Genomic DNA, 57671 nt, shown 5'->3' with positions numbered 1-57671 from the left:
GTGCAGCTTTAAGTATTGATGAAAGCGCTTTGGTTCGGGCAAGACTTTTTGACTTGCTAATTGGTGACTGGGACCGCCACGCCAAACAGTGGGGATGGGTAGTCCAAAAGAAAGCAAACAGGTTTAAGGCTTATCCGCTAGCCGGCGACCGGGACAATGCATTTTTCAATATTGACGGTGTGATCCCCGAAATTATTTCAAATAAAAATATAGAACCTATGGTACGGCCATTTGAGAAAGAGATAGATTATCTCCCCGGGCTTGTCTACCCCACCGATGTGTACTTCCTGAGATATACCCCGGAGGAAATTTTTATTGAAGAGGCTCAAAAACTTCAGGAGCTTATGAGCGATAAGGCCATAGACTCGGCCTTTAAGGTTTGGCCCGATAATATTTATGCCCTGGACGGCGAAGAAATAAAAACCAAGATTAAAAGTAGGAGGAAGAACCTGGTTCAAACCGCAAAGGAATTTCACCGGATTATTTCTGAAAAAGAATTGCTCAGTGAACCCCTGAAAGGATCGGAAGATATTGAGTTAAGTCCGCAGCTTTTACAGTGTTTCGAATGCGGGCAACCCCGTTCTGAAAATTAAATGGCTTATGGAAGAATAGCAATGATTTGTTAAACCTAATGACATTTAAAAAATAAAAAGGCTGCTTATTCATTTTAAGCAGCCTTTTTATTTTTAATCCAGGGTATTTTATTCCCTAGTCATCCTCATTTTCATCATCCTCATCGTCCCCGTTTTTATCTTCTGCGCTCACAAAGGCACCATCAGCATCAAATTTTAGTTCAAGCCCGTTGTTAAGGGTAACTTCATATCCGTCATCTTCCTTCTCTGCTTCTATAATGCTTTGTTCGGGATAATTTTCGTCGATATAATCCAGAATAAGCTGCGGAAGATCAGCAGGGTCTACATCTTCATCGTCGTCGTCATAATCCTGGTCCTCATCTTCTCCCCTGCCTAAAAATTCGCCATCGGCATTGAAAATAAGATCTACACCGTTTTCTAATTCCACTTCATAATTAGCATTATTTTCCCTTTCGGCCTCATCAATACCTACTCCCGGGAAATATTGAGCAATAAAATCCCGGATATTTTGTGGGAGATCAGAGGGATCTAAATCTTCATCCCCAAAATCATCAACATCATCGTCATCTATACCCAGAAAATTACCCTGCATATCAAAAATCAGCTCTGTTTCATCACTAAGGGTAATTTCATAAGTATCATCATCCTCAATTTCGGCCTTTTTTATGGTAAGATCGGGATAGGTGGTAGATACATAATCCAGGATAGGCTGAGGCAAACTGGAGGTTTGCACGTGGGCATCGGCTTTAGTTGCTGTGGCATTAAGATCTACTTCGGTAGTAAGAGCGTCATCATCATCAGAACTGCAGGAAAATCCTATAAGGGCAGTTAACAAAGTAATTCCTAAAAGCTTAATTCTCTTCATATTCATAATACGTTTTTTTAAGTCATTATCTTAAAAATAAAGGGCTTCCCTTCAGGATATTGACCGGGTTATAAAAAAATAAAACGCAGGAGTGCCCAACAAATTATATATGCATTCCTTAAATCCTTGCTAAAAATTTCAGTTTAAGTATCGGGTTTTAGGAACAAGAGAGAAATAAAAATTGAACCATCATAAAACTCTGCTAAAGAGGTACAAAAATTTTATAAAAAGGCGGGTCTGATTTTCAGAATAAAATAATTTAGCCGCAAATATGACGAAGTTTGAGCAGCAGGATAAAAATTGAAAGAAAAGAAGTATTGTCGAACCAGTGGGCGGTACTAAAGGAAATCACCTTCCAATACCAGCGACAGGATGGGCGCTGGGAGCTTCAAAACCGGGAAGCATATGATCGTGGCGACGGGGCCTGTATTTTGCTTTACAACAAAAAGAGCAATAAGATTGTGCTAACCAGGCAGTTTCGGTTGCCTACTTTTTTAAACGGGAATCCTGATGGGATGTTGGTAGAGGCTTGTGCAGGGCTTTTAGACAACGATGATCCCGAGAACTGCATAAAGCGCGAAACCGAAGAAGAAACAGGTTATAGCATAGGAGAAGTTAAAAAGATCTTCGAATCCTATATGTCTCCCGGCTCGGTTACTGAGGTCATACACTTCTTCATAGGCGAATATTCCAAAGAGATGAAAACCGGGAAAGGCGGTGGCCTTGCCGGGGAACAGGAGGATATTGAGGTTTTAGAAATGGAATTTGAGACGGCTTATAAAATGATCGCCACCGGTGCGATAAAAGATGCCAAAACTATTATGCTCCTGCAATATGCCAAAATAAATAGCTTGTTCTAATGGCGGCCATCGTTAACCTCGATCCAGTAACCATCGGGGTCTTGAAAATATATTTGCCGGATGCCGTCTGGCCGGGTATTGGAGGTCCCTGCTTCACCTTTCCAGGTTTCAAAATGTATATTCTTTGATTTCAGATGATCCATAAAAGCATCTAAAAGATCTGTTCTCATGGCCATATGCACCCCTTTATATTTCTCGATTACTTCTTTACTCTCCATAAGATGAAGCTGCACCCTGTCGTTTAGCTGAAACCATTTAATATGGTCACCAAGGCCCCCGTTATGAATCTCTTCCAGGCCAAGGATGTTTCCGTAGAAATCGGCAGAGGCTTTCAGGTCTCTTACCCTAATGGTATCATGGTCTTTTCTGAGGTTATATTTATTGACTTCTGAAGTTGCAGCGAAAAGAATTATCGCCGGTGATTTTTGTACTGGCATAGCCCAAAATTTTTTCGGTTTATTAGCACTCTACAAGATACTTTAATTGCCGCCTTTAAGTCTAAAACTGAGGTTAAAACTTTTATTTTGACTGTCAAAAAGTCTTAACTTGCGGGTTAAAGACCAACCAGGCTATGATTTATATCCTTTATCACCCGAACGATGAATCGGAAGTGAAAGAAAATCTTATTTCACTCTTAGACGGAAAGGAGTATAAATTAGTTGAGTATTCGAATCCCGAATTCAAACCCGGGAATGCAAGCGTATTAATCACCTATTTAAGCGATGAATATCTCCGGGAGTTTTTGCCCCGTGCAGCCAACCAGGATTGGCCGGTGGGGATTTTACCGCATCCAGAAAATTTATACACCTCTAAAGGTTTAGGGATTTCTACAAAAATGTCGGAAGCCATGGAGGAAATCCTTGTTGCTGAAGAAAGCCACAAGTTGGACCTGTTATTTTGTAATGGCAAACCGGTTTTTCAGGCGGTAAACCTGGGGAATGCCTTTATTTTTTCAGAAGAAGACAAAGAGAATAGTTTCTTTTTTGAGGTAAAGACCTTTATAAAAAATATACGGCGGCTTTCTTCCCTATCTCATCATTCGTATCTTTTAAAAACCGATGGCGAAAAATTAATCCAAACCTCGGCTTTGGGAATCATCGTGGTGGAACACCCTTTGAGTTCGGTGGTTGCCAAAAGGTTGGTTTCAGAAAGCGCTATGAACGATGGCATGTTCAACGTGCTGATCCTCTCGCCCCAGAATCTTTTTGAATTAATGCTGTTTTTATTGCGGAGCTTAATTCCAATCAAGAAAAAGCTGGGAAAACTACCCGCTTTCATCGGGCAGATTAAGATCTCTAACCTGGAAATAGAAAACTCTTCCCAGATAGAATATACGGTTGATGGACAGACAGATACTGCCCAAAGCATTAAACTTGAAGTACAGCCAGAGGCCCTGGCCTTAAAACAGGTAAGCATCTATTGTACCGAAGAAAAAGGACCTGATGTTAAGAAAAGTTTCAGAATAGACAAGCTGCCTACAGGACAAAAAAGAGAGGAATTAACCAAGCGGTCCCTGCCTATTTTCCCCCGGGCCACGGCCGAGGAATTTGAAGATCTGTTTAAGGTATTACGGGAAAATGCAGTGACCACATCCCCGTATGTGATAATGATGATTCTTTCTACCCTTATCGCGACATTTGGGCTTTTTGGTAACTCTTCCCCGGTAATAATTGGAGCGATGATCCTGGCTCCTATTATTGCGCCTATAGTCTCTTTTTCTATGGGCATGGTGCGTTACGATGTACAAATGCTCAAAACGGGTTTAATCACTATCCTAATCGGGACGGGCGTTTCTCTTTTATTCGCCGCCGGGGTTAGCCTTGTCATTCCGCTTAAAGTCCTTACCTCCGAGATCGACGCCCGTCTTTCCCCCACTCTTTTAGATATGGGCATAGCTGTAGCATCTGGTATTGCGGCTGCCTATGCTCACGCCGAAGAGGGCATTGCCAAAAGCCTTGCGGGAGTTGCGATTGCCGTTGCCCTGGTACCTCCACTTGCCGTAGCAGGAATAGGGATTGGCTGGTGGGACTGGAATGTCTTCTCCGGAGCCTTTCTACTTTATCTCACCAACCTGGCAGGAATTATTATGTTTGCAGGAATCACCTTTCTCATATTAGGTTTTGCACCTTTTAAACGAGCCAAGATGGGACTGGTTTATACTTTTATAATCATTGCCTTAATCCTGGTCCCTCTTTCGCTTTCATTTAATCGCATTAAGCAGGAAGCAAGCATAACCAGGCAACTAGAAGGCTCCAGGTTTAATGAGGTTATCCTGCGGGATGTGAAGGTACGCTTTGGCACTCCTTTAAAAGTAAGTCTTACCCTGGTAGGTACCGAAAGTCTAGAAAAGGACGATGTGGTGGATATTAAAAGACAAATAGAGGAAAGTATAGAACAACCGATACAACTGGAAGTAATTTCAGCACAGCAATTTTAAATTTAACAATTAGGAATTTAAGTGTTAAGATTTTTCCAACGCCATAGAATTTATTCCCAAAGAGTTTTACAAGCCAATATATTTCAATAGTTTCGGTGCTCAAAAATTTAAAACAAACAACGATTATGCTTAGATTGAAAAGAATTGCAACTTCCCTATTTTTTACGGCTGTTATAGGTAGCTTCACGGCTGTGGCTCAAACTCCACAACAAATGGCACCACAACAACAGCAGCAAGTGGAAGTTAATGATGAAGAGCTAACAAAGTTTGCCAATGCATATCAGGGAATTACGGTTATTAACCAACAGGCCCAACAAGAAATGATAAAGGTTGTTGAGGATAGTGGTTTTGATGTAAAGCGCTTTAATGAAATTCACCAGGCTTCTCTGGATCCAAATAAGGAAGTAGAAGTTACAAGTGAAGAAAAAGCCCAACACAAAGAAGTGGTTTCAGAAATTGAAGGCATGCAAAGTGAATTCCAGGCAGAAATGGAAGAAGTAATCAAAGAACAAGGACTTAGCGTTGAGCGCTATGAGCAATTGGCTATGGCCTTGCAACGAGATACTGCACTGCAACAAAGACTGCAGAAACTTATGCAGAGAAAAGGATAATATAAACCTTGATGAAAACTATAAAGCGGCAAATTATTCTGCCGCTTTTTTTATGTCTTAAAGCTTTCAGCTCATTGAAAATTCTCAATAAAATAATAATCATTTTAAAAAAATTAAAATAAAATCTATTTTTTGATGCAAACTATTTAAATATCATGTATATTTGCAGTCAATATAAATAATAGTTACAATGAACAGAGGAACAGTTAAATTCTTTAACGACTCAAAAGGATTTGGTTTTATAACCGAAGAAGAATCAAACAAGGAGTATTTTGTACACGCAAACGGCTTAATTGACGAAATCAGAGAGAATGATGAAGTTGTGTTTGATCTTGAAGAAGGAAGAAAAGGTTTAAATGCGGTAAACGTAAAACAAGCTTAGGCTTTTTTATAATACCAGTTTATAAAGATTTTCAGGCCCTGCATTAATTTGCAGGGCTTTTTTTATGGATTTTTTATAACATCAGGTTTGTTCCATTCCCCTCTTATTCCATATTTTAGGAATTAAAGGAAAGTTTAATTATTTTGAAATTACCGGTTATCAGCATTTTAATGTTTACATTCCTGTCTTTAGGACTGTCATACCCCGGTTATGCGCAATCTATGAAACAAAAAGATAGCTTAAAGTTCAATAATAAAATTGTTCCCGATATCATTTGGCGGGAAACCTATATCGCCCTTGCTCACTACCCCGAGTTAAAGGATACGCCTATAGAATTTAAGTTCAAGAAGGATATCCAGAAATCATTTATGCAAGCCCAACCTAAGATTTCCGGTCTTTTTAAAAACAAAAAAGAGCGTGCCTATTTTATTATGATAAGTGAGAAAATCGAGATAGAAGATGAAGTCTTTGATGTAACCACCGTCCCTTCAGATGTTCTTATTGGCTGGCTTGGGCATGAACTGGGACATATTATGGATTACCGGGAAAGAAGCGGCCTGAATATGATTTGGTTTGGCTTAAAATACTTTGCTTCCAAAACCTATATTCAGGAAGCCGAAAGGGTTGCCGATACCTACGCAGTAAACCACGGCATGGGGAAATATATTATCGCCACAAAAGACTTTATCCTGAACCACGCACACCTCTCCGATGTCTATAAAGACCGGATTAAAAAACTCTATCTGTCCCAGGAGGAGATCATGATGTTAATTGATGAATTGGAATAAAGCCCGTGATATGAAAATCGAAATCCTGGGGTGTCGTGGAAAAATCAAGGCATCGGCGCCAAATTATAAAAATCACAGCGGATTTCTCATCGATGATAAACTCCTTATTGATGTTGGAGAAAAAGCCTTTCTTGAGAGAAAGCCAAAAGCTATTATCTTTACACATTTTCATCCGGACCATGCCTTCTTTGTTTTTAAGGAAGAAACTTTCTCACCAGAAATCCCTCATTATGGACCTGAAACCCATCCCCTTATTCCAAAACTGAAAATCATTTCAGCAAAAACCGAAATATTAGGGTATAGTATAAGCCCAATCCCGGTAATTCACGCCAAAAATCTAAAATCAAATGGATACCTGGTAGAAAAAGACGGAAAGCGGGTTTTCTTCACCGGGGATGTGGCCTGGATAGAAAAAGCCCATCTTAAAGAAATCGGGCAGGTAGATCTTATTGTTACGGAAGCTACCTTAATTCAGAAAGGCGGTAGGATAAACCGTAGTGGCGATAAGATTTATGGCCATACCGGAATTCCTGATCTGCTTCGTATTTTAGGTCCGCTTAGCCCAAAACTGGTATTTACCCATTATGGAGACTGGTTTTATAATAAGCCCGAAGAAAGCATAAGAAAACTAAAATCTATGGAAACTGAGGGTACCGTCATAATCCCTGCTTCTGATGGTTTAAGGATAGATATCTAATTTTCTTTTTCAAAAAAAGATCTCAGTAAGCGGGCATTTTCAGGGGCACTGGCGCCCAAATCATTGTTAAAGTATACATACAACTCCTCTAGATCTGAGTTTTTAATCTCCTCATACCAACTATGCAATTCTGCCCGGGAGTAATCGTAATCATACCATTTTCTGCCTTTACCGTGAAATCGGACATAGCCTGTCTTCCCGGTAATGATCATTGTCTCGGGAAAAACCGGACTGGAAATTGAACAAAACACTACCTTGTATTTAGAAAGAAGCGCATAGACCTGCTCATCAAACCAGGAGAGGTGACGAAACTCAATTACATTGGTAAAATCGGGATTAAGCATTTCACAAAAAGTCGCCAGCTCTTCATCATCACGGTGAAGGCCTGGCGGTAACTGCCATAGGATGCAGCTCTTTTTATCCTCCAGGAGGTAAGCGGCTTTATAAAATTTCTCCACGCTCTCCTCCACCTCGTTCAGCTTTTTCATATGGGTAATATACCGGCTGCCTTTCAGGCTAATCTTAAATTCATCAGGAACAGTATCTTTCCATTTTATCAGGGTGGAATCCCTGGGAAACCTATAAAAAGTGCTGTTGATCTCCACTGTGTTAAAAACACCCGAATAATATTTCAACCAATCTTTTTGAGGCAGTCCTTCAGGATAAAAACGCTCTTTCCAGCCGCGGTAATTCCAACCTGAACAACCAATATTTACTTTCATGATTTTTCCTTTTGGCATTTAGGGCAGAAATAGGTACTTCTTCCGGAAACCTTGATCATCGAAATTTTTCCTGAGCATTTGGGGCAATCTGCGCCCTCCTTCCGGGAACGGCTAAGGTAATTCGAAGGAAATTCCGATCGTTCTCCTTCTTTTTTTATCGCAGTGTTTAAAACCTCATGCATTTGATCAAAAAGTCTTTTTATCTCCTTTTCCGAAAGTTTTTCAACCCGGGTTTTGGGATGGACCTCCGATTGAAACAGGATCTCATCGGCATAGACATTCCCGATGCCAGAGATGAAATGTTGATCGGTAAGGGCCGATTTCACCCCTCCCTTTTTCTCCTGAACAATTTCCTGGAATTCATCCTCCTCGAGGTCCAGGGCGTGTTTTCCCAATCCCTGTTCTTTTCGGAACTCCTCCAGTCCATCTGCGAGATAGATCTTACCCAGTTTTCTCACACATACGAAAGCTAAATGTGAAGAGTCCCTGAACCTGATAAGTAAATGAGTGTGCTTTGGAGTTTCATTATGTTGATATACCTCAAATTTCCCCGTCATCCCGAAATGAAAAACCAAACTTTTCTTTTTATTAGTCCTGAGGAAAAGATATTTCCCGAGTTGCTGTGCGCCGGTAAACTTATTATTGAGCAGGGCTTTTTTAAAATCGGTGGTTGATGCCTGTAATAATTTAGTTTCAGGAAATTCGACTTCAATTATTTCTTTGTCGAGAACGGTTTCTGTAAGAAAACTTTTAAAATTCGTTATTTCAGGTAATTCAGGCATAATTCCGGTTTTTATATTACAGGACCTTTTAAGATATCCTGTTTCTGTTTTCTTCAACGAATTTCTCCCAGGCAGCGAATTTCTCTTCATTCATCACTTTTTCCATTTTTACCTGTCCGCCTTTTTTCTTGTTGGCAGCATTCCACTCTGGGAACATCCCGGGATGTACTTTGCTTACCTTAATTCCTTTCAAGGCTTTAGAGCGGGCTACCCTGTAATTTTTATTGGCATTCTTCAGGGATTCATCTAGGGCATCGGCGAGTTTTTCTTCAGAAATATCTGTTTCGGTTCCCAGGTACCAGTGATGATGAAACTCTCCATCTATTCGAACCGCGGCAAGGGTGAATTCGGGGATCTTAATATCGAATCTTTCTTCAAGTTCCTGCACGGCATCATTCATCTTGTTTACCGAAAGCTGCGACCCAACAACATTCAGAAAGAATTTGGTCCTTCCGGTAATTCTGATCTCTTTCCGGGCCACATCGGTAAATTTAATGGTGTCACCAATAAGGTAGCGCCAGGCACCAGAAACAGTACTGATGAGTAGAACGTAATCTTCATCCTCCTTAACATCGGCCAGGGAAATTACCGGAGCATCCTCCACCAGCGATCCATCCTGATTGATATATTCGGCTTTAAAAGGAACAAATTCAAAATAAATTCCGTTATCCAGAATAAGCTTCATGGCATTGGTCTCAGGCCTTTCCTGGATGGCCAGGAAGCCTTCTGAAGCCAGATAAGTATCTATCACCGTTACCGGATGACCCAAAAGTGCATTAAAGCTTTTTTCATAGGGCTCGAAAGCCACTCCTCCCGAAGCATAAACCTGGAGGTTAGGCCATATATCATGAATATTTTCCAGGTTGTTATATTCTATCACCTTTTTCATCATCAACTCCAGCCAGGAGGGGATTCCGCTTAAGGCACCTATATCCCAATTTTTAGCATTTTCGGCAATGCGTTGCACCCGTTCATCCCATTCTTCAATCTTTGCAATATCATCCCCCGGCTTATAGTAACCACGAAACCAGAACGGGATATTGCTGGCGCTAATTCCACTTATCTCGCCTTCCTTATGGTCACCTTCACTTTGAAGGTCGGTGGAGCTGCCAAGCATCATAATCTCTTTTTCGAAGAAATCTGGTGGCAGGTCAAAATTACTCAGGGCGCTAACTTGTTTGATCCCTGCCTTCCTGATCGCTTCCAGCATCTCGGTGGTAACAGGAATCCTTTTACTTGATTTCCCGGTGGTACCAGAGCTAAGGGCAAAATAAGGAGGTCGTCCCGGCCAGGTGATATTTTCCTCCCCCTCGTGCACCCTATGCCACCAGTCTTTTTCAAGTTTATGATAATCGAAGTAAGGAACTTTTTGAGCAAAGGTCTTGCTAATATCTCCAGAGTCGAGGATAGCCTCAAAGTTGTAATGTTTCCCAAACGCGGTATTTTTCGCCGTTTTCAATAATTTCTGAAGGACTTCCTTCTGGGCTTTCTGAGCATCGGGTTCTGAAACTAAATTATCCCTTAAATCGATAAGACTCTTTATTATAGAACCTACTATGGCCATATTGCTTTAATTTACTTGAAGTTATTTTGAAAAATTGAAGATAAAAAAAAGCAAATTTAAGATTCAATATGTTTCAGCAATTATCAATTATTTAACCTTTAAAAGCCTCCTGCACTACCTTTGGGCCTTTATACTTTCCGCACATTTTTCGGCACATTTCTCACCATCAATCGCAGCAGAAACTATCCCCCCGGCATAACCTGCTCCTTCTCCGCAGGGATATAAGCCTTTAATCTGTATATGCTCAAAAGTATAGGGATCTCTGGGTATCCTCACCGGGGAAGAAGTACGCGACTCGGGTGCATGAACAACCGCCTCATTGGTTAGAAATCCGCGCATGCTTTTATCAAATTCTTTGAATCCTGCCTGGAGCGTTTTATGGATAAACGCTGGAAAAACACGCTCCAATTCTACCGAAGTAACTCCGGGCTTATAAGAGGTTAACGGTAAATTTTCTGATAATTTTCCATTGGTAAAATCCATGAGTCTTTGTGCCGGTACCCGCTGCGTTTTACCGGCTTCTTCCCAGGATTTCTGTTCTATTTTCTTCTGAAATTCCATCGCGGCGAGGGGATTCGCCGAGACGCCGGCAAAATCTGAAAGTCTTAACTCCACCACAATCCCCGAATTGGCTGTAGGTTGATCCCGCTTGCTTGGAGACCAGCCGTTAGTAACCACCTCACCGGGTGCGGTGGCACAGGGCGCAATAATTCCGCCGGGGCACATACAAAAGGAGTACATACCTCTGCCATCAATTTGCTTCACGATGCTGTAGGGTGATGGTGGTAGAAACTCCCCTCTAGTTTGACATTTATACTGAATCTTATCAATAAGTTCCTGCGGATGTTCCACCCTCACCCCAAGGGCGAAAGCTTTTGCTTCTATTTTAATATTTTTAGCATGTAGCAATTCAAAGATATCCCTGGCCGAATGACCTGTAGCCAGAATCAATTTGCGGGCTTTAATAGTCTCGCCATTCAGCGTTTGAATTCCGGCAACTTCATTATTTTTAATTATAATATCGGTAAGTCTGGAATTAAAAAGAACCTCTCCCCCGCAGGAAATAATCTTTTCCCTGATATCGGCAATTATGGCCGGAAGTTTATTGGTACCAATATGCGGATGAGCCTCCACCAAAATTTCGGGAGTAGCCCCAAAAGCAACCAGCAGTTTTAAAATGCGATCTACATCGCCACGCTTTTTGGAACGTGTATATAGTTTCCCGTCGCTGTAGGTGCCTGCCCCGCCTTCGCCAAAACAATAATTAGAATCTTCGTTTACGATATGCTCGATGTTCAGGGCTTTCAGGTCTCTTCTTCTGCTTCGTACATCTTTCCCACGCTCCACAATCACGGGTTTTAGACCGGACTCTATACATTTTAGCGCCGCGAATAAACCGGCAGGGCCGGCCCCCACGATGATCACTTCTTCTTTATCACCCACATTCTGATAATCGGGAATTTCGATCTTATTTTTCTGAAAAGCTTCATTAATATAGACCTCAAGCTTCAGATTGATCTTAATGTTTTTTTGGCGGGCATCTATAGAACGCTTTAAAATTTCAATATGGGATATTTCAGAAAGTGGAATATCTGACTTCCGGGAAACTACTTTCCATAATTTTTCTTTGACTGCCGCCTGTTCAGGGCTTACCTGGAGTTGAAATTGATATCTCATCGTTTATTGTCTTCAGCAAAATTACGCTTTTCCCGCTTTATGATAACAGGGGTCGGGAAAGCAAAACCTGCACCGACTAAATTCTACATAAATACTAATGTAATTGAATGAAAAAGCAATTTAAAATTGCAGCCTGAAGTTTAAAAACTAATTTAGCCGGTTTAACTCCACAATTAAACGAATAAATTGAAACTAAAACCCTCCCAGGAAACCCTTATAGAACTGGCCTATGCTAAAATGCATTTCGGGAAATATAAAGGCTACTTTCTAAGCGATATTCCGGAGTATTATTTAGTATGGTACCGGCAAAAAGGCTTCCCCCAGGGAAAAACCGGGGAGCAAATGCAGCAGGTTTTCGAATTAAAGTTAAACGGGATGGAAGGCATATTAAGACAAATAAGAAAAAGGTATCCCAAAGGGAGATAATAACAGGGCCTGGAGGCCCTAAAATATTAGGTTTAAAATTCCACGCTTTTTCTATTCTTCTTTGTATTTTAGCGCCCTGAATAAAACAACGCAACAAACACTTCACAAAATGGCCGAAACCAAGTATATTTTTGTCACTGGCGGCGTTTCTTCTTCACTGGGAAAAGGGATTATCGCAGCTTCACTGGCAAAATTACTGCAAGCGCGTGGCTTTAAAACCACTATTCAGAAACTGGATCCATATATCAATGTAGATCCGGGAACTCTTAACCCTTATGAACATGGGGAATGTTATGTAACCGAAGATGGCGCAGAAACCGACCTGGATCTTGGCCATTACGAACGTTTTTTGAATGTAAATACTTCCCAGGCCAATAATGTAACCACAGGCCGAATCTACCAAAGTGTGATCGAGAAAGAACGCCGTGGAGAATTTCTGGGAAAAACGGTACAGGTGGTACCCCATATCACCAACGAAATAAAAGAACGCATACAATTACTCGGCAATAATGGTGATTATGATATCGTGATCACTGAAATTGGGGGAACTGTAGGTGATATCGAATCGCTGCCTTACATCGAGGCCGTAAGACAGTTAAAATGGGAGCTTGGCGATGAAAACGCTTTGGTTATTCATTTAACCCTGGTGCCTTACCTGGCCGCTGCCGGGGAACTTAAAACAAAACCTACTCAGCATAGTGTAAAAACACTGATGGAAAGCGGTATAAAAGCCGATATTCTTGTTTGCCGTACAGAGCATGAGCTTTCAGACGATATTCGTCGCAAGCTGGCAATTTTCTGTAATGTTCGGCAGGAAGCCGTGATTCAAAGCATAGATGCCGATACCATTTACGATGTTCCCAATATGATGCTGGAAGAAGGTCTGGATACAGTTACCCTTAAAAAATTGGGACTCCCAGATGATACCACTCCAAAGTTAGAGCGCTGGAATGAATTCCTGAAACGCCACAAAAATCCTAAGTCTGAAGTAAATATTGGTCTTATTGGGAAATACGTGGAACTTCAGGATTCTTATAAATCTATTCTGGAGGCTTTTATTCACGCCGGCGCCGAAAATGAGGTTAAGGTAAATATTGAAAGTATTCATTCAGAATTTATTAATGAAAATACCATCCATCATAAAATCGCACATTTAGACGGAATTCTGGTGGCCCCCGGTTTTGGAGAACGCGGGATAGAAGGAAAAATAGACGCAGTGCGTTTTGCCCGGGAAAACAAAATTCCTTTTTTAGGAATCTGCCTGGGGATGCAAATGGCCGTTATTGAATTTGCCCGCAATGTATTACAATTAAAAGCTGCGAATTCTACTGAAATGGATCCTGAAACCCAGCATCCGGTAATAGACCTTATGGAGGAACAAAAAGATATCACCCACAAAGGAGGTACTATGCGTCTTGGGGCCTGGGATTGTCACCTTACCGAAAATTCCCTGGTCTCCCGTATCTATGGAAAAGCAGATATCAAAGAGCGACACAGGCATCGATTTGAATATAACAACAAATACAAGGAACATCTCGAAAATGCCGGGATGTTAAGCACCGGGATCAACCCGGATACGGGACTGGTAGAGGTTGTTGAACTTAAAGATCATCCCTGGTTCATAGGGGTGCAATATCATCCGGAATATAAGAGTACGGTAGCAAGCCCACATCCATTATTTGTGGATTTTATAAAAGCAGCCCGCACTTATTCCCGGAAGAAAAATTCTGCCAGCCTGGCACCTAATCAATAAATGGTCAGTTTTTTGACCTAAGGCAAGTTACAGTTAAAGAAAAACATGGAAGAAAAAAAGTTTGATGTTCAATCCTTAATCGGGTTTTTACTTATTGGTGGAATCTTACTGTGGATGTTGTATAACAACACTCCTACCGAAGAGGAATTAGAAGCTGAACAAAATACCGAACAGGTAGAAATCCCAGGGAATACCGATGCTAATGAGCCACCGGCCAAAACCCAGGCCACAGAAATTCAGGATTCTACCGCAATGGCGCAAGCCAGAGAAAGCCTGGGACCTTTCGGTTATTCTGCAGGATTGGCTTCTGCCAGTGACGAAAGCACGACCATCTCCAACGATGTCCTGGAATTAAAGATAGATAACAAAGGAGGAAGTATTTCTGAAGCACACATTCTCAATTACAAAACCTACGATTCTATCCCGGTTTACCTGATAAAAGACGGCAATGCCTCTTTCAACCTTAATTTCACCACAACCGATGGTAGGGTTCTGGATACCCAAAATCTTTATTTTGAACCTGAACTCAGTCAGAATGGTGAAAATAAGGTGCTTTCTATGAAACTAAAGGTTTCAGAGACCGAATTTCTGGAATACCGTTATGTCCTGAAACCCGGCGAGTATATGCTGGATTTCAGCATAAGATCGCAGGGTCTCAACCGCGTTTTAAATCCTAACCAGGATATTGCTTTAGACTGGGAACTCAAAGGCTACCGTCACGCTAAGAGTATCTCTTACGAAAACCGGTACACCGAACTAATATATGAGTATGATGATGGTAACGATGATTACCTGGGGCAGGGAGATTTCACCGAGGATGAGGAAGAAAATATAACCTATGTAGCTTTTAAACAGCACTTCTTCACCTCTATTCTGCTTACCGACACTCCATTTAAACGGGGAAAATTTACATCGGAAAATCTGGTGCAGGATGAGGAAGTAGATACCGTCTACACCAAAGCCTTTGCCGCACGCATGCCACTGGAACTTAATGGCGGAGAGCTAAACTATAATATGAACTGGTACTACGGGCCAACAGATTATAAGATACTTAATGATTATGATCGTAACCTTGATGAAATCGTACCATTAGGATGGGGAATCTTTGGGTGGATAAACCAACATATCTTTATTCCGTTTTTCAGCTTCCTCAGTGGGGTACTACCTAGCTACGGAATAGCAATTATCGTAATGACAATTGTTGTGAGGATCGTTCTTTCTCCTGTTACTTATAAGTCATATTTATCTCAGGCTAAGATGAAGGTTTTAAGACCCGAGATTAACGAGCTTAATGAGAAGTATAAGGACAACCCGATGAAAAAGCAACAGGAAACCATGAAACTCTACAGCAAGGCAGGGGCCAGCCCAATGAGTGGTTGTTTGCCGGCATTGATGCAGATTCCTGTTTTCTACGCTTTGTTTCAGTTCTTCCCGAGTGCTTTTCAGCTTAGACAGAAAGGATTCCTTTGGGCCGATGACCTTTCCAGTTATGATACTATAGCCCAGTTACCTTTTCATATCCCATTTTATGGGGATCACGTTAGTCTTTTCCCTATTCTGGCTTCCATCGCAATCTTCATCTATATGATGATGACCACCGGCCAGAGTATGGCTCAAACCCAACAGCCGGGAATGCCTAATATGAAGTTTATAATGTATTTGTCTCCATTAATGATGTTGTTCTTCTTTAACAACTATGCAAGTGGACTTTCTTTATACTACTTCACCTCTAACCTAATTACCATTGGAATTATGTTAGTGATCAAATACGTGATCATAGATGAAGATAAGATTCACGCCAAGATTCAGGAGAACAAAAAGAAGCCTAAAAAGCAAAACAGGTTCACCAGGAAAATGCAGGAGATGATGGAGCAAGCTGAACAACAGCAGAAACAAAAAGGGAAAAAATAGTTTAAGTATTTCCTGTGAAAAAGTAAAAAGCCCCCGCTACCCGCGGGGGCTTTTTGTTGTAAGAAAAAGAGACTTAATCTACTATTCTCCTGGAAGAATCACCGTGTCAATAGCATGTATAACCCCGTTATTGGCTTGTACATCGGCCGCTACCACAGTAGAAGTTCTATCCCTGGCATCGGTAATAGTTACGGCATCTCCAAGGTTAACAGTAAATGAATCACCATTCAGGGTTTCCACCATCAATCCATCAGTTAAATCACCAGAGCGTACATTGGCTCCTGCAACTACGTGATAGGTTAAGACGGCAGAAAGCGTTTCAGTAGGAATATCATCTAAACTATCTGCTCCCAATTCATCAAGTAAGGCTACGAAAGCATCATTGGTAGGAGCAAAAACAGTAAACGGAGCGGGAGCTTCTGTCATTTGCAATGTCTCAACAAAGGTGAATTCCTCTTCCCGGGTTAAAGCCTGTACAAGAATATCAAAAGTTGGATCGGCAGTAGCAAAATCTACAATGTTAGGTAATCCTATAACAGCATCCACAGCGTGAATAACTCCGTTATCTACTTCAATATCGGCATTGGTGACTTCGGCCATACCGTTTATCATTACCCCGTCTTCGGTGTTAATATACATACTGAGAGGTTCTTCAGAAGCCATCCCGGTAGCCATACTGCTGATATACCCTGTAGAAAGATCAGAAGACATAATTACTCCACTTTGTACGTGGTTAAGAAGTACTTCTCTTAGCAGGTTTTCCGGTACCTCATCAAGACTGCCGAAACCATTTGCCGATAAAAAAGCATTGAAGGCGGCATTGTTTGGCGCAAAAACCGTGTAATTTGCAGACCCGTCCAGGGTGGCAGTTAAGTCTGCAACCTCGAGTGCGGCTGCAAGAGATGAATAATTATCGTTAGCAGCGACAAAATCTGCAATGCTGTTTGAAGGCACAATAATATCCCCTGCCTCATCGTCATCACTGCACGATACAAACCCGGTCACCAATAAGGCGATAAGGGCGAATTTTGAAATTTTTGAAATAAAAGTCATCTTTTTATGTTTTAAGTTATAATGTAAAAGTAAAGTAGACGAACACATAGTCTTGTTTAATATTTGTTAATTATGTTTAAACACAAGTTAAATTGTTTATTCTTAGTCATTTGCCTTCCCCTATTTGCTCAGCAGAAAATAAACCAGACAGACGAACAGGGCCAACGGCACGGGGAATGGAGAGTTAATTTTGAGGGGACGAATCAGCTTAAATTCGAAGGGACATTTCAACACGGAAAAGAAACCGGGAAATTTAAATTCTATAAAAAAGGATTTCAGGAGCATCCTACAGCCGTAATGGAATTTCAGGATGCTGCCACCGCTCAGGCTACCTATTACACCCAGGAAGGTAAACCCATTAGCCAGGGAACGATGAAAAATAAGCAAAGGGAAGGCACCTGGGTATACTTTCATCATAAATCGGAAGATACCATGATGATAGAAGAATATTCCGGAGGGGAATTAAACGGAGTCCAGATCACCTATTTCCCCGATGGCACCACAGCCGAGAAAACCGAATACAGACACGGCAAAAAACACGGTGAAAGTTTAATCTATGGCAAGAACGGGCAGGTTCTCCAACATCTGAACTATAAAAACGGGGCCTTACACGGGCCGGCAAGCTACTATAATGCGGCGGGCGAAAAACTCATCGAGGGCGAATACCATGAAGACAGAAAAACCGGAAACTGGCGCTACTTTAAAGAGGGAAATTTAGAAAAGAAAAAAGAGCATTGAGATCAAAAATCCATATATTTATCTAACTAAACTCAAAAAATTATGAAAAAAATAATTGCATTATTAGCCGTGTTTATGATGTTTACTGCCTGTAGCAGTGATGATGACAACGATGGAGAAGATCCAATCCTGGGCACCTGGTACGTAGTAGATTTAGAAAATGCTTTTAGCGATGACGAATTAACCGAGTGTAATATGAATTCGAATATTACTTTTAAAGCCGACAATACAGCAGATTCTGAATTCTATGAAGAAGTTGAGGGGGAATGTGAATTTGAGGCTGAAACTGCCGAATGGGAAAGAAACGCTAATGGCCAATATACTTTAGTATTACCTTTCTTTGGAAGACAAACCGGAGATGTAGAGTTTTTGGGGAACAACCAGTTTAAATTTTCGGTTCCATCACTGCCGGGGGTTAGCCTTACCTTCGAGAAATAATTTTATAAAAAGAATTTTTAAAGGGTGGCCAATGCCACCCTTTTTTATTGATGCAATAATAAGAAAGCATTATACTTATAATATTCCATATCTCTTATATTTCGTAATTTTGCAGCCTGCTTTCCGACTTTCTCTTCGGAAAGAAAACAAAACAAACTTAATGAAAAAGAAAGTTGTAGTAGGTTTATCGGGCGGAGTGGATTCCAGTGTTTCTGCATATCTTTTACAGCAGCAGGGCTATGAGGTAATCGGACTTTTTATGAAGAACTGGCACGACGATTCGGTTACCATATCTGATGAATGCCCCTGGCTGGACGACAGTAATGATGCTATGATGGTAGCCGAGAAACTCAGCATCCCTTTCCAAACCGTTGATCTTAGCGAGCAATATAAAGAGCGTATCGTAGATTATATGTTCAACGAATACGAAAAAGGGCGCACGCCCAATCCCGATGTTCTTTGTAACCGCGAAATCAAATTTGATGTCTTTATGAAAATTGCTCTCTCCCTTGGCGCCGATTATGTGGCCACCGGGCATTATTGCCGTAAAGGAGAGCTTGAAAAAGAAGGAGAGACCGTCTACCAGCTGCTTGCAGGAAAAGACAATAATAAAGATCAGTCCTATTTTCTATGCCAGCTTACCCAGGAACAACTTTCGAAGACCCTTTTCCCTATCGGGGAATTACAAAAATCTGAAGTCCGCCGGATTGCTGCGGAACAGGATTTGGTAACCGCCAATAAAAAGGATTCCCAGGGACTATGCTTTATCGGAAAGGTTCGCCTGCCGGAATTCCTTCAGCAGAAACTAGAGCCTAAAGAAGGGGTAATCATAGAGATTGAAGCCAATAAGGATTTATATAAAAGTCCAAGCCCGAACTTCAGCAACAAACAGGAAGAATTGGATTTCCTATCAAAAAAATATGAATATTCTGCTAAAGATGGTAAAATAGTAGGCAAACACCAGGGGGCTCATTACTTCACCAAGGGCCAGCGCAAGGGGCTCGCTGTAGGTGGTACTCCGGAGCCGCTGTTTGTTATAGACACCGATGTTGAGAAAAACGTGATCTATACCGGCCAGGGAAAAGATCATCCCGGGATTTACAGGAAAGCTCTTTTTATCAATAATGAAGAAGTACACTGGGTACGGCAAGACCTTGCTATTACGACCGATGAGAGTTTAGCCGTAATGGCCAGAATTCGGTACCGCCAGCCATTGCAGGCGGCAAAACTTTATCAAACTGAAAACGGAATGTACGTGGTTTTCGAAAAGCCACAGGCTTCTATTACCGAAGGTCAGTTTGTTGCCTGGTATGATGGGGAAGAATTATTAGGTTCTGGGGTTATTTCTTAAATTCGGGAAAAATTACGCAATGTCTAAAAACAGAATCACCTCCCTTTTCAATATAAAATATCCACTTATTCAGGCCGGAATGATCTGGGCCAGCGGGTGGCGTCTTGCCAGCGCGGTAAGCAATGCCGGCGGCCTTGGCATCATAGGCTCGGGTTCTATGTATCCCGATATTTTAAGAGAACACATCCAGAAGTGTAAAAAAGCTACCGATAAGCCTTTTGCGGTGAACGTGCCTATGCTCTACCCCGATATCGAAAAGCTTATGGAGATCATCGTGGAAGAAGGTGTGAAGATCGTCTTTACCTCTGCAGGGAACCCTAAAGTTTGGACAAAACATTTACAGGAGAAAGGTATAAAGGTGGTACATGTAGTGAGCAGCGTAAAATTCGCCCTGAAATCGGAGGAGGCCGGGGTTGATGCTGTAGTCGCTGAAGGCTTTGAAGCCGGTGGACATAACGGCCGCGATGAAACCACCACCTTCACCCTAATTCCTATGGTGAAGGAAAAAATAAAAATTCCGCTTATCGCCGCGGGGGGAATCGGTACGGGCCGGGGAATGCTGGCGGCGATGGTTCTGGGTGCTGATGCCGTCCAGGTTGGGAGTCGTTTTGTGGCTTCCCACGAAGCTTCTTCTCACCCAAATTTTAAAGAGATGGTGGTGAAAGCCGGTGAAGGTGACACTATCTTAACCCTTAAGGAACTCGCACCGGTAAGACTGCTTAAAAACAAATTCTATCAGGATATAGAAAGAATGTACCGCCGTTCACCTTCTAAAGAAGATCTCATCGGGTTGCTGGGCAGAGCCAGGGCAAAAAGAGGAATGTTTGAAGGAGACCTGGAAGAAGGGGAACTGGAAATAGGTCAAATAGCGGGACTTATTCACCAGATAAAACCAGCAGCTGAGATAGTTAAGGAAATGATAGAGGAGTTTGAAACGGCTAAAGCAGAAATAGCGCAGCTTTAATCGCGGTAGGCGCTTAGTTTACTTAATACTTCTTTTACGAATTTTCTCCAGCCGGCTTCAGCCTCTTTATTGGTGCTGTGTTTGGTTTCTGCATCAAACAAATTCTGCATCGCTACCCGATCTTTTTCAATCTTTTCATATAAGGTATTCAGATCACGCCTAATATTTCTATCAGGTTCATATTCATCAATGGCTTTACGCAATTTGCGGGCGTGCAGTTCAGAAATATCAAAATGCAGCTGCTCGTGGCCCAGCAGATATTCATCTTCTTCAGCCTCTTTTACCCAGGAAAGCAGGGGAAAGAAATTCGTAACGACCGCATATTCTAAAACGGGCTTTCCACTTTCGGTGCTGTAACTCCAGGAAAAAGAAATCCCTGAATTGGTATTGGCCTCATAAGCGACCCCTTGCTTTGGAGTGCCTTTAAAATCGGCCCAGGTTAGTTTTTCTCCTTCCACCCATTCAATTTTTTCCTGTTCCTGAGAAAAAGAAATTTCAGCAGAAAAAAGCAGAACTAGAATGAAGAAAAACTGCCTCATTACGAGGGATAATTAAAAGTGATGAGCTTTTCGATTTCAGGATGCAAACTTTGCAAGACCGGGCAGGTTCTCGCGGTATGTTCCAGGATTTTGGTCTGTTTTTCAGAATAAACTACAGGGAAATCAAGCTTCACCTCTATCTTAGAAATGCGTCGCGGGTTTGCAGCCATGGTTTTTGTGACTTCGCCCTGGGTTCCTTCCAGGTCAAGCCCCATCTCTTCTGCTTTAATCCCCATCATAGTGATCATACAGGTGGCAAGAGCAGTAGCCACAGTATCGGTGGGAGAAAAAGCTTCTCCTTTCCCGTGGTTATCTGTTGGGGCATCAGTAATCATCCTGGACCCGCTTTGTAAATGTTCGGCTTCAGTTCTAAGCTTCCCTTTATATACAACTTTTGATGTCATTATTCTACTGTGCTTAGAGTTAGATCTTCATTCAGCCTCATAATATAAACCGCCTGGTTGTGATACCCGCCTCTGTCTTCTTTGGTATAAAAGAACTTATTTTCGTTGTATTCGGTATAACCTCTATGATTCTCAAAGGATTCGTATAAATTTTTAGCCGATGCCAGTCTAAGAAGAATATCCAGGGTCAAATCATAGCCTCTAACAGCATATTGATTAGGTTCTACCCCATATTTCTCTTCATATTCTTCAAGAAATTCTTTGGAAACCTCCCGGTTGTATTCCCTGTCTACCGAAGGATAATGCAGTTTTAACCGGGCCAGGTGATCGTTGGATACATTAAAATTATCGTAGGTACTATTCTTATCGGTGGTTAACAGGATTATATCACGATCTCTGGCCAGACGATTTAAAGCTGAAGTTGCACTGCTTATAACCCCCACACTGGAAGATTCGAGTATCACCCAGTTTTCACGGCCTTCTACCAGGGATTCATCTAAATTCGATGCAGTGATATTTCCATTTGAAGGGGTTATTACCCGCGCTGCCGGAAAAATATTTCTCAATCGTTCTTTAATTTGGTAGGCCTGCCCATCAGCAATAATTACAATATTTCTGTTTCCGGCATGTTCTTTCAGGTATTCCAACATGGCATCCTGAAGCATAGTATCGGTAGGTCTGGACTGGAACAAATTATCAAATGGTCTCATAGCCCTGTTGGACAAGGGACTTATCACCGGAATTCCTCTGGATTCCAATCTGGCAGCCGCAGCCTCGGTGGTGCTTTGCAAAAATGGTCCAATAACCGCATCTACATTATCAAAATTATTGGTGTTGATGATATTCACTACCTCTCCGGCATTCTGGCGGGTATCATAGGTTTTGACCCTGGTTGAAATCCCCAGTTCCTTTGCCTCTTCAATAGCCATTATAGCGCCCCCATAAAAATCAAGGGAAAGTCGCATAATTCTTTCATTCTGAATGGCATTTTTAAAATGCGCTATAGAATCTGACTCAATCTTATGCAGGTTAAAAGGGAGCATAAGCGCGATTTCTTTGGTCTCATAATTACGAATCAACTTTTTCAAGTCGAGTTTTTCAGAGGCCAAAGCCTCCATTTCAACCCGATCCGGATCGTTTAATTCTTCGGTTTCAGAGGTAGAGAGATTGCCAAAGCCCTGTCCTTTATTTGGAACTTTTAAAACCATTCCCGTCTTAAGCCCATCTTCCAAGGCAGGGTTCAAGGCTATAAGGGAATCCTGCTCCACCTCAAATCGCCTTGACAGACTATAAAGGGTTTCTTTTGGCTGAACTTCGTAAAATTCAAAATTATTATCGGTGAGAATTACCGGTTGATCCAGCACCTTCGTGCCTACCCTAAGCATAATTCCCGGTTGCAAAACCTCTACTTTAGGATTAAGAGCTTCCAGCTCCTTAACGGTTAAGCCGTATTTACGGGCGATTCCATACTTGGTTTCTTTAGGAAGCACCACGTGTTCACGTGTTTCGGTAATTTGATTTTTTATATCGGCATTGCTCCTTCTTTCGGGGGTGGCAGGAGCTGGTTCGCTTCCACCAACCGGGATTCTCACCTCTTCCCCGTTTCGCAATTCGGCCGAATATAAATGGGGATTATAGCGTTTGATGTCCTCTATGCTCACCTCATATTCCTTAGAAAGGCTATACAGGGTTTCTCTTCTTGCTACCTTATGGGTTTTAAACCTAAAATCTTCACTTGCTTCTACAGGAGCTTTCGCCTCGCTTATTGGAATAACCAGCTTTGAAGACACCCCTATCCCATTCCTGGCATCCGGATTATATTTATATATGGCTTCTTCACTAATATTATAGGATTTCGCTATGCTATAAACAGTCTCTCCGGGCTTTACAGAATGATATTTATACTCCTGCGCAAAAACAGAAGCCGTACAAAACTGAAAAGCAAAGAACAAAATAAAAAGGTATCTCATATCCATTATTTTAATCAGATTAAAAGTCTACTCCCACTCAATAGTTGCCGGGGGTTTAGAACTTATATCATATACTACTCTATTAACGCCCTTAACCCGATTTATTATGGTATTAGAGGTTTTTTGCAAAAACTCATAGGGCAGGTTCACCCAATCGGCAGTCATACCATCGGTAGATTCTACGGCTCTCAAGGCCACTACTTTCTCATAGGTTCTTTCATCTCCCATAACCCCTACCGAACTAACCGGTAACAGGATCGCTCCTGCCTGCCAAACCTTATCATAAAGCATCCAGTCCCTTAATCCCTGGATAAAAATATGATCTACTTCCTGAAGAATACGCACCTTCTCGGCGGTAATATCTCCCAGGATTCTTATCGCCAGGCCAGGGCCGGGAAAAGGATGTCTTCCGAGTAATTCTTTGTCTATGCCCATTTCAGCACCCACTCTTCTAACTTCATCCTTAAAGAGCATCTTCAAAGGTTCCACGATCTTAAGTTTCATAAAATCTGGCAAACCACCTACATTATGATGCGACTTAATTGTTGCTGAAGGTCCTCCACTTACCGAAACCGATTCAATCACATCGGGGTAAATAGTGCCCTGAGCAAGATAGGTCACGTCTTTAATTTCGTGTGCCTCATCATCAAATACTTCGATAAAAGTATTACCGATAGCTTTTCGCTTGGCTTCGGGCTCGCTAATACCTTCAAGAGCTTTCAGAAACCGTGCCGAAGCATCTACTCCTTTTACATTAAGCCCCATATCTTTATACTGGTCCAGTACACTTTCAAATTCGTTCTTACGAAGAAGTCCGTTATTTACGAAGATACAGTAGAGGTTTTTCCCGATAGCTTTATGCAGAAGCACCGCAGCCACGCTGGAATCTACTCCGCCACTTAGGCCAAGCACCACCTTTTCGTCTCCTATTTTTTCCTTTAATTCTGAAACCGTGAGATCTACAAATTTTCCCGGGGTCCAGGTTTGCGCTACTCCGGCAATTTTCACAAGAAAGTTTTCCAGGAGTTGTTTCCCATCGGTGGAATGATATACTTCCGGATGAAACTGAATCGCAAAAGTCTCTTCCCCTTCAATTCTGTATGCGGCGTTTAGCACATCGGTTGTACTGGCGAGACGCACACTATTAGTGGGTAATTCCTTTATAGTATCACTATGGCTCATCCAAACCTGTGAATTTTCCATTATGTTTTCGAACAAAAGTTCCGCATCTTTGATCACCGAAAGATTGGCTCGGCCATATTCCCGTGTTTCAGAAGCTTCCACTTTTCCACCGTGAAACTGGGCCAGATACTGAGCTCCATAGCAAACTGCCAGCATTGGTTTCTTTCCACGAATTTGCGAAAGGTCCGGGTGCGGAGCGTTTTCTGCCCTTACAGAAAAGGGACTACCCGAAAGGATAACCGCTTTAAAGTCCGAAAGATCTTTTGGAATTTTGTTGTAGGGATGAATTTCGCAGTAAATATTTAGTTCTCTTACGCGCCTTGCAATAAGCTGCGTATACTGCGAACCGAAGTCTAAAATAAGTACGTTTTGTTGCATAGGCTAAAATTATATTGACATAACGCCTTTATTATTAATGGTTTATAAATATTTTTTATACAACATTCCTATAGTTTTACACATATTGTTGTACAAAAACACTCCTTGTTGTACATTTGAATTCTACTATAAATCAAACATCATGAGTGTAAAATTAATCCTGAGGAAAGTTCCTAAAGAACCTTCTAAATCCTATCTTTTTATAAGGACTATAATTAACCGCAAAAGTACTTTTAAATCATTAGGTTTTAAAATAAATACTAAAAATTTCAGAAAGTCAGGTGATGGAGTGACTTCATTAGAACCAAACTATAAAGAAATTAATGAGACTATAAAAAGGGAATTAAATTCTATAAGAGGTGTAGGAGAAAAAGAGTATGTAAGAGAGAAACTTTCTAAAAAGCACCAGATACTACCATACATAGAAAAAGTAATAGAGAATACACCTAACCAAGGTACAGTCAATATAAGAACCTCAGCTAAGAAGAAATTTCAGAAGTATTTAGAAAGTATAGATAAATTAGACCTGACCTTCGCACAACTCACTCCTCACCTACTGGAATCCTTTAATATGTTTATGCTGAAAGATGGAATTAAAAGTAATTCAGCTAATCAGTACTTACAGACTCTACAACTATTTGTAAATTATGCTAAAGAAGATGAAGAGATAAAGCTACCAGATAATTATAATCCTTTCCACAGAATAAAGTTTAAAAGAAGTCCTGTAAGGAATAAAGCACTCACTAAAGAAGAGCTTAAGATTTTTAGTGAAAAGAATTGGAAAAAAAAGAAACATAACCTGTATAGAGATATGTTTATGTTTCAATTATATGGAGGAGGTTTAAGGGTTTCAGATGTACTTACTCTCACTTGGGATAATCTTTATGTAGAGGATGGAAATATAATTTTAGATTATAAAACCTTCAAGACTAATAAAAGAATGATTGCTAACCTGTTTCACAATGGGTTAGAATACCTTGACTTACCTCTAAGTAGATACTTTCCTGATATGACTAAGAAGCTTAAGGAGTTGTATAAAAAGAAAGAGATGTTTGAGGAGTCAATAAAAGTGAAATATTATGATTTAGAAGAAGAAGAAAAGCTAAGAGATTCTCCTTTAGAAATATATAAAGCAATAGCAGCAGGTCAATTTGAAGATATGTATGAATTAATAGCTAAAGAAAAGGATTATATAATTTTAAAAAGTGCAATTAAGGAACACGAAATAATATTAAAAAGAACTAATGAGCGACTACTTGACCTTTATAAAGAGAAAATTCAAGAAGCACACCTAAAATATCCTGATGAGCTTGTATTTCCTTTTTTATGGGATGAGAAAAAGAATCAACCTACTGTTAATTTAAAGGTAGAGCTTATTAATGAGAAGGACTATGAAAAGATAAATAATGAGAGAAGTAAATATAACCAACAGATTAAAAGAATGGGTAAAAAGTTAGATATAAAGACTCCTATTAGTACTCACAGTAGTAGACATACCTTTACTCAACTTTTATTAGAATCTAATGTAAATACTCACTATATATCTATGGCTTTAGGTCATAACTCTATAGGCACTACAGAACTTTATAGAAGAACATTAGCTACTAAGGATTCTTTAGGATTGAATCAAAAAATACCTTCATTATAAGAATTAGAGCTTACTACATACTGTAAGAGCTTTTACTTAAGTTAGTTTATCCATTCCTAAAAGATTAGTATCTTAATCTCTTAAATATTTTTACTAAAAATCATTAATTATGAAAAAATTTACCCCCCTTTATTTACTATGTTTTATTTTTCTATTTATAAGTTGCTCAGAGGATGACTCTACTGAGGAAGAAAATAGAAACGCTAATAAGGAATTAATTATAGGAAAATGGGAATTCACTCAAATGGTTTGGGATGATGGTACAGAACGGGAATATGAATGTGATGAAGCTCCCCATTCTTTAAACTTTTATAATAATGGAGAGGTAGTTAGACAGTATTGCGGTAATGGAGATGCTGAAGGAGAATATCTTATTACAGGAGATATTTTAGAACTTGAACATGAGGGTGCTTATTCAGGTACAGTTAGAATGAGGGCAGAAATTGAAAGTATCAACTCTGGAGAAATGGTTTTAGATGTAGAAGAAGGCTATGTACATGGAGGTGCTATAACAATCTATTTAGAAAAGGCTAATTAATAAAAATTATATTCATACTCGTTTACCTCTTATTTTATTCTCTACTATATTAAGGTTTCACATAAATTAATTTGAACAATTTCGAAGACTATACTAATGAAGTAACCACTCTAAAGAAGAGAAAGGAATATAATTTAGCTTGGAAAAAAGCTAATGAGAATATGCTAAAACTTCTTACTGAAGGTCATTCCTTGTGGTACATGATGTATCGCCAGATGGCAGATATTTTAGCAAGGGAGAAAAGATATGATGAAGCCCTAAAAAATATGACCTTTCTTCTACACTACTCAGGTAAGGTAGGAGGTATAACTCAGAAAAAGTTTATTAATAGACTTCTCTCTAAGGTAAGTAAGGGGAATCTTTATGAGGAATATGTAAGCTTATCTATAGACCCTGAAAAAGATATTGAAAATAAGCTCTTAATTCTTGAACAATTAGAAACCTAATCTACTAACCAAATATTAATAATACTACTGTCAAGAGAGCTATATAAATACCTACTACATAAAAAACAGCATAGTGCCACCGTTTAAATCTGAAGTTTTTTAAGTAGTCTCTTATTTCATGTTGAAAAATCCTACCTCCTGCCCTAATTGTTTCAACCGCAATAGATAATACTGCTAACTCAATAAATTCCATCGTAAAAATTTGTCAGTTAAGTAGTTATGCCCCTTAAAACTACACGTTAATTATTTAAACAAATATAACGGTTATGTATATGCTATATAAATAAAGTTGAGGCAATTTATTAACACCAAAATATCAAACAAACCCATTAATTAATTGTTATTCAGATACTTACAATAGTTGTTAATTATGAAATTGTTAATATGTCTACACTTTAAAAAATGTGACCTCCAGAGTATTGAATAATTTACTATGAATTTACCCTAAACACCCCTCTTAAACAACCCCTAACCCCTTGGTTTTTAGGGTTAAATAATAGTTTATCTATTTTTTCAACTAAGAAATTAGTTGTATCTATGTAGAAGGAAATAGAAATAGAAAAAATTAAATGGAAACGGTTAAAATTGCAGAATTAAAAATAAACACAGACAGTCTTCTACAGTCTATGAAAGCTACTAAGGCTCAAATTAATGACCTTAAGAAAGCTCAGAAAGAACTTAAAGACTCAGGAGAGGAAAATAGTACTCAGTTCATTCAGAATGCAGCGGATTTAAAAACAGCTAATAGTACTTATAGAGCACAAGAAAAGACCTTACAAGAGGTTACAGGAGCTACTAAGAACCTAACTAATGAACTTAAAAAGGAGGTTAAAACCCTTGGAGATGCTGAAGCTAATAATAAGGCTCTTAGGAAAGCACGAAAAGAGGTTAATATCTCAACAGAACAAGGTAGAGCAGCTCTTGATAATATCAATAAGAAAATAGACCAGAATACTGACTTTATGAAAGAGAACCAAGATTCTCACATAAAGCAGAAAATGAATGTAGGAAACTACAAGGATTCCATATTAGAGGCTACAGGTGCTCAAGAAACTTACACTAAAGGTACTCAGGCAATGAATGCAGTACAGAAAGTTTCTGCAATGGTTGTGGGTAAATCTACAGGAGCACTAAAATTATTTAGAATAGCTCTTGCATCTACAGGAGTAGGTTTATTAGTAATAGCTTTAGGTTCTCTTGTAACTTACCTTACTCAGACTCAGGATGGTATTAATGCTGTAAACAGAGTACTTACACCTCTTAAGCAGGTTGTACAGACTTTAAAAGGTCAAGTACAGGAATTAGGGCTTTCATTCGCTAAACTCTTTACAGGAGATTGGCAGGGCTTTTTAGATGGTATTAAAAGTATCGGTACTACTATAAAAACTGATATGGGAGATGCTATAGCAAGAGGTAAAGAAATTCAGAGAATAAAAGAAAATCTTAGTAAATCTGAAGCTGATTTTATTACTCAACAAGGTAAGTTAAGACAGGAATATAAAGAGCAGAATAGATTAGCTGAAGACCAGACTAAAAGTTTATCTGAGAGAGAAGCTGCTGCAAGAAGAACTATAGAAATTCAGAAAGAAATATCTAAGAATGCTACAGACAGATTAAACTTAGAAGCTGATTTAATAGCATTACAACAACAGGCTAATGATACCTCAGATGCAGACAGAGCAGAACTTGCTACTAAACTTGCAGATATTAATGATGCTATAGCTGCTGAAAATGAAGCCGTAACCACTCAACAGAATAAGCTTAATGCTATTGTAAGAGAAGGTGAAGCTAAGAGAGTACAGTATAAGAAAGAAGCTGTAGTAGAAAAGATTCAGGCTACTAAAGATGAAGTAGTTAATGAAGAGGAAGAGCAGAGAAAGAAATTAGAAAGAATTAAGGAGTTTGAAGCTGAGAAAAGAGCATTAGAGCAGGAACTTGCACTAATGAAAGCTGAAGACGAAATTATAAGAGCAGAGATACAAGCAGAACAAGATTATGAAGCTCATGTAAGGGATATTGAAAACATGCAGCTTAAGGAAGAGGAAAAGACTGAATTACTAAGATTAGCTCAGGAGAAAAGAAATGAGATTTTAGGTAGTATTCAGGAAAACTTTCAAGAGGAAATGCTAAAGAAATTTAGTGAGACCATGAGAGAAGAGCTTTCTATAAGAATGCAGAATGCAGAAGAAACTGCTAATATAGCTTACCAACTTAATGGAATGCTTAAAGGTATCTTAGGAGATTCCTTAGCTGCTCAGATTGCAGGTATTGCTATAGATGCTGCTATACAGGCTGCTAAAGTAAATATAACTACTAAGGCTGCTCAGGCATCCAATTTAGCTAATGCTGCTGCTATACCCTTTCCTGCTAATGTACCTGCTATGTTAGCTGCTCAAACTCAGAATACTATTATAGGTGCAAGTGCTGCTAAGGCTACAGCATCTATATTAGGTAGTGCTGCTCTTTCAGCATTAGGTACTACACTTGGAAGCCTTACAAGTAAAGACACTAAAAAGAAATTCGCTAAAGGAGGTTTATTACAAGGAAATTCCCATGCTAATGGAGGTATGATTTTCGGAGATTATGAATTAGAAGGAAACGAAGCAGTAATAAACAAGAAAAGCACTATGAAATATGGAGGTGTATTAAGTGCTATTAATATGGCTGAGGGAGGTAATCCTATAGGGAATGCAAGACCTTCAAGTATTATAGATTATGATATACTTGCAGCTAAGATAGGAGAAAGAGTAGGAAATGCATTCTCTCAAGTTCCTTCACCTGTAGTAAGTGTATCAGAGATAAGTAAAACCTCTGAAAGAGTACAGCAAATAAAAGCTAAAGCCAAATTTTAAACTATTTCTATTTTTTTTATTAATTGTTTTCTGGAGAACCCTCATCATTAAGTTGGTGGGGGTTTCTTGTTTAGATGTAGTTTCTTAATCTACATTCTCCTTTTCCTGCATTTGATTTAACTGAATTTGCATCTCACCTACCTTTAGAGTAAGCTTCTGAATAAGACTATAAATTTCTTGATTATCAATATGGGTTTTAACCTGACCTTTTTTTAATTCACGTAATAAAGATTCTATTTCTTCTAATACTTCTTTCTCATGCCTTACCTCTTCTGAAGGAGTTTCCTTTTCTTCGAAATTATCTCCAAACAAATAATTATTTAAAAGAAGTAAGGTGCTTTCCCTTGGCTTAGAATCTCCATTAATAATCCGTTGTATACCTGCCTCTGTTAAAGGAACATGTTTACTTATCTTATAGGCAGTTAAGCCTCTCTTATTAATTTCCTGTTTAATTTCCTCAATATTTGTATCAACCTTATTATTTAAAACTTTCTGTAGGATGGGATATTTACCCTTAGGTATTTTTTTACCTGATTCGTAATTATAAATAGTGTTTTTACCAACACCAATTAATCTTGCCAATTCTTCTTGAGACAGTCCTAAGGCTTCCCTTTTTTCTTTAATTTCTTGTGCAGTCAATATTTCGTGATTATTTAGAGTGTATTCATTTTTCAAACTTAGATTCTCTTCAATAATTGGGAGGTATTCCTTCTGTACTTTTCCCCTGTTAAACGCAATTCTTAAACCTTCACCTGTCACAGGTAAACCATTAGCTAAATCATTCCAAGTTATACCTTTAATTTTCCGTAGTTCTGCTAACTCTTTTAGGTTTTTCAATTGATATCAATTTTAAATTAATTATGACTGGTAAAAAATACGAATTTTATTAATAGTATTAAATTCCGCAAGAACTTCTACTAACCTAAAGAGAATATCCCTATATAGAGTATAAAGAAAGGTATAGGTACATACAGGTTCATAATAAGTATCCTATAGGTTCAATACCAGGTCTTAGAGGTTCTAATTAGTATCCAAGTAAAACACTAACCCTCAACTATTTACATAATCTAATAATCTTTTAAACCCTTGTAAATAAAGGACTTACCTTCTTATAAAAGAAAATAAAGGTCGTGGATTGGGGCAATTCTACATTTTAACCCCCCTAACACCAACTCTCCAACTATTCCCACAGTTCACAACCACTCAATAATAAATGTATATTTTACCCTTATTCCTTCAGATAAACTCTCAATTAACTACTATACAGTATTTTACATTTTTTATATTCCCCTCAGAAAGGATTATCTATGTAGAAAATTACACTCATGATAATACTACTCACATTCTACATCCTAAATAAGTACAACTCTATAAAGATTAGAGGTACACCATAAAATGACCTAAGGCATTTTACTCAGAGTCTCACATCCTTTAGGAACTCCCTTTAGAAGGTTTTAACAGCATCCTACACAGCTCACACACTCTCTCACAGTTTTAATACTACTCTACCTCTACTTACACCCTCCATTAGATACAAGCTCTTAGGGAGCAGTATTTAAGTCTTCTCTTGTTCGACTCCTCTTCTGTACAGGGATTAGTACTATTTCCCTGCCCAATAAAAGAAAGGTAGAGCCTTTTTCTCATACGAAATTATTTCAATACTAAAGAATAGTTTATCTATTTTAACAATACTTTAACTATTCGTATATTTGCATAAGTAAACAAGGTATTTACTAAATGTCTATTCCTGAAGCAAACATTTTACCCAATTCAGCGAAAAACAGACATATAGTAGTAGAAACAAGAAGAGAGATGAATAATAGAGGACATAATAACTTAGAGTATAAAGAAGGTTTTAAAATTGAGCAGGAGAAATTCCTTCAGTATAAACCTATCCTTTTAGAAACTCTACAGGCTCAGGATATAGAACTAATTACAAGAGGGATGTTAGATAAACTAACTGGCTTAGATGCTACAGCTCTTATAGAGGGTTCTGTATATGGTGTATCTCTCAGGTTTAGAAGCTCAGATTATAACTCCTTCACTTTAAACAGGCATATCTCAGACCCTTTCTCAGAGGTTCACAAGTGGACTCAGAACCACACCAACAACCTAAAGCCTATTTACTACATACAAATTAATGAAAGATTAGATAGCTCCCTAAGGCTTATAAGAATCAATATAGAAGCTTTCTCTTACATCCTACAGGGATTAATAAAGAAAGATAGATTAGAGAACTACTACCAACCTCACTTAGAATCCTATGAATTCCCTCTAAAAGACATTAGTTATAAAGGAATTTTTTCAGGAATAATTGAAAACAGAAAATTTAAAGTTTAAGCAAATAATTAAAAAGTAAATAAATCAAAAAGGGGGTGTATTCCACAGAATATCAAGTCTTTAGGGAGGTTTAAGCTGCCTACATACCTACAGAAAAATTCCCTTTTATTAAAAAGTAAATAACTAAAAAAAGAAGAAAAATGAAAAAAGATGTATTACACGTAGACCAATTCTCTATAAATGGAGACAATGCTCAAGGAGCTAAACAAGAGGAAATTTTAAACTCTTTTATCTCAAGAGTAGAGACAGAAGTAAAAACCCCTTTCACACCAGAAGAAAAGGTACAGATGAAAGATAATGCAGAAGTATTTTTAAAAGAATGGATTAAAGATTTTTATCAGTTCCCTAATGCTTCAGATGAATTTAATAATGATGCTTTAGGAGTAGATATGAAAAGTATATCACTTGAATTTAGAACTAAGTCTAAGGAATGGAAGAAATACCCTTACAAGTTAGAACAAGGGCAATTCAAATTAGATACAGTAGCTATACAAGAGAAGCACACTACATATACTTCGAACCCTTTCCAGAGTACTGCATTAGAAATAGCTCAGGAGCTTATTAAGTTAGTAGAGAGAGCACAAGCAGAAGGTATTTTAAATACAGATGCTCAGACCTCAATAAGAATAGCTGAAGCATTCAGAGTATTAAAATTAGATGGTTACTATACACAGGATAAAGGACATAATTTAATTCCTAACCCTTCTATACCTTTCTTACATAAGATTAACCACCCTAAACATACACAGGCAATGTTAGAAGCTATAATACCTAAGCAGAAAGAACAAGAATAAGAAAGTGTAGACATAATACCATATTATGTAAACACTATAAAATAACTAAGTAACTGTAAACCAATAATTTATAAAGAAGAGTGTTATAAGTGTTTACTTAATGATAGTTTATTTAGTTGTAAGGTAAACAGATTAATTGTATATTTGTGTAAGTTTGGGAGGTTTGGGTTTACTCTTCTTTATCCTTCAGCTACCTCCCACTACTTACCATTAATAAGAAGAAACTTAAAAAGAGAGAAAACATGAATACAGAAATAGAAGAAATAGAAGAATTAATTCAGGATGTAAGAGCACTTACCAACTCATTAAAAGAAAAGAGTAAGCATTCTTTAGAATGTGACTCTGAGTAAATGACTAATTAGTCATTTATGGTATAGCACAACAACTGAATAGAATATTAATCAATCAAACAATCAAACATTATGAATACTACCACAGCTTTTAATTACACTCAGGCTAAACAATATGCTATAGACCTATTCCATGAAAAAGGGAATTCCTATGAGCAGGATAAGAAGGTAGAAGCTCTACTAATCCTTATAGGAATTGATACAGGGTTTAGAGTATCTGACTTATTAAAGCTGAAGCATTCAGACATTAATACAGATAATGAATATGGAAAGCCTTTCATTACAGGCTATGTAGCTAAGAAAAAAAGATTAGAGACTAAAATACTCTCTTCTAATACTCACAGGCTAATAGAGACCTACTATAACTACTGTATGTTAGCTCATGGTACTGTTAATGACCTTATTTTCTTTAATTATAAGACTAACAAGGTTTATACAAGGCAATGGACTCACAAGAGGTTAAACCTTGCTAATGACCAAGGAGAGTTAGGTAAGAAGGTTAAGACAGCAGGAGCACACTCATTAAGACGTACAGCAGGAGCTAACTTATATAGTAAGACTAAAGACCTTAGAGAGGTTCAATTTCTATTAGGACATGATAGAATGAAGCAGACTGAGCACTACCTTAAGTTAGACCAGTCAGAAGCCTTAGAGAGACTTGCAAGGCATTACGATTAGAGTAAGCATCCTTTAGGATGTGAAACTCTGAAAGGTTGTAAACCATAGAAGCAAGTAACATATTAAATTATTGAGTAATGATGCCCTAAAAAGGGCATTACTACTTTTAAAGAATGAAATTATAAATAAGATAAAATAGAAAATTATGTAGAAGTCAATTCAGAATTAGATAGAGCCTAAGAGAGCCTATCGAGAGGGTAAAACCTCAGAATCTCGAAGAAATTATTAATTAAAAAAGATGAAAAAAGAAGAAAAAACACTAATTATTGAACCTTTCGAAGGTTGTAATTTCCAGACTGAATACCAACTTAAACCGAAAAAGAGAAACACTCTTAAACCCTTTCCACATAACATGCAGTTAGATAATACTAAGCTACTGCAAGAAGAGAACTACCACCTATTTAATGGTGATGCTGCTATATTTCTGAAAGATGCTGAATATATCAGATTCGACCATTTACTATATGACCTACCTTTCTTTAAAATGGGTACTAAATTGAAAATAATAGGCTATAAAATAATGTTATGCAACCCTCATTTAACTCAGGAACAGTTATATAATTGTTTATATCATATTTTCGTAGAATTCTGTCAAATTCCTAAGACTAAAAACCTCATTCAACACGTAAAGAAATTAGGTAATAATGAAAGCCTTATTGAAGGGAATATAAAATTTACTGAAGAGAATATAGAAAGGATAAAAAAAGCAGCAGGACAAATAATGAGTAAACCCTATAAAGGAAACATTAAAAAACAGTCTAAGGTTATTTTTAATCCTGACTATGAACTAACTGAGCAAGAAAAAAGAGACTTAGCTAATAAGGTTCAAGGAAAAGAGAAAAGCAATAATAGAATAGAGGAAATTCACTTCACTATAGTTAATTGGGATTCTGAAGAAAAGCCAACTCAGAAGAATGTAGCTAAGAAATTAGGTGTAAGTGAAAGAACGGTAAGAACTTACTGGAAGGATGCTAAAGAAAAATTAGCTCTTACTATATAAGACCGTTCTGCCTATTTTTATATAAAGATAATTCAACCCCTTACACACGTTGTAGGGGGTTTTTCTTATGCCTAATGACAACTTACACCTCATCACTAAGAAAGTCTCTTACAGAGCATCTCAGGACAGTAGTTAACCCTCTTACCTCAGTAGATTAACCCACTATATTCAGGTTAAACGGTATGATGTAAATGGGCTAATACCTATACTACTAAAATCAGAACCTATACTCAATGTTTAATAACTGACTTAATAGTACTTTAGGAAACCCTAAACTCAATTTAGGACTTTATACCAACTTAAAGCCATTTACTTTATACTAAGGGGTTCTAATGTACTATTAGAATTGCTCTACCTTTCTTGTTTTAATTTAAAAAGACTGAACTCTAATGTGTTTGATAGTTTTTATGCGAAAAGTACCCCTAAACCAATTCAAGGAGAAAATGAATTTTCGCAACAAGGAATAAGAAACACAAATAACCAGATTCCACACCTATATAAAGAAAAGGTATTGCCTATCTCCTTACAGGATGGTTTTTTAGGTTGAAAAGAGTTATTTCTAAAAAGCGGCAGAACGGTCTTAATATACTATTATAGGGGAAAGTGCTTTTTTTCGACCAATTAACCAAGTGCTTGATTATCAGTAGTTTAAAAATTAACCTATTTTATTACTCTAAAGGCTGCTATGAGTATGCTTTAAAATCAAATTCCTTTCTTTTTTCACCTCAGGAAACTCTTTTTAGAGTCGTTTTAATCTTAGAATAAGTAAAAAAACTAAAATATTGTTATACATATGTTGTACAATAACCAATTAATAAAGGTAAAACCTCCTATTTATAGGGATTTAAAAGCTTTATTTTTTAGCATAGGCAAAAGTAATAATTTGAGGCAAAAATAAAATAACCAGCGACTTTATTTTCTATCTTTATTCTTAACAACTTATTATTAGAAATGAAATATATAAGTGCTATTATTTTCGCCATCGCAATTGTAGTTGCAGCCTGGTTTTTAGGTGAATCTTACGTGAGCCGGGCCAATCCTGATGGGGTTATCTCGGTAACGGGCTCCGGAAGCGAGAATTTCACCTCAGATCTTATCGTTTGGGAAGGCAGTTTTAGCCGGATGAACCCAAACCTGGAACAGGCCTACAATGACCTTAACAGCGATAAAGAGACCGTAAAAGATTACCTGATAGATAAAGGGATAAAAGAGGAGAATATTATCTTCACCTCGGTTCAGACCTCAGAACAGCGGGAAAATCAATATCAAAACGGAAATTATGTGGGGAGTATTTTCCAGGGCTATCTGCTTACACAAAACGTAAAGATAGAAGCTACAGAAGTGGAAATGGTGGAAGAAGTTTCCCGTGAGATCACCGAGTTACTAAACAAGGGCGTACAATTCAACTCCACACCACCAAGGTACTATTATACCAAAATCGCCGATCTTAAACTGGAAATGATCTCCAAGGCTACTGAAGATGCCCGGTTAAGAGCTGAAAGAATCGCCCAAAACAGCGGCGGAAGTTTAGGCGAACTAAAAAATGCCAATATGGGGGTGTTCCAAATCACCGGCCAAAACAGTGGAGAAGATTTCAGCTGGAGTGGCGTTTACAATACCGCCGATAAAAGAAAAACCGCATCGATTACTATGCGCTTAGATTATGAGATAGAATAAGGAGCTCACAGCCTTTTAAAAAACTATGAGCCCTTTTTTTATTTCAAAGTATCCAGGATCATATCGATATCTTTTTCTGTGGTATCGGGGTTTATAAAGCAGAAACGCACCACGGTTTCCCCGTTCCAGATGGTAGGAGTTACCAGGGCAAAGCCTTCCCTGTGATTTTTATAGGTCCAATCCCGGTACATTTCGGGAGTCCAGCCTTTTCTTTTGAATAACACCACCGAAAGACTCGAAGGCCTTACCAGTTCAAAATGCTCATCTTCCTTTACTTTCTTTTCGGCAATCTTGGCAAGTTCTATTCCGCGTTCTATCGCCTGGCGGTATTTATTGGTTCCGTGCATAGCCAGGGAAAACCAAAGGGGCATTCCCCTAACTCGTCTGGTGAGTTGGATCTGGTAATCGGCCGGATTAAAACCACGGGCGCCTTCATCTTTAAAGATCTCAAGATAGGCCCCTTTTTGGGAATGGGCATTTTTTGCCAATTCCATATCCTTATAGATCACCGCCCCACAATCGTATGGGGAAAAAAGCCATTTATGAGGATCTATGGTGATACTATCAGATCGTTCTATTCCTTTAAACAAATCCCTAACCGATAGGGCAGCCAGGGCTCCCCCACCATAAGCGCAGTCTACGTGCAGCCATATTCTTTCTTTTTCACAAACATCGGCAATGGTATCCAGCTCATCTATAATTCCGGCATTGGTTGTTCCTCCGGTGGCTACCACCGCAAAGAGTCGTTTTCGGTCTTGCTTACTAAGATTATTAACAGCTTCCTGCAGTTCCGCTCCGGTAAGGTGTTCATCCCCACAATCGGCAAGTACCACCTCAGCATCCATTACTTTTGCCATAGCTTTAATCGAACTATGGGCCCCACCAGAGGTGATAATCAAAGCTTTAAGATTTTCATTTTCAGCATCTCTGGCACGCCATTCCTCCCGGGCAGTAACCAGGGCAGATAGGTTAGCCGCTGTACCTCCACTGGTAAAGACCCCGAAGGAATCCTGGGGAAGGCCGGTTAGGGAAACCAACCATTTCATGGCCTGGTTTTCACAGTAAATTCCGCCGGCTCCTTCCATCCAGTAAGCTCCATGAATACTGGATGCCGAAGTCACTAAATCGAACATGATAGCCGCCCTTGTAGGAGCAGCAGGCACAAAGGCCAGATGTCGTGGATGGTCTATAGGCACCGTGGCCTTCACCAGCACATCCCGGAATAACTGAAAGGCGGTCTCGCCACCAATCCCTTCAGGAGTGATCGTTTCCCCGACAATCCGGAATAAATCTTCTTCTTTTTTAGGCGCTCCCATTTCGGGGGTCACATTAGAGATACGGTCTATGGTATACTTCATGACATCCAGGGTCATTTCTACCAGATCCATATCTATGGTATGCATTCTATTATTTTCCAAAAGTCAATATTTTAAATTCTGCTTCCAGTGGGTTTAATTCTTTTAATAAGCTTGAGATCAGATCTTCACCATATTCAACATAGAGTTGCGCAAAATTGGTTTGTCTTTCCTGCAGGCTTTGGTTGGGAAACAAAGTGTTCTGCAATTCGGCTATGCGATGTACATGATCTTCCAGTTTTCGTTTCTGAGCCTTAAGGAGTCGTTTTTCCAGGTTTTCAAGTCCTTTTAACTGTTTTACCTCCTGGGCTTTCACCGCTCCTAAAAAGGATTTGTCAGTTTGCCCGGCAAGCTCATATAAATGCTGAAATTGCTGCACCAAATGCTCTTTTTGTGGTGAAAAATCTATATCGATATTAGATATCTGTCTTACTTTTCTGTTGATGAGCTCGTGGGGTTTTAAAAAGAGCTCCTTTATTGAAATATTTAGCTTCTCCCGTTTTTCATTGATTTTTTCATTCTGAATCAAGGCCGAATTCCGCAGCAATAAAACCGGGAAAGTCACTTTTTCAGCTTCAAAATAATCCTTGAGCTCCAGCCAGTAAGCCAGTTCTCCCCCTCCGCCAATGTAACAAAGGTTGGGCAGGATCACTTCCTGATAAAGCGGCCGCAGCATCACATTTGGGCTAAAGCGTTCAGGATGTTGCTTTAGTTCCTTCAGGATCTCTTCCCTGCTCCATTCAATTTCGGTATCATGAACAAAATAGCGGCCTTCCCTTTCTATTATGCGTTCCCGAAATTCATTGTCCAAATAAAACAGGTTGATCTCCCTGGGGTTCACCTGTACGTTATAGCCAAGCTCACTCAGGGCTTCTGCTTTGGAAAGCGTAGTTTTATATGCAAGTTGATCGGTAAGCTCTCTCCGGGCAAATGGAATGAAAAGTTCTTTTAATTCCTGGCCTTGTCCGTCAATGATTACCAGCCCCTGCTCTTTAAAAAGCTCGTTAGCGAGAAATCTGGTAGCAGCTGAAAGATTATCGTGCTCCAGATAGGCTTTTTTAAACCATTCCTTGAGCTCTTCGGCGTTTTTTCCTCCGCCAATCTCTGCTGAAAAGAGCTTATATACCTCTTCGAGGCCATTTGTAGAAAGATAGCCTACCGCATCCCGCCCGGCTCTTTCCTCAGCATTCACCCACTTGAATTTTTTCCCATGGAGATTAAAAAAGTTGATCTCTTCAAAATCGTGATCTTCGGTGGCCATCCAGTAAACCGGTACAAAATTATATTCGGGATATTTTTCCTTTAAAATTTTAGTGAGATTAATCGTGGAAACGATCTTGTAAAGAAAATAAAGAGGTCCGGTAAAGAGATTAAGCTGGTGTCCCGTAACCACGGTAAAAGTGGTTTTTTGAGAAAGACTATCGATGTTTTTGGCAGTAGCGCTGGAAACTGCTGTTTCGGCGTATTGTTTTTTCAGACTATGCACCAGGATCTCCCGGTTCTCCATAGGAAACACTGCTTTTTCTTCGATTTGGGCCTTAAAATTCTCAATTTCAGGAAAGCGGTTGTAAAATGGCTTAAGCTCCTCCTTTTGAGCCAGGTAGTCTAAAATTAGTTCAGAAAAATAGTTTGTTTCTTTATAAGGGATACACTCGGTTGGCATTAGCAATTCTTTGATGGCGTAAAGATACCCAGATTAGATATTTTTTTGCCAGTTTTTTAGTTAATTTGGCTCCCAACAATATCTTTACTACGGTTTGTAATCCTCAAAATTAATAAATGAAAACAATTCTACTTCCTTTCATTCTTCTATTTTTCATATTTCAGAGCTATGCTCAACTTCAGAGCCCAAAAGAATTTCTTGGTTATGAACCGGGAGAGCAATTCAGCCGCCACGCCGATGTTGTGAATTATTTTGAACACGTTGCTGAACATTCCCCCCTGGTAGAATATCACACCTACGGGAAGACCAATGAACGCAGGCCTCTTACCTATGCGGTAATTTCTTCAGAAGAAAACATCAAAAATCTGGAACAAATAAGAAACCGGCATCTGGCCAATGCCCGGAACGAGGCCGAGGCCGAAACAGCCATCGTTTGGCTTAGCTATAATGTGCACGGCAATGAAGCTTCCAGCACCGAGGCTTCTATGAAAACTCTTTATGCGCTTATCACCGAAAAACGGGATTACCTGGAAAACACGGTGGTGATTATCGATCCTACCGTGAATCCCGATGGGCGCGATCGCTATGCCAACTGGTATAACCAGGTGAAAGCCGAGCCTTACAACACCTCTCAGGCCGCAATTGAGCATAACGAGCCCTGGCCGGGAGGAAGACCCAATCACTACCTTTTTGATTTAAACCGGGACTGGGCCTGGGCCACGCAAATTGAAACCCGGGAAAGGCTGAAGATATATAATCAGTGGTTACCACATATTCATGTAGATTTTCACGAGCAGGGAATGAATGAACCTTATTACTTCGCCCCTGCTGCCGAACCATTTCACGAGATAATAACTCCGTTCCAACGGGAGTTTCAAACTGAAATCGGTAAAAACCACGCCCGTTACTTTGACGAGGAGGGCTGGTTATATTTTACCAAAGAGCGCTTTGACCTTTTATATCCAAGCTATGGTGATACCTATCCCACCTATATGGGTGCTATAGGGATGACCTATGAGCAAGCCGGCCATGTAGGGCTGGGCATTAAAACAGATGAAGGCTATGTTCTAACATTAAAAGACCGGGTAGCCCATCACCACACCACGGGATTATCAACGGTAGAGGTTGCCTCTAAAAATGCAGAGCGGCTGAATAAAGAGTTTAATAAATTCTTTGATAACAGCCAATTGGAAACAAAATCTTATGTAGTAAAAGGAAATCCAGATAAGATCGCAGCCTTAAGAAAGCTGTTAGACAGGCATGAGATCGAGTATGGCCAAACAAGTTCAAAACGAATAAACGGATATCTTTATGAGCAGGATAAATCAGGAAGTTTCGATACCGGTGAAAACAGCCTGGTCGTAAATACCAATCAGCTAAAAGGAAAAATGGTAGATGTTTTATTTGAACCTTCTACCACACTGGTAGATTCGCTAACCTACGATATTACCGCCTGGAGCCTGCCTTACGCTTATGGCCTGGATGCCGTGGCCAGCAAAAGAGAGGTTTCTTCTGAAAGCTTTTCCAAAAGACCTGAGATCAAAAACACTCCCCGGCCTGCAGGAGCTGGCTATATAAGCAAATGGAACGCTTTACAGGATGCGCAATTTCTTGCCGCTTTATTAAAGGAAGGAATAAAAGTAAGATTCAGCGAAGTGCCTTTTGAAAACGACGGTAAAAAGTTTGACCGTGGAAGCCTCGTCATTACAAAAAGCGACAACAGAAACCTGGAAAATTTTGACAAAAAAGTTACCGGGCTTGCTGAGGCACATCAAAGAGACTTATTAGCGGCCGAAACCAGTTTTGCCGGCAGTGGCCCCGATTTTGGTTCACCCGAAATCAAGCTAATCCATCCTCCCAAAATTGCAGTCTTAAGAGGCAATGGAACCTCTTCACTTAATTACGGGGAGATCTGGTATTTCTTCGAGCAGGAATTACAGTATCCTATCACCTCCATTAGCACCGATTATTTTTCAGGGGTAGATCTTTCCCAATTTGATGTGCTGGTAATGCCTGAAGCTTATTACAGCGAGCTGCTGGATGAAAGCGGATTCGATAATTTAAAATCCTGGATTCGTAGCGGGGGAAAAGTAATAGCCCTTGGCCGCGCGGTGAGCAATTTTGCCGGTAAAGAATCTTTGAGTTTAAAAGAAAATAAAACCGAAAAAGATACGGTCTCAGCAAATCTAATCCCTTATGCGAAGCGGGAGCGGGAAAGTGCGAAAGACCTTATCACCGGAAGTATTATAAAAACCAAAATTGATAATACCCACCCTATGGCTTTTGGATACGGCGACACCTATTTTAGCCTGAAGCTGAATAACCGTAGTTTTTCACTCTTAAATGAAGGCTATAATGTGGGCTACCTGAAAAAACCTGAGGTAATCGCCGGTTTTGCTGGCAGCAAGGCCACTAAGAACCTCGAAAATTCTCTTATCTTCGGGGAAGAACGGCTGGGGAAAGGCAGTATTATTTATTTGGCAGACAATCCACTATTTAGAGGTTTCTGGCAAAATGGAAAGCTCTTTTTTGTGAATTCCATCTTCTTTGTGAATAATGATAAATTCAGATTATAGGATTTTCTTTGGAAAGAAAAGTTTCTTAACCCGGGGCTTCCCCGGGTTTTTTATTTTTCATCTCCATGAAGACCTCATCAAAATTTCTATTTTGAATAGAGAAATAAAGTTTAATTTTGGTATGGTCAAACAGCATAAACTATGAAACTCCTAAGATTACTTTTTCTCACTTCCTTCCTTTTCTTTTCCGGTAATTCCTTTTCACAGGATAGCTCCCCTAATTTCAGTGTAGATTTTGAAACTTTCACCCTGGAGAACGGTTTGAATGTTATATTCCACGTAGATAAATCAGACCCTGTGGTGGCGGTAGCCTTAACGGCTCACGTGGGCTCGGCCAGGGAGAAAGAAGGACGTACAGGTTTCGCACATCTTTTTGAACACCTCTTATTCCTGGAATCGGAAAATCTCGGCAAAGGCGGACTCGATAAGATGAGTGCCCGCATTGGGGGTTCAGGAGCAAATGGCTCTACCAGCCGTGACCGCACAAATTATTTCCAAACGGTGCCCAAAGACGCTTTGGAGAAGATGATCTGGGCCGAGGCCGATAAACTCGGCTTTTTCATCAACACGGTAACCGAACCTGTTTTGGCCAAGGAAAAACAGGTGGTAAAGAACGAAAAACGGCAAAATTATGATAACCGGCCATACGGGCACACCTTCTCTGTTATCGATAAAAATCTTTACCCGGAGTCCCATCCCTACAACTGGCAGGTTATAGGTTCGCTGGAAGACCTGCAGAGCGCTACCCTGGAAGATGTAAAGGAGTTTTATAATAAGTGGTATGTCCCCAATAATGTTACCTTAACCATTGCCGGAGATTTCGATACAGATCAGGCTAAGGAATGGGTGCACAAATATTTTGATGAGATTCCGGAGGGAGAAGAAATAGAACGACAGGAGAAACAGCCCGTAGATCTTACAGAGACCAAAAAACTATATTACGAAGATAATTTTGCACGCCTGCCGGAATTAACAATAGCCTGGCCCGGAGTCTATTCTTATCACGAAGACTCCTACGCCCTGGAAGTACTTGCAAACTACCTGTCTCAGGGAAAAAACGCTCCGCTTTATAAAAAGCTGGTGGAAGAAAAGCAGCTTACCGACCAGGTGCAAATGTTCAATTACACCTCAGAACTCGCCGGGCAAATCATGCTTCAGGTGAGGGCCTATGACGGCACCGACCTGGATTCGGTACACCGGGCTATCGATGAAACTTTTGCTGAATTCGCGAAAAACGGCATTTCAGAAAAAGACCTAAAACGAATAAAAGCCGGACAGGAAACCGATTTTTATAACAGTCTCTCCAGCGTGCTCGGGAAAGGATTTCAACTGGCCCAATACCAAATATTTGCCAACGACCCCAATTATATCAATAAGGATGTAGAAAAGATCCTTGCTGTAACGGCCGATGATGTGCAAAGGGTCTTCGAGAAATATCTCTACAACCAAAATTACATAGCGACTTCCTTTGTTCCGAAGGATCAGAAAGACCTTGCGCTGGAAGCTAGTATAGAAGCCGATATCACCGAAGAAGAAATAAAGGAAGACGCTGAAGATGAGGTAGACCCCAATGCTAAAGTCACTTACGAAAAAACACCCTCCAGCTTTAACCGCAGCCTGGAACCTCCCTACAGCGCAGCTCCCGAATTAAATGTGCCGGAAATATGGGAAAGCAGGATGCCCTCGGGATTAGATATCCTGGGAATAACCAATTCTGAAGTGCCCCTGGTGAAGTTTAGCCTGGAAATTAAAGGGGGATTATTACTTGAAGACCCTGAAAAAACAGGAGTTTCTAATCTTCTGGCTAATTTAATGACCCGGGGCACAAAAAGTAAAACCCCGGAAGAACTCGAAGAAGCCATTCAATTATTGGGAGCCGATATTCGCGTACGCGCCGGAGAGGAAAAAATTACGCTCAGCGGAAGTACCCTGGCTCGAAACTATTCAGAAACAATGAAACTCGTAGAGGAGATTCTTCTGGAACCACGCTGGGACGAAGGCGAATTTAAGCTGGTAAAACAACAGGCCCAGAGCCAGGTTAAACAGCAAGACGCCAACCCTAACAGCATTGCCACCCGGGAATTTCAGAAACTAATCTATGGCCGCAACCACATTCTTTCCTACCAGGTAATCGGAACCGAAGAAAGCCTCAAAAAAATAAATCTTGAGGATCTTAAAACCTATTACCGGGAAAATCTATCACCGCTTAACGCCACATTTCATATCGTGGGAGATATAGAAAAGGAAGACGCGCTGGATGCCCTGAAGAGCATCTCGGCCAACTGGCCTCCACAACAGGTTAGAATACCAAAGCTCTCCCAACCCCAAAAACCGGAGCAATCCCGTATTTACTTTTATGATGTTCCCGGGGCAAAACAATCGATCCTTAGGTTTGGTGCTCCTGCCCTCTCTGCAACCGATGAGGATTTTTATCCGGCTGAAGTGATGAACTACCGGCTTGGCGGAGGTGGTTTCGCCTCCCAACTCACCCAGCAGCTTCGAGAAGGGAAAGGCTATACCTACGGGATCCGTTCAGGGTTTTATGGAGAAAGAAATACAGGTCCTTTTATGATCTCCACCGGCGTTAGAACCAATATCACTTATGATGCGGTTAAACTCATCAAAGAAATCCTGGAAGATTATGCTCTTAATTACGATCAGGAAGACCTGGAAGTCACCAAAGGTTTTATGATAAAAAGTGCAGCCCGGAAATTTGAAACGCTCAATTCTAAACTGGGGATGCTAAGCGACATTAGCAATTATGAGTTGGACCATAATTATATTAGTGAAAGGGAAAACCTGGTAAATAATATCTCGGTTCTTGAAATCCAGGAGTTAGCCGGGAAGTATATCAATCCTGAAAAAATGTATTTTTTAATTGTAGGTGATGCAGAGACTCAGTTAGAGAAGCTGGAAGAGCTCGGCCTGGGAACTCCTGTATTACTAAATAAATAAGCGCAGAAATGATATTGCCATCAATTTTATTGGTTTTAGGTCTGTTGGTGCTCATTTTTGGGGCGAATTACCTGGTAGAAGGTGCTTCAGCTCTGGCAAAGAAGTTCAAAGTTTCCGATCTGGCCATAGGGCTTACCATCGTGGCCTTCGGTACTTCCGCGCCGGAGCTGGTAGTGAACAGTTTTGCCTCCATTCAGGGACACCAGGATATCGTTTTTGGCAATGTGATTGGCAGCAATAATTTTAACCTGTTCATCATCCTGGGAATCACAGGGCTTATCACTCCGCTGGCAGTACAATCGAGCACAGCCTGGAAGGAGATACCAGTATCACTCATTGCGGTCATTCTATTATTCCTCCTGGTAAATGATAGCTTCCTGATTTCAGGAACCGAAAATAAACTTAATCGCTGGGAGGGATTTCTCCTGCTTGCTGGTTTCCTTGGCTTTTTATTCTACGTCTACAAACAACTTACTTCAGAAGAAAGCCTGGAAACGAGTCCTGAGAAAAAGTTATCCAGTCTCAAAATGAGCCTGTTTATCGTTGGCGGCCTGGCAGGATTGGTTATCGGGGGGCAACTGGTGGTTAACAATGCTATTGGGATAGCCGAAAATTTAGGTATCAGTGAGAAAATTATCGGTCTTACCGTAGTTGCGGCGGGCACTTCCCTACCCGAACTAGCCACCTCTATCGTTGCGGCAACAAAGAAAAATGCCGATATCGCGGTTGGTAATATCATTGGTTCCAATATTTTCAACTTCCTTTTGATCCTGGGGACCGCTTCCGTGATAAGCCCGGTGAGCTATACCAATTCTTTCAATACCGATCTTTACATCCTGGCCGGAGGAACGATCTTTCTTATGCTGGCCATGTTTACCGGAAAACGTAAAATGCTGGATCGATGGGAGGCCACCCTGTTGCTTATCTTCTATTTAGCTTATACCATTTTCCTGGTGGCCCGGGAATTATAAGAATTTTAACGGAAGAGAATAAAAATCAGTTTAATTTTATGCTGATGAAAAAACTACTACTCATTTTTAGCGGAATCCTCTTACTGAGTTGCAGCCATAAAGCTGAAGAAGAAAAGACCAAATTGAAGATTAACGATCTCAAGGCCCAGGTAGACGCTCTAAAAGTTGAGAATGATTCTTTACAAAAAGAATTATTGCTGTTGGAAAGTCGGAATCCTGTGGTGTTTTCTGAAGCTTTTGATAGCATTACCAACCCCGAAGCCTTTATCGTAGAGGCTTTAAAAAGCGATCCGGAGCTAATTCCGGAGGAGGGCGTGCTTGGAGGAAAAATGCAATTCATAAATACCGAAATCCTTAATGAGCGCTTTATCTGGGCCGAGTTTGAGGATGGGCACATCAACGGGCAGGCCATTTATCAGTACAGACTTTCAAAAGAAGGAAAGCCTCAATTCAGGCTAATTTCAAAAATTCCTCAATAAACAAATTTAGTTTGGCAAAAAAGATATCCTATTTCGTAACTGCGGCTATTATTCTGGGGCTGGTTATTGCCTATTTTACCTATCCCCCATTTGGAGATTTCATCAATGAATCCTGGGATATCCTTTTAAGCAAAGATGAAGAAAGGATCAGGGATTACTTTAAAAGTTTTGGCTTCTGGGGACCCATCGCCATAGTCATTTTGATGATCCTCCAGATATTCCTGGTTATTTTCCCGAGTTGGCTGCCAATGATCGTTGCGGTATTAGCTTATGGTTTTATTGGCGGAGTACTTATTTCGGTGGTTGGGGTTTTTCTGGCTTCCAGTTTGGGATACGCCATAGGAAGACTTTTAGGGGAAGATAATCTGGCAAAGGTGCTGGGGAAAAAGAAGAATAAGAAAGTTAATAATATGGTAGAAGAATATGGCTTTTGGGCTATAGCCCTGTTTCGGGTTTCACCTTTTCTTTCCAACGATGCCATTAGTATTATCGCGGGTATGTTAACTATGGGATACCGCAAGTTTATCCTGGCTACCCTCACCGGAATAACTCCCTTAGCGATCGCTATTGGTTATTTTGCTGAAGATCCCGATACTTTAAAAAACGGACTCTATTGGATAGGTGGCGCCGGACTTGTAGGTTACGGTATCTACGTGTATGTTGATTACACAAACCGTAAAAAACAAAAATAATCGATTTTTTCTCTTTATCTTTTTCTGGATGAAAAAGGTATTCAGATTTTCCCTTCTTTTAATTTTTTTACTACCAATACTCTATTTCTTGGCAGCTATAGCGGGGGCCTTAATCCCTGTAAATTCAGATTTCCGGGAAACAGAAAACGGCGTGGAAATCTACCTCAGGTCCTCAGAGGTGCATACCGATATTGTGGTACCACTAAAGAACGATTTAAAGAACTGGGAAGAGAATATTTCTCTTCAGCATAGTCTTTCAGGGGTCCCCGGGGCAGAGTATATTTCCTTTGGCTGGGGTGATCTTGAGTTTTACAGAGATATACCGCTGTGGAAAGACCTGAGCTTAAAAACCGCATTCCGGGCCTTGTTTCTCAAAAGTCCGGCGGCCCTGCACCTGGAGTTTTTGGAAGAACCACCTTCCTCAGAAAAAACCATTCGCCTAAAAGTTAGCAGGGAACAATACCTAAAGCTCACCGCTTTTCTCGAAGATAGTTTTGAATTTGATGCCGATGGAAAGGTACAGCCTATCCAGGATCTGCATTATACCCGCCGGGATGCTTTCTATAGGGCGAAGGGTTTCCTTAGCCTCTTTAAAACCTGCAATACCTGGGCGAATAATGCCCTGAAAAGATCGGGACTAAAAGCCTGCCTGTGGACACCGTTCTCAGAAGGTATTCTTTATACCTACCGATAGAAACGAAAAATTTTAGGATTTCAGGATGCCATAATTTTGTAATTTTAGCTAAGTCCTTAAAAATTAAAAACTATTATTAAAGCCAAACATACCTCCTTTCTTTTATCGGGAAGCATTCTCGGATTATCTGTTCTGGCGTATTTCGTACTTCCATCTTTTCGGGAATTTACCGACACTACGGTTAACATCCTGATGAACGGGAACGAGGAATATACCCAGGAATATTTCAAAGATTTTGGGGTGTGGGGACCGGTGGCGATTATTGCTTTTATCATTTTGCAGATGTTCCTCATTTTTTTTCCTTCCTGGCTCCCCGTAATCATAGCGGTTAGGGCCTACGGGTTTTGGTGGGGTGTGCTAATAGCATTAATAGGAGTGGTTATTGCTTCTACCATAGGATTTTATATCGGAAAAAGTTTCAAGGGAATTTTTCTCACCAGGATATTTGGCGAAAAAAAGATGGAAAAAATGGATTTCTGGATCAGCAATTACGCTTTTGGTTCGGTGGTGCTGTTTCGTATCTCCCCATTTCTCTCCAATGATGCCATCAGTTTTATAGCAGGGATGCTTCATATGAAATTCAAAAAATTTATGCTTGCCACCCTAACCGGAATGGTCCCGCTCTCTATAGCCATCGGAATTTTTTCTGAAGATATCTCCAAACTCAAAAATGGCCTCTACTGGATTGGAGGAGTTGGCCTCATCGCTTATGTGATCTATATCTATATCGATTATAGTAAAAGAAGGAAGAAAAATTTCAAATCCTGAGGCCCATCCAGTGCGGTCGCTTCCTTAGGGTATTTTATAATTTTTTTATAAGCTCCCGGCAGCCGGTTTTCTACTTAAAGTCTTACCTTAAAGCAGTTAACCAAGCTCATTCTAATATGTTTTCAGAAAAAACTTCAACTCACGGATTGGAAAAATATTATCATCGGCTCGAAAATTCCTCAGATCTTGATCCCTTGATGGAGAAGATAGGAGATTCGAAATATGTGCTGCTGGGCGAGGCCAGTCACGGCACCCACGAATACTATACCTGGAGGGCACGAATCTCCAAAAGACTAATCAAAGAGAAAGGCTTTTCTTTTATCGCGGTAGAGGGCGACTGGCCCGATTGTTATAATATCAATTCCTGGGTTAAAAATTATAAAAATACTCCCAGGGATATTTTTGAGGTACTGAAAGGCTTCCGGCGCTGGCCAACCTGGATGTGGGCAAACTGGGAGATCGCTGCTTTTGCCACCTGGCTCCGGGACCACAACGACCAGCTCCCTGCCGGGAAAAAAACAGGCTTCTATGGCCTGGATGTCTATAGTTTGTGGGAATCTATGGAGTCTATTGTGGGCTACCTGGAAAAAGAAGACCCTGAAACAGCCAAACTTGCCCGGGAAGCAGTGCAATGCTTTGAACCTTTCAAAGCGCGCGATTCTTATGCTTCGGTGTTTTCTTCAGGGAATTCAGACTGTAAAAGGGAGGTAGTAGATTTGCTTAAGGAAGTTAGAAAAAAAGCCCATACTTACGACCGGGAGGAAGAAGCTGGCTTAAACGCCGAATTGAATGCTTTGGTGATGGCAAATGCCGAAAAATATTACAAGGCCATGGCAGGCTTTGGGGAAGATTCCTGGAATATCAGGGACAGGCATATGGCCGAGACCCTCAACCGGCTTATGAAACATCACGGGAAAGATGCTAAAGTCATTGTTTGGGAACACAACACCCACGTAGGAGATGCCCGGGCCACCGATATGGCTGCTGATGGCCTGATTAACCTGGGGCAACTCGTGCGGGAACAGCACCGGGATGATGGGGTATGCCTGGTTGGATTCGGATCCTATTCGGGCTCGGTGATTGCGGGGAAAAGATGGGGTGCGCCCATGGAAAAGATGAAAGTTCCTGAAGCCATCAAGGGAAGCGTAGAACAGCTTCTCCACCGGGAAAGTCCGCAGAATAAGCTTATCGTTTTCGAGGAAGACTGGCGCTTAAAAGAAGGTTTTTCCGAAGAAATGGGCCACCGGGCAATTGGGGTTGTTTACCATCCCGCCCACGAAAGAGGAAACTATGTGCCCTCCCGACTTTCAGAACGCTATGACGCATTTATGTACATAGATAAGTCTAAAGGCCTGCATCCCTTAAAGATCCATCCCCATCCTGAACTAACCCCTGAAACTTATCCCTTTGGCATTTAATGAATATTCAACGAAAAAATAAAAGATTATGAGAACTTTAGATGATATCACAGAAATACTTGGCGAAGATGCTTCCTACTACCTGGAACACGTAAGCAAAAAAATATCCAAAGACCGACTTACAGTTCCCGGCGCCAGGACCATCGATAATTTTATGGAAAGTGACCGCAATCCGCAGGTGCTCAAAAGCCTTTCCCAGTTATACAACCACGGCAACCTGGCCGGAACGGGTTATCTGAATATTCTACCCATAGACCAGGGAATTGAACATTCGGCGGCCTTTTCCTTTTACAAAAACCAGGATTATTTCGATCCTGAAAACATCATCAAACTGGCAATGGAAGCCGGATGTAACGGGGTAGCAACCACTTTTGGGGTGCTGGGATTACATGCCCGCAAGTATGCGCATAAAATCCCCTTTGTGGTTAAGATAAACCATAATGAGCTGCTCACCTATCCCAACAAATATGACCAGATTCCCTACGGAACGGTGAAAGAAGCCTGGAACCTGGGCGCTACGGCTGTGGGAGCCACCATTTATTTTGGTTCTGAAGAAAGCAGCAGGCAAATCCAGGAGATCGCTGTGGCCTTTGAGGAAGCCCATCAGCTGGGGATGGCTACTATTTTATGGTGTTACACCCGGAATAGCGCATTCAAAACCAAGAAAGAAGATTTCCATTCTGCGGCAGATCTTACCGGCCAGGCCAACCACCTGGGGGTTACCATTAAAGCCGATATTATCAAACAAAAGCTGCCGGAGACCAACCAGGGATTTAAAAAATTAGACTTCGGAAAATATGATGACGCGATGTATGAGGAACTCACTACCGATCATCCCATAGACCTCTGCCGGCTACAGGTAGCCAATTGCTATATGGGCAAGATCGGGCTCATCAATTCGGGGGGAGGCTCCAAAGGAGAATCAGATATTAAAGAGGCTGTTCGCACCGCTGTGGTAAACAAACGCGCCGGGGGTTCGGGCTTGATTATGGGGCGTAAAGCCTTTCAGCGCCCCTTTGTTGAAGGGGTTGATATCTTAAGACATGTTCAGGATGTTTACCTGGAACCCCAAATTACCGTGGCCTAAGCCAAAGTTAGAAGTCCGAAATTAGAAGTACGAATTTTGAAATCTAGGAATAGAACGAAAAAATAAATTTTCCGCCTTCCCCATTTCTATTGGAAGCGGAAAGTTTATTAAAATTCGTTTTTTCTATACCGATTTTACCTTCAGCTCTTTCCTAACCGGTTTTGGAGCTGCATTCACCGGTTCTCCGTAGAGATCAAAATCGGCGGCATCGGTGATCTTAATTTCGTAGAATTCGCCGGTTTTTAAATAGATGGAAGTTCCGTCTATCAGCACTTCATTATCTACATCGGGAGAATCGAATTCGGTACGGCCTACAAAGTAGTTTCCTTCCTTGCGGTCTATCACCACCTTGAAGGTCTGCCCGATCTTCTGCTGATTCAGCTCCCAGGAAATCTGACTTTGTATTTCCATAATCTCGTTGGCGCGCTCCTGCTTTACTTCCTGCGGCACATCGTCTTCCAGATTATAGGCGTGGGTATTTTCCTCGTGCGAGTAGGTGAAACAGCCCAAACGCTCAAAACGCATCTCCTTAACCCATTCTTTTAATTCCTGAAAATGAGCTTCGGTCTCTCCGGGATAACCCACGATAAGCGTCGTTCTGATAGCCATTTCGGGAACTATTCTGCGGAAATCTTTCAGCAATTTTGTGGTCTTCTCGTGGGTGGTGCCACGCCGCATAGATTTCAATAGTTCGGTATTGATATGCTGTAGCGGAATATCCAGGTAATTACAAACCTTAGGCTCACGCTTCATCACCTCCAGCACATCCATAGGGAAACCGGTAGGAAAAGCATAATGCAAACGTATCCACTCGATACCTTCTACCTTTACCAGGTTTTCCAGCAATTCAGCAAGATTTCGTTTTTTATAGAGATCGAGACCGTAGTAAGTAAGGTCCTGTGCGATCAGGATGAGTTCTTTCACCCCGTTTTTGGCCAGGTTTTTAGCTTCTTTTACTAAATCTTCAATGGGTGTCGACTTGTGGCCGCCACGCATTAAAGGAATAGCGCAGAAAGAACAAGGCCGGTCACAACCTTCAGCAATTTTCAGGTAGGCGTAGTTCTTTGGCGTAGTGGTAAGGCGTTCTCCTAAAAGCTCGTGTTTATAATCGGCTTCCAGGGCTTTCAGCAGTCCCGGAAGTTCGGTGGTTCCAAAATAATCGTCCACATCGGGAATTTCTTTCTGAAGATCGGGCTTGTAGCGCTCACTCAGGCAGCCGGTCACAAAAACCTTATCTACTTCCCCTTCTTCCTTCTGCTTCACATATTCCAGGATGGTATTTACCGATTCCTCCTTGGCATTATCGATAAAGCCACAGGTATTTATCACCACGATATTCCCGTCCTGCTCGTGCACCACGTCCTTTTTATTGGCCCGCAATTGCCCCATCAACACCTCGCTATCGTAAACATTCTTACTACAACCAAGGGTTACTACATTGATCCTGTTCTTCTTAATCGACTTCGTCCTCATAAAATTCTTTTTTTCCTGCTCTGCTGAAAGCGGGTGCAAAGATACGATCTTAAATTGGAAATCCCTTTCTTAGTTTTTCTTGTTCTGAATCATTCTAAATATGAGCCGAAATATTGTTTATCCTTAAAGGATCTTTCCTGTTCATTTTTTTGTGTGCATTCCTCTTCCTTCGGTCGTCGGATGCAGAAAAACGAACCAAAAAAAGGACACTTTTTTGCAGGTGTTTCCGAATCGCTTGCGCTTCGGAACCGTACTTTCCCGCCTAAATTTTCTCCATGGCTTCAAAAATTTTACGCCGGGAAAGTACTACACTCAAAAAAGAAAGGTTTTAAAAAATGAAAAGCGATTCCCATTATACCATTTTTAAGGTTTAAATGAAGCTTCTCTTTAATCGAAAAAAACCTATTTCGTATCTTCCAGTGCAAAAACCACAAAAATGAAACGAGCTTTCCTCCTACTTTTTATTCTTCTTTTTAATATTTCTGAAGTTTTTTCGCAGCAGCGCCTCCGGGACCTGGGGATTGAGATTGGGGTACTCCCCACCGGCCCTTTGAACGCCATTACCGATGTACAGGGCGTAAAGGTTGGGCATAGCAGTTTGATTAAAGGCGATTCGGTGCGCACGGGAGTGACCGCCATTTTGCCGCACGGCGGAAATATCTTTCAGCAGAAAGTCCCCGCGGCGATCTATGTTGGAAATGGCTTCGGAAAACTTGCCGGCAGCACCCAGGTGCAGGAATTGGGGAATATTGAAACTCCGGTGATCCTCACCAACACCCTGAATGTAGCTACGGCGATGGATGCCGTAATAAAATATACGCTAAACCGGGAGGGCAATGAAAAGGTGTACTCGGTGAACGCGGTGGTGGGAGAAACCAACGATGGCTATCTAAACGATATCCGTGGCCAGCATTTAACTAATCAAGATGTGCTTGCCGCCATAGAGAACGCAACCTCAGAAAACACCGAAGAAGGCAATGTAGGCGCCGGCACGGGCACCGTAGCCTTTGGTTTCAAGGGCGGGATCGGGACCGCCTCACGAAAACTTCCTGAAAATATGGGCGGTTATACCCTGGGAGTTATGGTGCAAAGCAATTTTGGCGGGGTGCTGCAGATCGCCGGGGCCCCGGTGGGCCGGGAACTACAGAAATTCCGTTTTAGCGATAAACTGATGAATAATGCCGATGGCTCCTGTATGATCGTGGTGGCCACCGATGCACCGCTGGACAGCCGCAACCTGGAACGCCTGGGAAAACGCGCTTTCCTGGGTATCGCCAAAACCGGCGGGATTGTCTCCAACGGCAGCGGCGATTATGTGATCGCCTTTTCTACTGCTGAAAAAGTACGGGTGCCCTATAAAGTTGAAAGCGATACCCAAAGCCTGGAAGTAGTCCCCAACGATTTAATGTCACCCTTATTTATGGCCGCCATCGAAGCCACCGAAGAAGCCATTTTAAACTCCCTGTTTATGGCCGAAACCACCAAAGGCCATCACGGCACTATTGAAGCCCTACCTATGGAAAAGATATTGCCGGTGTTGAGGGAATATGGGGTGTTGAGGGATTGAGAAAAACATTGAGCTATACACTATGGTATAAGGTCAAATAGGAAATAACAGCAAGGGTTAAAAACCCTTGCCTGAAACGAAAAATAATAAATCCAAACACGACCACGGTTAAAACCCTTGCCTGAAATGAAAATTAACAAACCCAATCACGGCCACGGTTTCAACCGTGGTCTAATGGAATTTAAATAACAACCTGATCCGGCCACGGTTGAAACCGGGGCCTAAAGCTATAAATTTAAAACCTATGGCTTCAACATGACCCAAGGTTTCAAGCCTGGGAAAAATAAAATAAGCCTGGGAAAAAATTGATAACAGCACACGGTTTTAACTTTGCCCACGGTTTCAACCGTGGGAGAAATAAAATAAAAATAATTATGTCACATTCCTTCAACAAAATTTGGATTCATGCAATCTGGGCAACCAAAGAACGGATGCCCCTCCTTGAGCCTGAAATTGAAGACCAGGTTTATTACATTATGAAAGACGAATTTAAGTTTTTAGGTTGCCCCGTTAGGATAATTAACGGAATGCCTGATCATGTGCATCGTCTTTTTTTATTAAATCCGGAGCGATCTATTGCTGAAGTGATCAAGCATATAAAGGGCAATAGTTCATATTATATTAATCAAAGCGATCTTATTCCTCAAAAATTTGCCTGGCAAACCGGCTATGCAGCTTTTTCGGTTTCAGAATCTGGGGTGGAGAAGGTTTTTCATTATATCAGGAACCAGAAAGCCCAGCATCAAAAGAAAGCATTTAACCAGGAATATGAAGAGTTTTTAAAATTGAATAAACTGGAGAAAGAGTAATAAAACCACGGTTTCAACCGTGGTTTTAGAATTAAAAGGCTTAAAACTTTAGCCTGAATTTAAATAAAAAACTCATTAGGCCACGCTTGAAACCGTGGCCCCAAATGCAAAAACATCTCCTTAAATGTTAAACACCTGTTAATAAGAATCCTGTTTCTATAGGAAAAATAGGGTTTTAAGAATTATCTTAGCAGGGAAGCAAATAACAGCCGCTCAACTTGGCTAGAATACTCCCGGGTGAAGCCTCGATAAAAGTGTGGATTTTATAGGGTAAAAGGAGTTGGTGGTAATTTTATAAGATATTAAAAGGTAATATGGATTTAAGTGAAGGACAAGAAGTTTACTTAAAATACTTAATGCAAAAACTAAATTTTGGTAAAAACATTTTTGAAGATGATTTCACTAAAGAATTTTTAGAACACCTATCAAAAAGTTCTTCCAAGTTTAAAAATATTGCCAATTGCGAGAAAAAAGAAATTTTATATAAAGGAGAGAAAAAATATATTCCAAAAGATGGTTTAACATCAATCGGTTATAAAGATAAAGGTGATTTTTTTGAAGCTCTAAATCTCACTTTATTTCAATTTCTACAATTAGAGTATCGTATAAAGAATAAAAAATTATTCAGTGATTTAGCATACACTTCTAAAAAAGTTTCCGCAACAGATATCTCTAATTATACTTTTTGCCCAGTAAGCTTTTCAATTTCTAAATCTATTTTTTATAAAACTCTGGAGTCAACCGAAGAGGGGGCCAAACTTCATGAAAAGAGCATTTTAAATGAAATAGTAAATAGATCAAAAAAATCATTTACTACAAGCGATCAAATGGAACCAGATATAAATTATGAAGAATCTTACCAAGAATTAAAAACAACACTTGAAGGCTTCGAAATATTGTACTCAGACCATATGTCAGAATATAAAGAGAAAATATTCGAAAGTAAGAATGGAAGATACAATGGAAAACCTGACTACATATTAATTAATAAAAAAGAGGGAAGGATTATTGTCGTTGAAGAGAAATATTACCACATTCCTAAAGAATTTTATAGTTATAATGATGATCCATTCTATAATGACCTTGAAAAGAAAATTGAACTTAAAAGGAATAAGAAACAATTTCATGAAAATCATATCTATCAATTATTATCATACATATATGGAATAAAAGACTATAGTATTGATTTTGGGCTATTGGTGTATTGGAAGTACGAATACGACGATTTAGGGAAACCGAATGTAACTAAATGTCATTTCAAAAAAGTAATACGAAATGAAAAGTCAAGAGAAAAATTAAATAATATTTATAGTGAAATTCAAAAATTTAAAAAAGAAGGAATACGCAATTTTAACACTGAAATTAGAAATCCTAAAAAATGCGCTAACTGTGTAAATAGTTTTTTATGTGGTCATAAAACAGGAAAATTCAAAAAACTCACATTTCCTTATAGCAAATCGTTTTTAAGAACAAATTACGTTGAGTATCCAGAAATGTTCAAAAAGAGTGACTATTCTGAATACAAAAATATCCCTTACGAAGAAAGACTTTTGCAGAAGGTTGAAGAAACTAAAGATTTTTTAGATGGTATATAAAACTATCAAAATTCAGAGAATTTAAACTTAAGTCGGCTCATCGCAAATAACGGGTTTAGTCGAAAAAGTGTAATTTTAGAAACCAGGAAAGAAAAGCAATAAGCTGACAACTCCGCGTCCCTACTCCCGCAACTTGCGATAGCCGGGACCGTTGGGCAAAA

General features: G+C 40.2%; 50 protein-coding genes (1 of these 50 running past the window's edge). 35 read left to right on the top strand and 15 right to left on the bottom strand.

Annotated features, from left to right (window positions below; genetic code table 11):
• Positions 1-593, top strand: partial view of a hypothetical protein gene (locus BUW93_RS12680; protein WP_081212103.1) — the end only. 700 nt of this gene lie to the left of the window's left edge; 593 of the gene's 1293 nt are visible here — the last part of the coding sequence; its start codon lies beyond the left edge, outside the window; it ends in the stop codon at positions 591-593.
• Between the two features lie 115 nt (positions 594-708).
• Here BUW93_RS12680 and BUW93_RS12675 read toward each other — a convergent pair whose 3' ends face one another.
• Positions 709-1458, bottom strand: a complete 750-nt coding sequence (locus tag BUW93_RS12675) for a PepSY-like domain-containing protein (RefSeq protein WP_198537017.1) — start codon at positions 1456-1458, stop codon at positions 709-711.
• Between the two features lie 281 nt (positions 1459-1739).
• On the opposite strand from BUW93_RS12675, the gene nudK reads away from it, so the two are divergent.
• Positions 1740-2318 (top strand): GDP-mannose pyrophosphatase NudK, encoded by a 579-nt coding sequence (gene nudK / locus BUW93_RS12670; RefSeq protein WP_081212101.1) that lies wholly within the window; start codon positions 1740-1742, stop codon positions 2316-2318.
• Here nudK and BUW93_RS12665 read toward each other — a convergent pair.
• Positions 2315-2755 (bottom strand): VOC family protein, encoded by a 441-nt coding sequence (locus BUW93_RS12665; RefSeq protein ID WP_081212100.1) that lies wholly within the window; start codon positions 2753-2755, stop codon positions 2315-2317. The genes nudK and BUW93_RS12665 overlap by 4 nt on opposite strands.
• A 134-nt stretch (positions 2756-2889) precedes the next feature.
• On the opposite strand from BUW93_RS12665, the gene BUW93_RS12660 reads away from it, so the two are divergent.
• The 5 genes from BUW93_RS12660 to BUW93_RS12640 all read left to right on the top strand — a co-directional run bounded on the left by BUW93_RS12660 (position 2890) and on the right by BUW93_RS12640 (position 7233).
• A complete protein-coding gene (locus tag BUW93_RS12660) occupies positions 2890-4755 on the top strand; it encodes a DUF389 domain-containing protein (RefSeq protein ID WP_081212099.1) in 1866 nt (621 codons plus the stop codon).
• Between the two features lie 125 nt (positions 4756-4880).
• The gene (locus BUW93_RS12655) at positions 4881-5366 is read left to right on the top strand and encodes a DUF4168 domain-containing protein (RefSeq protein WP_081212098.1); all 486 of its coding nucleotides are present in this window, start codon (positions 4881-4883) and stop codon (positions 5364-5366) included.
• A 190-nt stretch (positions 5367-5556) separates the two neighbouring features.
• Positions 5557-5748, top strand: coding sequence for a cold-shock protein (locus BUW93_RS12650; protein ID WP_081212097.1), 192 nt, complete (start codon positions 5557-5559; stop codon positions 5746-5748).
• Positions 5749-5969: 221 nt separating this feature from the next.
• A complete protein-coding gene (locus BUW93_RS12645; RefSeq protein WP_081212096.1) occupies positions 5970-6536 on the top strand; it encodes a hypothetical protein in 567 nt (188 codons plus the stop codon).
• Entirely contained in the window at positions 6523-7233 is a 711-nt protein-coding gene (locus BUW93_RS12640; RefSeq protein ID WP_081212095.1) for an MBL fold metallo-hydrolase, read from the top strand. The genes BUW93_RS12645 and BUW93_RS12640 overlap by 14 nt, the downstream gene beginning before the upstream one ends.
• Here BUW93_RS12640 and BUW93_RS12635 read toward each other — a convergent pair.
• The 4 genes from BUW93_RS12635 to BUW93_RS12620 form a co-directional block, all read right to left on the bottom strand.
• Positions 7230-7955 (bottom strand): DUF72 domain-containing protein, encoded by a 726-nt coding sequence (locus tag BUW93_RS12635; protein ID WP_110688298.1) that lies wholly within the window; start codon positions 7953-7955, stop codon positions 7230-7232. The genes BUW93_RS12640 and BUW93_RS12635 overlap by 4 nt on opposite strands.
• Positions 7952-8737 carry an Fpg/Nei family DNA glycosylase gene (locus BUW93_RS12630; RefSeq protein WP_198537016.1) on the bottom strand — a complete coding sequence of 262 codons (786 nt, stop codon included), beginning with the start codon at positions 8735-8737 and terminating at the stop codon, positions 7952-7954. Before BUW93_RS12630 ends, BUW93_RS12635 begins: the two co-directional genes overlap by 4 nt.
• Before the next feature lie 28 nt (positions 8738-8765).
• Positions 8766-10301 (bottom strand): GH3 family domain-containing protein, encoded by a 1536-nt coding sequence (locus BUW93_RS12625; RefSeq protein ID WP_081212092.1) that lies wholly within the window; start codon positions 10299-10301, stop codon positions 8766-8768.
• Positions 10302-10415: 114 nt separating this feature from the next.
• Positions 10416-11978 carry an NAD(P)/FAD-dependent oxidoreductase gene (locus BUW93_RS12620; RefSeq protein ID WP_081212091.1) on the bottom strand — a complete coding sequence of 521 codons (1563 nt, stop codon included), beginning with the start codon at positions 11976-11978 and terminating at the stop codon, positions 10416-10418.
• Positions 11979-12164: 186 nt separating this feature from the next.
• Between BUW93_RS12620 and BUW93_RS12615 the strand changes: the two genes are divergently transcribed.
• The 3 genes from BUW93_RS12615 (at position 12165) to yidC (ending at position 16068) form a co-directional block, all read left to right on the top strand.
• Complete coding sequence (locus BUW93_RS12615) at positions 12165-12404, top strand: DUF3820 family protein (protein ID WP_081212090.1); 240 nt, start codon at positions 12165-12167, stop codon at positions 12402-12404.
• Positions 12405-12513: 109 nt separating this feature from the next.
• Positions 12514-14157, top strand: coding sequence for a CTP synthase (locus BUW93_RS12610; protein ID WP_081212089.1), 1644 nt, complete (start codon positions 12514-12516; stop codon positions 14155-14157).
• 45 nt (positions 14158-14202) lie between these two features.
• Positions 14203-16068: a membrane protein insertase YidC gene (gene yidC, locus BUW93_RS12605; protein ID WP_081212088.1), complete on the top strand. Its 1866-nt coding sequence runs from the start codon at positions 14203-14205 to the stop codon at positions 16066-16068.
• A gap of 81 nt (positions 16069-16149) precedes the next feature.
• On the opposite strand, the gene BUW93_RS12600 is transcribed toward yidC, so the two are convergent.
• Positions 16150-17121 (bottom strand): fasciclin domain-containing protein, encoded by a 972-nt coding sequence (locus BUW93_RS12600; RefSeq protein WP_081212087.1) that lies wholly within the window; start codon positions 17119-17121, stop codon positions 16150-16152.
• Between the two features lie 72 nt (positions 17122-17193).
• Between BUW93_RS12600 and BUW93_RS12595 the strand changes: the two genes are divergently transcribed.
• From BUW93_RS12595 to BUW93_RS12580, 4 genes are all read left to right on the top strand, one after another.
• Positions 17194-17859, top strand: coding sequence for a toxin-antitoxin system YwqK family antitoxin (locus tag BUW93_RS12595; RefSeq protein ID WP_081212086.1), 666 nt, complete (start codon positions 17194-17196; stop codon positions 17857-17859).
• Between the two features lie 42 nt (positions 17860-17901).
• Entirely contained in the window at positions 17902-18297 is a 396-nt protein-coding gene (locus BUW93_RS12590) for a lipocalin-like domain-containing protein (protein ID WP_081212085.1), read from the top strand.
• A 109-nt stretch (positions 18298-18406) separates the two neighbouring features.
• Entirely contained in the window at positions 18407-19648 is a 1242-nt protein-coding gene (gene mnmA, locus BUW93_RS12585) for a tRNA 2-thiouridine(34) synthase MnmA (protein ID WP_394334624.1), read from the top strand.
• Positions 19649-19667: 19 nt separating this feature from the next.
• The gene (locus tag BUW93_RS12580) at positions 19668-20612 is read left to right on the top strand and encodes an NAD(P)H-dependent flavin oxidoreductase (protein WP_081212083.1); all 945 of its coding nucleotides are present in this window, start codon (positions 19668-19670) and stop codon (positions 20610-20612) included.
• On the opposite strand, the gene BUW93_RS12575 is transcribed toward BUW93_RS12580, so the two are convergent.
• From BUW93_RS12575 to guaA, 4 genes are read right to left on the bottom strand one after another with little or no spacing between them, the layout of a single operon-like run.
• Entirely contained in the window at positions 20609-21151 is a 543-nt protein-coding gene (locus BUW93_RS12575; RefSeq protein ID WP_081212082.1) for a DUF922 domain-containing protein, read from the bottom strand. The genes BUW93_RS12580 and BUW93_RS12575 overlap by 4 nt on opposite strands.
• A complete protein-coding gene (locus BUW93_RS12570; protein WP_081212081.1) occupies positions 21151-21555 on the bottom strand; it encodes an OsmC family protein in 405 nt (134 codons plus the stop codon). Before BUW93_RS12570 ends, BUW93_RS12575 begins: the two co-directional genes overlap by 1 nt.
• On the bottom strand, positions 21555-23525 hold the full coding sequence (locus BUW93_RS12565) for an amino acid ABC transporter substrate-binding protein (RefSeq protein WP_081212158.1): 1971 nt from the start codon (positions 23523-23525) through the stop codon (positions 21555-21557). The genes BUW93_RS12570 and BUW93_RS12565 overlap by 1 nt, the downstream gene beginning before the upstream one ends.
• 27 nt (positions 23526-23552) lie before the next feature.
• Positions 23553-25085 carry a glutamine-hydrolyzing GMP synthase gene (gene guaA, locus BUW93_RS12560; protein ID WP_081212080.1) on the bottom strand — a complete coding sequence of 511 codons (1533 nt, stop codon included), beginning with the start codon at positions 25083-25085 and terminating at the stop codon, positions 23553-23555.
• Positions 25086-25227: 142 nt separating this feature from the next.
• Between guaA and BUW93_RS12555 the strand changes: the two genes are divergently transcribed.
• The 4 genes from BUW93_RS12555 (at position 25228) to BUW93_RS12535 (ending at position 30569) form a co-directional block, all read left to right on the top strand.
• Complete coding sequence (locus tag BUW93_RS12555) at positions 25228-26733, top strand: tyrosine-type recombinase/integrase (protein ID WP_198537015.1); 1506 nt, start codon at positions 25228-25230, stop codon at positions 26731-26733.
• A gap of 109 nt (positions 26734-26842) precedes the next feature.
• Positions 26843-27271 carry a hypothetical protein gene (locus BUW93_RS12550; protein ID WP_081212078.1) on the top strand — a complete coding sequence of 143 codons (429 nt, stop codon included), beginning with the start codon at positions 26843-26845 and terminating at the stop codon, positions 27269-27271.
• A gap of 71 nt (positions 27272-27342) precedes the next feature.
• Positions 27343-27717: a hypothetical protein gene (locus tag BUW93_RS12545; RefSeq protein ID WP_081212077.1), complete on the top strand. Its 375-nt coding sequence runs from the start codon at positions 27343-27345 to the stop codon at positions 27715-27717.
• Between the two features lie 569 nt (positions 27718-28286).
• On the top strand, positions 28287-30569 hold the full coding sequence (locus tag BUW93_RS12535) for a coiled-coil domain-containing protein (RefSeq protein WP_081212075.1): 2283 nt from the start codon (positions 28287-28289) through the stop codon (positions 30567-30569).
• Positions 30570-30653: 84 nt separating this feature from the next.
• Here the strand turns inward: BUW93_RS12535 and BUW93_RS12530 are convergent, their stop codons facing one another.
• On the bottom strand, positions 30654-31406 hold the full coding sequence (locus BUW93_RS12530) for a helix-turn-helix domain-containing protein (protein WP_081212074.1): 753 nt from the start codon (positions 31404-31406) through the stop codon (positions 30654-30656).
• A gap of 900 nt (positions 31407-32306) precedes the next feature.
• On the opposite strand from BUW93_RS12530, the gene BUW93_RS12525 reads away from it, so the two are divergent.
• The 5 genes from BUW93_RS12525 to BUW93_RS12500 all read left to right on the top strand — a co-directional run bounded on the left by BUW93_RS12525 (position 32307) and on the right by BUW93_RS12500 (position 37408).
• Positions 32307-32909 (top strand): hypothetical protein, encoded by a 603-nt coding sequence (locus tag BUW93_RS12525; protein ID WP_081212073.1) that lies wholly within the window; start codon positions 32307-32309, stop codon positions 32907-32909.
• A 140-nt stretch (positions 32910-33049) separates the two neighbouring features.
• Complete coding sequence (locus BUW93_RS12520) at positions 33050-33703, top strand: hypothetical protein (protein ID WP_081212072.1); 654 nt, start codon at positions 33050-33052, stop codon at positions 33701-33703.
• 422 nt (positions 33704-34125) lie between these two features.
• The gene (locus BUW93_RS12515) at positions 34126-34731 is read left to right on the top strand and encodes a site-specific integrase (RefSeq protein ID WP_081212071.1); all 606 of its coding nucleotides are present in this window, start codon (positions 34126-34128) and stop codon (positions 34729-34731) included.
• 238 nt (positions 34732-34969) lie between these two features.
• Entirely contained in the window at positions 34970-35731 is a 762-nt protein-coding gene (locus tag BUW93_RS12510; protein WP_081212070.1) for a helix-turn-helix transcriptional regulator, read from the top strand.
• Between the two features lie 951 nt (positions 35732-36682).
• Positions 36683-37408: an SIMPL domain-containing protein gene (locus BUW93_RS12500; protein ID WP_081212068.1), complete on the top strand. Its 726-nt coding sequence runs from the start codon at positions 36683-36685 to the stop codon at positions 37406-37408.
• Between the two features lie 38 nt (positions 37409-37446).
• On the opposite strand, the gene BUW93_RS12495 is transcribed toward BUW93_RS12500, so the two are convergent.
• Together BUW93_RS12495 and bshC are read right to left on the bottom strand one after the other, a co-directional pair.
• Complete coding sequence (locus tag BUW93_RS12495) at positions 37447-38811, bottom strand: pyridoxal phosphate-dependent decarboxylase family protein (protein ID WP_081212157.1); 1365 nt, start codon at positions 38809-38811, stop codon at positions 37447-37449.
• A 4-nt stretch (positions 38812-38815) separates the two neighbouring features.
• Entirely contained in the window at positions 38816-40426 is a 1611-nt protein-coding gene (bshC, locus tag BUW93_RS12490) for a bacillithiol biosynthesis cysteine-adding enzyme BshC (RefSeq protein ID WP_081212067.1), read from the bottom strand.
• Between the two features lie 116 nt (positions 40427-40542).
• On the opposite strand from bshC, the gene BUW93_RS12485 reads away from it, so the two are divergent.
• The 9 genes from BUW93_RS12485 to BUW93_RS12445 all read left to right on the top strand — a co-directional run bounded on the left by BUW93_RS12485 (position 40543) and on the right by BUW93_RS12445 (position 52066).
• Positions 40543-43002, top strand: coding sequence for a M14 family metallopeptidase (locus BUW93_RS12485; RefSeq protein WP_081212066.1), 2460 nt, complete (start codon positions 40543-40545; stop codon positions 43000-43002).
• A 141-nt stretch (positions 43003-43143) separates the two neighbouring features.
• A complete protein-coding gene (locus BUW93_RS12480) occupies positions 43144-45957 on the top strand; it encodes a M16 family metallopeptidase (protein WP_081212065.1) in 2814 nt (937 codons plus the stop codon).
• Positions 45958-45965: 8 nt separating this feature from the next.
• Positions 45966-46928: a calcium/sodium antiporter gene (locus BUW93_RS12475; protein ID WP_081212064.1), complete on the top strand. Its 963-nt coding sequence runs from the start codon at positions 45966-45968 to the stop codon at positions 46926-46928.
• A 44-nt stretch (positions 46929-46972) separates the two neighbouring features.
• Positions 46973-47407: a hypothetical protein gene (locus BUW93_RS12470; protein ID WP_157893323.1), complete on the top strand. Its 435-nt coding sequence runs from the start codon at positions 46973-46975 to the stop codon at positions 47405-47407.
• Positions 47408-47418: 11 nt separating this feature from the next.
• Entirely contained in the window at positions 47419-48099 is a 681-nt protein-coding gene (locus BUW93_RS12465; RefSeq protein WP_081212062.1) for a TVP38/TMEM64 family protein, read from the top strand.
• 88 nt (positions 48100-48187) lie between these two features.
• Complete coding sequence (locus BUW93_RS12460; protein ID WP_232778359.1) at positions 48188-48793, top strand: TIGR02117 family protein; 606 nt, start codon at positions 48188-48190, stop codon at positions 48791-48793.
• A gap of 192 nt (positions 48794-48985) precedes the next feature.
• Positions 48986-49561: a TVP38/TMEM64 family protein gene (locus BUW93_RS12455; protein WP_081212061.1), complete on the top strand. Its 576-nt coding sequence runs from the start codon at positions 48986-48988 to the stop codon at positions 49559-49561.
• A gap of 116 nt (positions 49562-49677) precedes the next feature.
• On the top strand, positions 49678-50979 hold the full coding sequence (locus BUW93_RS12450) for an erythromycin esterase family protein (RefSeq protein WP_081212060.1): 1302 nt from the start codon (positions 49678-49680) through the stop codon (positions 50977-50979).
• A 28-nt stretch (positions 50980-51007) separates the two neighbouring features.
• Complete coding sequence (locus BUW93_RS12445; RefSeq protein ID WP_081212059.1) at positions 51008-52066, top strand: class I fructose-bisphosphate aldolase; 1059 nt, start codon at positions 51008-51010, stop codon at positions 52064-52066.
• 123 nt (positions 52067-52189) lie between these two features.
• Here the strand turns inward: BUW93_RS12445 and rimO are convergent, their stop codons facing one another.
• Positions 52190-53539 (bottom strand): 30S ribosomal protein S12 methylthiotransferase RimO, encoded by a 1350-nt coding sequence (rimO, locus tag BUW93_RS12440; RefSeq protein ID WP_081212155.1) that lies wholly within the window; start codon positions 53537-53539, stop codon positions 52190-52192.
• A 436-nt stretch (positions 53540-53975) separates the two neighbouring features.
• Here rimO and BUW93_RS12435 point away from each other — a divergent pair, with 436 nt between their 5' ends.
• The 3 genes from BUW93_RS12435 (at position 53976) to BUW93_RS12425 (ending at position 57510) form a co-directional block, all read left to right on the top strand.
• Complete coding sequence (locus BUW93_RS12435; RefSeq protein ID WP_081212058.1) at positions 53976-55106, top strand: DmpA family aminopeptidase; 1131 nt, start codon at positions 53976-53978, stop codon at positions 55104-55106.
• Positions 55107-55480: 374 nt separating this feature from the next.
• Positions 55481-55915: an IS200/IS605 family transposase gene (gene tnpA / locus BUW93_RS12430; RefSeq protein ID WP_081212154.1), complete on the top strand. Its 435-nt coding sequence runs from the start codon at positions 55481-55483 to the stop codon at positions 55913-55915.
• Positions 55916-56229: 314 nt separating this feature from the next.
• Positions 56230-57510, top strand: coding sequence for a PD-(D/E)XK nuclease family protein (locus BUW93_RS12425; protein WP_081212057.1), 1281 nt, complete (start codon positions 56230-56232; stop codon positions 57508-57510).
• The last annotated feature ends 161 nt before the right edge of the window (positions 57511-57671 follow it).

Origin of the sequence: Salegentibacter sediminis (assembly GCF_002078605.1) — a bacterium.
Taxonomy (GTDB): Bacteria; Bacteroidota; Bacteroidia; order Flavobacteriales; family Flavobacteriaceae; genus Salegentibacter; species Salegentibacter sediminis.
The sequence above is the reverse complement of the archived record's forward strand: the minus strand, read 5'-3'. Positions and strand labels throughout refer to the sequence as shown.

Excerpts from the sequence above, each read along its gene's own strand:
- BUW93_RS12675 (WP_198537017.1), bottom strand. The coding sequence starts at position 1,458 with ATGAAGAGAATTAAGCTTTTAGGAATTACTTTGTTAACTGCCCTTATA.
- BUW93_RS12665 (WP_081212100.1), bottom strand. The coding sequence starts at position 2,755 with ATGCCAGTACAAAAATCACCGGCGATAATTCTTTTCGCTGCAACTTCA.
- BUW93_RS12660 (WP_081212099.1), top strand. The coding sequence starts at position 2,890 with ATGATTTATATCCTTTATCACCCGAACGATGAATCGGAAGTGAAAGAA.
- BUW93_RS12655 (WP_081212098.1), top strand. The coding sequence starts at position 4,881 with ATGCTTAGATTGAAAAGAATTGCAACTTCCCTATTTTTTACGGCTGTT.
- BUW93_RS12650 (WP_081212097.1), top strand. The coding sequence starts at position 5,557 with ATGAACAGAGGAACAGTTAAATTCTTTAACGACTCAAAAGGATTTGGT.
- BUW93_RS12645 (WP_081212096.1), top strand. The coding sequence starts at position 5,970 with ATGAAACAAAAAGATAGCTTAAAGTTCAATAATAAAATTGTTCCCGAT.
- BUW93_RS12640 (WP_081212095.1), top strand. The coding sequence starts at position 6,523 with ATGAATTGGAATAAAGCCCGTGATATGAAAATCGAAATCCTGGGGTGT.
- BUW93_RS12635 (WP_110688298.1), bottom strand. The coding sequence starts at position 7,955 with ATGAAAGTAAATATTGGTTGTTCAGGTTGGAATTACCGCGGCTGGAAA.
- BUW93_RS12630 (WP_198537016.1), bottom strand. The coding sequence starts at position 8,737 with ATGCCTGAATTACCTGAAATAACGAATTTTAAAAGTTTTCTTACAGAA.
- BUW93_RS12625 (WP_081212092.1), bottom strand. The coding sequence starts at position 10,301 with ATGGCCATAGTAGGTTCTATAATAAAGAGTCTTATCGATTTAAGGGAT.
- BUW93_RS12620 (WP_081212091.1), bottom strand. The coding sequence starts at position 11,978 with ATGAGATATCAATTTCAACTCCAGGTAAGCCCTGAACAGGCGGCAGTC.
- BUW93_RS12610 (WP_081212089.1), top strand. The coding sequence starts at position 12,514 with ATGGCCGAAACCAAGTATATTTTTGTCACTGGCGGCGTTTCTTCTTCA.
- yidC (WP_081212088.1), top strand. The coding sequence starts at position 14,203 with ATGGAAGAAAAAAAGTTTGATGTTCAATCCTTAATCGGGTTTTTACTT.
- BUW93_RS12600 (WP_081212087.1), bottom strand. The coding sequence starts at position 17,121 with ATGACTTTTATTTCAAAAATTTCAAAATTCGCCCTTATCGCCTTATTG.
- BUW93_RS12595 (WP_081212086.1), top strand. The coding sequence starts at position 17,194 with ATGTTTAAACACAAGTTAAATTGTTTATTCTTAGTCATTTGCCTTCCC.
- BUW93_RS12590 (WP_081212085.1), top strand. The coding sequence starts at position 17,902 with ATGAAAAAAATAATTGCATTATTAGCCGTGTTTATGATGTTTACTGCC.
- BUW93_RS12580 (WP_081212083.1), top strand. The coding sequence starts at position 19,668 with ATGTCTAAAAACAGAATCACCTCCCTTTTCAATATAAAATATCCACTT.
- BUW93_RS12575 (WP_081212082.1), bottom strand. The coding sequence starts at position 21,151 with ATGAGGCAGTTTTTCTTCATTCTAGTTCTGCTTTTTTCTGCTGAAATT.
- BUW93_RS12570 (WP_081212081.1), bottom strand. The coding sequence starts at position 21,555 with ATGACATCAAAAGTTGTATATAAAGGGAAGCTTAGAACTGAAGCCGAA.
- BUW93_RS12565 (WP_081212158.1), bottom strand. The coding sequence starts at position 23,525 with ATGAGATACCTTTTTATTTTGTTCTTTGCTTTTCAGTTTTGTACGGCT.
- guaA (WP_081212080.1), bottom strand. The coding sequence starts at position 25,085 with ATGCAACAAAACGTACTTATTTTAGACTTCGGTTCGCAGTATACGCAG.
- BUW93_RS12555 (WP_198537015.1), top strand. The coding sequence starts at position 25,228 with ATGAGTGTAAAATTAATCCTGAGGAAAGTTCCTAAAGAACCTTCTAAA.
- BUW93_RS12550 (WP_081212078.1), top strand. The coding sequence starts at position 26,843 with ATGAAAAAATTTACCCCCCTTTATTTACTATGTTTTATTTTTCTATTT.
- BUW93_RS12535 (WP_081212075.1), top strand. The coding sequence starts at position 28,287 with ATGGAAACGGTTAAAATTGCAGAATTAAAAATAAACACAGACAGTCTT.
- BUW93_RS12525 (WP_081212073.1), top strand. The coding sequence starts at position 32,307 with ATGTCTATTCCTGAAGCAAACATTTTACCCAATTCAGCGAAAAACAGA.
- BUW93_RS12520 (WP_081212072.1), top strand. The coding sequence starts at position 33,050 with ATGAAAAAAGATGTATTACACGTAGACCAATTCTCTATAAATGGAGAC.
- BUW93_RS12515 (WP_081212071.1), top strand. The coding sequence starts at position 34,126 with ATGAATACTACCACAGCTTTTAATTACACTCAGGCTAAACAATATGCT.
- BUW93_RS12510 (WP_081212070.1), top strand. The coding sequence starts at position 34,970 with ATGAAAAAAGAAGAAAAAACACTAATTATTGAACCTTTCGAAGGTTGT.
- BUW93_RS12500 (WP_081212068.1), top strand. The coding sequence starts at position 36,683 with ATGAAATATATAAGTGCTATTATTTTCGCCATCGCAATTGTAGTTGCA.
- BUW93_RS12495 (WP_081212157.1), bottom strand. The coding sequence starts at position 38,811 with ATGCATACCATAGATATGGATCTGGTAGAAATGACCCTGGATGTCATG.
- bshC (WP_081212067.1), bottom strand. The coding sequence starts at position 40,426 with ATGCCAACCGAGTGTATCCCTTATAAAGAAACAAACTATTTTTCTGAA.
- BUW93_RS12485 (WP_081212066.1), top strand. The coding sequence starts at position 40,543 with ATGAAAACAATTCTACTTCCTTTCATTCTTCTATTTTTCATATTTCAG.
- BUW93_RS12480 (WP_081212065.1), top strand. The coding sequence starts at position 43,144 with ATGAAACTCCTAAGATTACTTTTTCTCACTTCCTTCCTTTTCTTTTCC.
- BUW93_RS12475 (WP_081212064.1), top strand. The coding sequence starts at position 45,966 with ATGATATTGCCATCAATTTTATTGGTTTTAGGTCTGTTGGTGCTCATT.
- BUW93_RS12470 (WP_157893323.1), top strand. The coding sequence starts at position 46,973 with ATGAAAAAACTACTACTCATTTTTAGCGGAATCCTCTTACTGAGTTGC.
- BUW93_RS12455 (WP_081212061.1), top strand. The coding sequence starts at position 48,986 with ATGAACGGGAACGAGGAATATACCCAGGAATATTTCAAAGATTTTGGG.
- BUW93_RS12450 (WP_081212060.1), top strand. The coding sequence starts at position 49,678 with ATGTTTTCAGAAAAAACTTCAACTCACGGATTGGAAAAATATTATCAT.
- BUW93_RS12445 (WP_081212059.1), top strand. The coding sequence starts at position 51,008 with ATGAGAACTTTAGATGATATCACAGAAATACTTGGCGAAGATGCTTCC.
- rimO (WP_081212155.1), bottom strand. The coding sequence starts at position 53,539 with ATGAGGACGAAGTCGATTAAGAAGAACAGGATCAATGTAGTAACCCTT.
- BUW93_RS12435 (WP_081212058.1), top strand. The coding sequence starts at position 53,976 with ATGAAACGAGCTTTCCTCCTACTTTTTATTCTTCTTTTTAATATTTCT.
- tnpA (WP_081212154.1), top strand. The coding sequence starts at position 55,481 with ATGTCACATTCCTTCAACAAAATTTGGATTCATGCAATCTGGGCAACC.
- BUW93_RS12425 (WP_081212057.1), top strand. The coding sequence starts at position 56,230 with ATGGATTTAAGTGAAGGACAAGAAGTTTACTTAAAATACTTAATGCAA.